55 protein-coding genes (1 of these 55 cut by a window edge) are annotated in these 57,671 nt (G+C 68.6%); 10 read left to right on the top strand and 45 right to left on the bottom strand.

Annotated elements, in window-relative coordinates; genetic code table 11:
• On the bottom strand, positions 1-852 hold the 5' portion of the coding sequence (locus ACWF99_RS08120) for an ABC-F family ATP-binding cassette domain-containing protein (protein WP_452535476.1). It extends 819 nt beyond the left edge of the window; the window shows 852 of its 1,671 coding nt (coding positions 1-852); its start codon is at positions 850-852; its stop codon lies off the left edge, out of view.
• A gap of 234 nt (positions 853-1,086) precedes the next feature.
• On the opposite strand from ACWF99_RS08120, the gene ACWF99_RS08115 reads away from it, so the two are divergent.
• Complete coding sequence (locus ACWF99_RS08115; RefSeq protein ID WP_452535474.1) at positions 1,087-1,695, top strand: GNAT family N-acetyltransferase; 609 nt, start codon at positions 1,087-1,089, stop codon at positions 1,693-1,695.
• Between the two features lies 1 nt (position 1,696).
• Here ACWF99_RS08115 and ACWF99_RS08110 read toward each other — a convergent pair whose 3' ends face one another.
• From ACWF99_RS08110 to ACWF99_RS08085, 6 genes are all read right to left on the bottom strand, one after another.
• Entirely contained in the window at positions 1,697-2,269 is a 573-nt protein-coding gene (locus tag ACWF99_RS08110; RefSeq protein WP_378626917.1) for an adenine phosphoribosyltransferase, read from the bottom strand.
• A gap of 23 nt (positions 2,270-2,292) precedes the next feature.
• On the bottom strand, positions 2,293-4,005 hold the full coding sequence (locus ACWF99_RS08105) for an ABC transporter substrate-binding protein (protein ID WP_452535472.1): 1,713 nt from the start codon (positions 4,003-4,005) through the stop codon (positions 2,293-2,295).
• Between the two features lie 25 nt (positions 4,006-4,030).
• A complete protein-coding gene (gene secF / locus ACWF99_RS08100) occupies positions 4,031-5,209 on the bottom strand; it encodes a protein translocase subunit SecF (RefSeq protein WP_452535470.1) in 1,179 nt (392 codons plus the stop codon).
• A complete protein-coding gene (gene secD / locus ACWF99_RS08095; RefSeq protein WP_452535468.1) occupies positions 5,206-6,903 on the bottom strand; it encodes a protein translocase subunit SecD in 1,698 nt (565 codons plus the stop codon). The genes secF and secD overlap by 4 nt, the downstream gene beginning before the upstream one ends.
• Before the next feature lie 98 nt (positions 6,904-7,001).
• On the bottom strand, positions 7,002-7,343 hold the full coding sequence (gene yajC / locus ACWF99_RS08090) for a preprotein translocase subunit YajC (protein ID WP_378658485.1): 342 nt from the start codon (positions 7,341-7,343) through the stop codon (positions 7,002-7,004).
• Positions 7,344-7,487: 144 nt separating this feature from the next.
• On the bottom strand, positions 7,488-8,978 hold the full coding sequence (locus tag ACWF99_RS08085) for a flavin-containing monooxygenase (RefSeq protein ID WP_452535466.1): 1,491 nt from the start codon (positions 8,976-8,978) through the stop codon (positions 7,488-7,490).
• A gap of 84 nt (positions 8,979-9,062) precedes the next feature.
• On the opposite strand from ACWF99_RS08085, the gene ACWF99_RS08080 reads away from it, so the two are divergent.
• Both ACWF99_RS08080 and ACWF99_RS08075 read left to right on the top strand, forming a co-directional pair.
• Positions 9,063-9,692: a TetR/AcrR family transcriptional regulator gene (locus tag ACWF99_RS08080; protein WP_378626905.1), complete on the top strand. Its 630-nt coding sequence runs from the start codon at positions 9,063-9,065 to the stop codon at positions 9,690-9,692.
• A 36-nt stretch (positions 9,693-9,728) separates the two neighbouring features.
• Positions 9,729-10,307 carry a DivIVA domain-containing protein gene (locus ACWF99_RS08075; protein WP_378626903.1) on the top strand — a complete coding sequence of 193 codons (579 nt, stop codon included), beginning with the start codon at positions 9,729-9,731 and terminating at the stop codon, positions 10,305-10,307.
• A gap of 133 nt (positions 10,308-10,440) precedes the next feature.
• Here ACWF99_RS08075 and ACWF99_RS08070 read toward each other — a convergent pair whose 3' ends face one another.
• The 6 genes from ACWF99_RS08070 to ACWF99_RS08045 all read right to left on the bottom strand — a co-directional run bounded on the left by ACWF99_RS08070 (position 10,441) and on the right by ACWF99_RS08045 (position 14,348).
• Positions 10,441-10,953 carry a GtrA family protein gene (locus tag ACWF99_RS08070; RefSeq protein ID WP_378626902.1) on the bottom strand — a complete coding sequence of 171 codons (513 nt, stop codon included), beginning with the start codon at positions 10,951-10,953 and terminating at the stop codon, positions 10,441-10,443.
• 54 nt (positions 10,954-11,007) lie between these two features.
• Positions 11,008-12,102, bottom strand: coding sequence for a Holliday junction branch migration DNA helicase RuvB (ruvB, locus tag ACWF99_RS08065; RefSeq protein ID WP_378626900.1), 1,095 nt, complete (start codon positions 12,100-12,102; stop codon positions 11,008-11,010).
• Positions 12,103-12,105: 3 nt separating this feature from the next.
• Positions 12,106-12,705: a Holliday junction branch migration protein RuvA gene (gene ruvA / locus ACWF99_RS08060; RefSeq protein WP_452535463.1), complete on the bottom strand. Its 600-nt coding sequence runs from the start codon at positions 12,703-12,705 to the stop codon at positions 12,106-12,108.
• Positions 12,702-13,271, bottom strand: coding sequence for a crossover junction endodeoxyribonuclease RuvC (ruvC, locus tag ACWF99_RS08055; protein WP_452535955.1), 570 nt, complete (start codon positions 13,269-13,271; stop codon positions 12,702-12,704). The genes ruvA and ruvC overlap by 4 nt, the downstream gene beginning before the upstream one ends.
• Before the next feature lie 80 nt (positions 13,272-13,351).
• Positions 13,352-13,798, bottom strand: a complete 447-nt coding sequence (locus ACWF99_RS08050; protein WP_378658477.1) for an acyl-CoA thioesterase — start codon at positions 13,796-13,798, stop codon at positions 13,352-13,354.
• Between the two features lie 40 nt (positions 13,799-13,838).
• Entirely contained in the window at positions 13,839-14,348 is a 510-nt protein-coding gene (locus ACWF99_RS08045) for an O-acetyl-ADP-ribose deacetylase (protein WP_452535461.1), read from the bottom strand.
• Between the two features lie 91 nt (positions 14,349-14,439).
• Between ACWF99_RS08045 and ACWF99_RS08040 the strand changes: the two genes are divergently transcribed.
• Entirely contained in the window at positions 14,440-14,940 is a 501-nt protein-coding gene (locus ACWF99_RS08040; protein ID WP_452535459.1) for an SRPBCC domain-containing protein, read from the top strand.
• Between the two features lie 59 nt (positions 14,941-14,999).
• On the opposite strand, the gene ACWF99_RS08035 is transcribed toward ACWF99_RS08040, so the two are convergent.
• The 3 genes from ACWF99_RS08035 to ACWF99_RS08025 all read right to left on the bottom strand — a co-directional run bounded on the left by ACWF99_RS08035 (position 15,000) and on the right by ACWF99_RS08025 (position 17,334).
• Positions 15,000-15,755 carry a YebC/PmpR family DNA-binding transcriptional regulator gene (locus ACWF99_RS08035; RefSeq protein ID WP_378626890.1) on the bottom strand — a complete coding sequence of 252 codons (756 nt, stop codon included), beginning with the start codon at positions 15,753-15,755 and terminating at the stop codon, positions 15,000-15,002.
• A 92-nt stretch (positions 15,756-15,847) separates the two neighbouring features.
• A complete protein-coding gene (gene pdxT / locus ACWF99_RS08030) occupies positions 15,848-16,468 on the bottom strand; it encodes a pyridoxal 5'-phosphate synthase glutaminase subunit PdxT (RefSeq protein ID WP_452535457.1) in 621 nt (206 codons plus the stop codon).
• A 44-nt stretch (positions 16,469-16,512) separates the two neighbouring features.
• Complete coding sequence (locus tag ACWF99_RS08025; RefSeq protein WP_378626887.1) at positions 16,513-17,334, bottom strand: acyl-CoA thioesterase; 822 nt, start codon at positions 17,332-17,334, stop codon at positions 16,513-16,515.
• 79 nt (positions 17,335-17,413) lie between these two features.
• Between ACWF99_RS08025 and ACWF99_RS08020 the strand changes: the two genes are divergently transcribed.
• Positions 17,414-18,022 carry a nucleoside/nucleotide kinase family protein gene (locus tag ACWF99_RS08020; protein WP_378626885.1) on the top strand — a complete coding sequence of 203 codons (609 nt, stop codon included), beginning with the start codon at positions 17,414-17,416 and terminating at the stop codon, positions 18,020-18,022.
• Positions 18,023-18,096: 74 nt separating this feature from the next.
• Here the strand turns inward: ACWF99_RS08020 and ACWF99_RS08015 are convergent, their stop codons facing one another.
• The 3 genes from ACWF99_RS08015 to ACWF99_RS08005 form a co-directional block, all read right to left on the bottom strand.
• Positions 18,097-18,594 (bottom strand): hypothetical protein, encoded by a 498-nt coding sequence (locus tag ACWF99_RS08015; RefSeq protein ID WP_378626884.1) that lies wholly within the window; start codon positions 18,592-18,594, stop codon positions 18,097-18,099.
• A gap of 176 nt (positions 18,595-18,770) precedes the next feature.
• Complete coding sequence (locus ACWF99_RS08010) at positions 18,771-19,559, bottom strand: inositol monophosphatase family protein (RefSeq protein ID WP_378626883.1); 789 nt, start codon at positions 19,557-19,559, stop codon at positions 18,771-18,773.
• Positions 19,560-19,631: 72 nt separating this feature from the next.
• Positions 19,632-20,366, bottom strand: coding sequence for a sulfite exporter TauE/SafE family protein (locus ACWF99_RS08005; RefSeq protein WP_378626881.1), 735 nt, complete (start codon positions 20,364-20,366; stop codon positions 19,632-19,634).
• 126 nt (positions 20,367-20,492) lie between these two features.
• Between ACWF99_RS08005 and ACWF99_RS08000 the strand changes: the two genes are divergently transcribed.
• Positions 20,493-21,290 carry a hypothetical protein gene (locus tag ACWF99_RS08000; protein ID WP_378626879.1) on the top strand — a complete coding sequence of 266 codons (798 nt, stop codon included), beginning with the start codon at positions 20,493-20,495 and terminating at the stop codon, positions 21,288-21,290.
• Here ACWF99_RS08000 and ACWF99_RS07995 read toward each other — a convergent pair.
• A complete protein-coding gene (locus ACWF99_RS07995; protein ID WP_452535454.1) occupies positions 21,287-21,877 on the bottom strand; it encodes a hypothetical protein in 591 nt (196 codons plus the stop codon). The two genes, ACWF99_RS08000 and ACWF99_RS07995, sit on opposite strands and share 4 nt — an antisense overlap.
• Positions 21,878-22,016: 139 nt before the next feature.
• On the opposite strand from ACWF99_RS07995, the gene ACWF99_RS07990 reads away from it, so the two are divergent.
• Positions 22,017-23,180, top strand: coding sequence for a sensor histidine kinase (locus ACWF99_RS07990; RefSeq protein WP_452535452.1), 1,164 nt, complete (start codon positions 22,017-22,019; stop codon positions 23,178-23,180).
• A gap of 17 nt (positions 23,181-23,197) precedes the next feature.
• A complete protein-coding gene (locus tag ACWF99_RS07985; RefSeq protein WP_378626875.1) occupies positions 23,198-23,827 on the top strand; it encodes a response regulator in 630 nt (209 codons plus the stop codon).
• A gap of 17 nt (positions 23,828-23,844) precedes the next feature.
• Here the strand turns inward: ACWF99_RS07985 and ACWF99_RS07980 are convergent, their stop codons facing one another.
• Complete coding sequence (locus ACWF99_RS07980; RefSeq protein WP_452535450.1) at positions 23,845-24,417, bottom strand: TetR/AcrR family transcriptional regulator; 573 nt, start codon at positions 24,415-24,417, stop codon at positions 23,845-23,847.
• 107 nt (positions 24,418-24,524) lie between these two features.
• Here ACWF99_RS07980 and ACWF99_RS07975 point away from each other — a divergent pair, with 107 nt between their 5' ends.
• Positions 24,525-25,352, top strand: a complete 828-nt coding sequence (locus ACWF99_RS07975; RefSeq protein WP_452535448.1) for an SDR family NAD(P)-dependent oxidoreductase — start codon at positions 24,525-24,527, stop codon at positions 25,350-25,352.
• Between the two features lie 90 nt (positions 25,353-25,442).
• Here ACWF99_RS07975 and pdxS read toward each other — a convergent pair whose 3' ends face one another.
• From pdxS to ACWF99_RS07905, 14 genes are all read right to left on the bottom strand, one after another.
• Positions 25,443-26,363: a pyridoxal 5'-phosphate synthase lyase subunit PdxS gene (pdxS, locus tag ACWF99_RS07970; protein ID WP_056810852.1), complete on the bottom strand. Its 921-nt coding sequence runs from the start codon at positions 26,361-26,363 to the stop codon at positions 25,443-25,445.
• A gap of 152 nt (positions 26,364-26,515) precedes the next feature.
• Positions 26,516-27,700, bottom strand: coding sequence for a Cmx/CmrA family chloramphenicol efflux MFS transporter (locus ACWF99_RS07965; RefSeq protein ID WP_452535446.1), 1,185 nt, complete (start codon positions 27,698-27,700; stop codon positions 26,516-26,518).
• Between the two features lie 309 nt (positions 27,701-28,009).
• Positions 28,010-29,224, bottom strand: a complete 1,215-nt coding sequence (locus ACWF99_RS07960) for a winged helix DNA-binding domain-containing protein (RefSeq protein WP_452535444.1) — start codon at positions 29,222-29,224, stop codon at positions 28,010-28,012.
• A gap of 198 nt (positions 29,225-29,422) precedes the next feature.
• Complete coding sequence (locus ACWF99_RS07955; RefSeq protein WP_378658547.1) at positions 29,423-30,469, bottom strand: NUDIX hydrolase; 1,047 nt, start codon at positions 30,467-30,469, stop codon at positions 29,423-29,425.
• Positions 30,469-31,593: a glycosyltransferase family 4 protein gene (locus tag ACWF99_RS07950; protein ID WP_378658443.1), complete on the bottom strand. Its 1,125-nt coding sequence runs from the start codon at positions 31,591-31,593 to the stop codon at positions 30,469-30,471. Before ACWF99_RS07950 ends, ACWF99_RS07955 begins: the two co-directional genes overlap by 1 nt.
• Positions 31,590-32,513, bottom strand: a complete 924-nt coding sequence (locus ACWF99_RS07945) for a phosphatidylinositol mannoside acyltransferase (protein ID WP_452535443.1) — start codon at positions 32,511-32,513, stop codon at positions 31,590-31,592. Before ACWF99_RS07945 ends, ACWF99_RS07950 begins: the two co-directional genes overlap by 4 nt.
• Positions 32,510-33,181, bottom strand: coding sequence for a phosphatidylinositol phosphate synthase (pgsA, locus tag ACWF99_RS07940; RefSeq protein WP_378628300.1), 672 nt, complete (start codon positions 33,179-33,181; stop codon positions 32,510-32,512). Before pgsA ends, ACWF99_RS07945 begins: the two co-directional genes overlap by 4 nt.
• Positions 33,182-33,186: 5 nt before the next feature.
• Positions 33,187-33,741, bottom strand: a complete 555-nt coding sequence (locus ACWF99_RS07935) for an HIT family protein (protein WP_378626868.1) — start codon at positions 33,739-33,741, stop codon at positions 33,187-33,189.
• Positions 33,738-35,801, bottom strand: a complete 2,064-nt coding sequence (gene thrS / locus ACWF99_RS07930) for a threonine--tRNA ligase (protein ID WP_452535441.1) — start codon at positions 35,799-35,801, stop codon at positions 33,738-33,740. The genes ACWF99_RS07935 and thrS overlap by 4 nt, the downstream gene beginning before the upstream one ends.
• Positions 35,802-36,038: 237 nt before the next feature.
• Positions 36,039-36,695, bottom strand: coding sequence for a (2Fe-2S)-binding protein (locus ACWF99_RS07925; RefSeq protein ID WP_378626865.1), 657 nt, complete (start codon positions 36,693-36,695; stop codon positions 36,039-36,041).
• Positions 36,692-37,183, bottom strand: a complete 492-nt coding sequence (locus ACWF99_RS07920; protein WP_378626864.1) for a TIGR02611 family protein — start codon at positions 37,181-37,183, stop codon at positions 36,692-36,694. The genes ACWF99_RS07925 and ACWF99_RS07920 overlap by 4 nt, the downstream gene beginning before the upstream one ends.
• Positions 37,184-37,227: 44 nt before the next feature.
• Positions 37,228-39,453, bottom strand: coding sequence for a SulP family inorganic anion transporter (locus tag ACWF99_RS07915; RefSeq protein WP_452535438.1), 2,226 nt, complete (start codon positions 39,451-39,453; stop codon positions 37,228-37,230).
• A 220-nt stretch (positions 39,454-39,673) separates the two neighbouring features.
• Positions 39,674-41,908, bottom strand: coding sequence for a SulP family inorganic anion transporter (locus ACWF99_RS07910; protein ID WP_452535436.1), 2,235 nt, complete (start codon positions 41,906-41,908; stop codon positions 39,674-39,676).
• 207 nt (positions 41,909-42,115) lie between these two features.
• Entirely contained in the window at positions 42,116-42,880 is a 765-nt protein-coding gene (locus tag ACWF99_RS07905) for a tyrosine-protein phosphatase (protein WP_378626859.1), read from the bottom strand.
• Positions 42,881-43,134: 254 nt separating this feature from the next.
• Between ACWF99_RS07905 and ACWF99_RS07900 the strand changes: the two genes are divergently transcribed.
• Complete coding sequence (locus ACWF99_RS07900; RefSeq protein WP_378626857.1) at positions 43,135-43,929, top strand: MBL fold metallo-hydrolase; 795 nt, start codon at positions 43,135-43,137, stop codon at positions 43,927-43,929.
• Between the two features lie 3 nt (positions 43,930-43,932).
• On the opposite strand, the gene ACWF99_RS07895 is transcribed toward ACWF99_RS07900, so the two are convergent.
• The 10 genes from ACWF99_RS07895 to ACWF99_RS07850 all read right to left on the bottom strand — a co-directional run.
• Positions 43,933-45,141 (bottom strand): cytochrome P450, encoded by a 1,209-nt coding sequence (locus ACWF99_RS07895; RefSeq protein WP_378626856.1) that lies wholly within the window; start codon positions 45,139-45,141, stop codon positions 43,933-43,935.
• Positions 45,138-46,796: a fatty acyl-AMP ligase gene (locus ACWF99_RS07890; RefSeq protein WP_452535435.1), complete on the bottom strand. Its 1,659-nt coding sequence runs from the start codon at positions 46,794-46,796 to the stop codon at positions 45,138-45,140. Before ACWF99_RS07890 ends, ACWF99_RS07895 begins: the two co-directional genes overlap by 4 nt.
• A gap of 8 nt (positions 46,797-46,804) precedes the next feature.
• The gene (locus tag ACWF99_RS07885) at positions 46,805-47,542 is read right to left on the bottom strand and encodes a thioesterase II family protein (protein ID WP_452535434.1); all 738 of its coding nucleotides are present in this window, start codon (positions 47,540-47,542) and stop codon (positions 46,805-46,807) included.
• On the bottom strand, positions 47,539-48,798 hold the full coding sequence (locus ACWF99_RS07880; RefSeq protein WP_452535432.1) for a cytochrome P450: 1,260 nt from the start codon (positions 48,796-48,798) through the stop codon (positions 47,539-47,541). Before ACWF99_RS07880 ends, ACWF99_RS07885 begins: the two co-directional genes overlap by 4 nt.
• Positions 48,795-49,688 (bottom strand): class I SAM-dependent methyltransferase, encoded by an 894-nt coding sequence (locus ACWF99_RS07875; protein WP_452535430.1) that lies wholly within the window; start codon positions 49,686-49,688, stop codon positions 48,795-48,797. The genes ACWF99_RS07880 and ACWF99_RS07875 overlap by 4 nt, the downstream gene beginning before the upstream one ends.
• A gap of 2 nt (positions 49,689-49,690) precedes the next feature.
• On the bottom strand, positions 49,691-49,948 hold the full coding sequence (locus tag ACWF99_RS07870; RefSeq protein WP_056810906.1) for an acyl carrier protein: 258 nt from the start codon (positions 49,946-49,948) through the stop codon (positions 49,691-49,693).
• Between the two features lie 12 nt (positions 49,949-49,960).
• Positions 49,961-50,878, bottom strand: a complete 918-nt coding sequence (locus tag ACWF99_RS07865; RefSeq protein ID WP_452535428.1) for an acyl-CoA desaturase — start codon at positions 50,876-50,878, stop codon at positions 49,961-49,963.
• Between the two features lie 61 nt (positions 50,879-50,939).
• Positions 50,940-52,193: an MFS transporter gene (locus ACWF99_RS07860; RefSeq protein WP_452535426.1), complete on the bottom strand. Its 1,254-nt coding sequence runs from the start codon at positions 52,191-52,193 to the stop codon at positions 50,940-50,942.
• Positions 52,171-54,399, bottom strand: a complete 2,229-nt coding sequence (locus ACWF99_RS07855; RefSeq protein ID WP_452535424.1) for a beta-ketoacyl synthase — start codon at positions 54,397-54,399, stop codon at positions 52,171-52,173. The genes ACWF99_RS07860 and ACWF99_RS07855 overlap by 23 nt, the downstream gene beginning before the upstream one ends.
• A 29-nt stretch (positions 54,400-54,428) precedes the next feature.
• The coding region (locus tag ACWF99_RS07850; protein ID WP_452535422.1) for an SDR family NAD(P)-dependent oxidoreductase at positions 54,429-57,671 on the bottom strand (3,243 nt) is incomplete at its 5' end.

The raw sequence follows: 57,671 nt of genomic DNA, 5'->3' as shown, positions 1-57,671 counted from the left end.
GATTTTCGGTACCCGCTTGTTGTCCTGCATCTTCTGCGCGAAGCGCGCCCGCCGGTCCAGTTTCGTTCGGGCGTCGACGAGTTCGCGCGCCTGCTTGCGCACATCGCTGCGCGCATCGCGAACGGCGGCGCGCGCCGCTTCCTGCTCGGCCTCGATGATCCGCTCGTAGTCGCCGAAACCACCACCGAAGGAGCGGATTTCGCCCGCGCGCAGTTCGGCGATGCCGTCCATCCGATCGAGCAGTTCGCGATCGTGGCTGACCACGATCACGGTGCCCGCGAACTGCCGGATCACCTCGTAGAGCCGCCCGCGGGCGACCGCGTCGAGGTTGTTGGTCGGTTCGTCGAGCAGCAGCACGTCGGGTTCGCGCAGCAGTTCGGCGACCAGGCCCAGCAGCACGGTTTCGCCACCGGAGAGGGTGTCCAGGGTGCGGTCGAGGTCGTCGACCGACTTGGCGACATAGTCGAGCCCGAGCTTGCCGAGCAGTGCGACAGCCTCGTCCTCGACCTGCCAGGACATGCCGACCGTGTCGAAGTCGGCGGGCTCGCCGGTGCCGCTCTCGATGCGGTGCAGCGCGCCGCGTACCTCGGCGATACCGAGCACCGCGTCCACCCGCTGACCGGTCCGCATGCCCAGGTCCTGCCGGAGATAGCCGAGGCTGCCCGGCACGGAGATCGACCCACGCACCGGCTTCAGTTCACCGGCGACCAGCCGCAACAGCGTCGATTTGCCGGCGCCGTTGCTGCCGACGAGACCGATCTGACCGGGCCCGACGACAGCGTTGAGCCCGTCGAAGACAGCGGTGCCATCCGGCCAGTGAAAGGTGAGATCGGAAAAGGAAAGAGAGGTCATGCGGATCCCCTGGAGGTGCGACGGAAACACGGTGCGCAGAATGCGGGCCGTCCGAGAGCGCTACCTCAAGAAATCAACGCATGGCTCCGATCGCCGGGAACAAGACCCTTCATTGATAACACCGAGCTACCCCGACGCGCCACCCCTTTTTTCCCTCCTGTGAGGCCCGTCATGGAAAAGCTAGCCTGGACGCGAGTCGCCATCTCGTCGGCGAACCCGGATCGAAGGAGTGCGATGGCGACGATTGTGGTGCGCAAGGCGGCCCGGCACGATGTCGACGCGGTGGCCGAGACGCTGGCCGCGGCGTTCCAGCACGACCCGGTGATGAGCTGGATCCTGCCGGACCCGGATCGGCGAGCCGCCGGCCTGCCCCGGTTCTTCGCTACGATGGCGCGCCACCTCTTCTTACCGGCGGACGCCTCCGACCTCGCACTGCGCCCCGACGACACGGTGGGCGGCGTGGCCCTGTGGACCCCACCGCACCATCAGAACCCGTCACCCTTGACCGAACTTCGCACGCTGCCCGGTATCTGGCGCGCGTTCGGCCGCCGCACACTGGCCGGCAAACAGGTGGGTGACCTGCTGAAGAAGAACCATCCGGCCGAACCACACTGGTATCTGGCGATGCTCGGCTCCGCCCCCGATGTCCGGGGCGGAGGTTACGGGAGCGCCCTGCTCCACAGCCGGCTCGACCGCGTCGACGCCGAGCACGCCGTCGCCTATCTGGAGTCCAGCAACCCGGTCAACGTCCCGTATTACGAACGCTTCGGCTTCGTCGTCACCGGCGAGTTGCAGATCCCGGGCGGCCCGGCGCTGTGGCCGATGCTGCGGGCAGCGCGCTGAGTCAGATCTTGACGATCGAGCTCACCGGGTAGTCACCCTGGTGCTCGCGGCCCTTCAGGAACTCGAGTTCCATCACCACGGCGGCGGCGACCACCTCGGCGCCGACCTCCTTGAACAGGGCGGCCGCGGCGGCGAGGGTGCCGCCGGTGGCGAGGACGTCGTCGAGCAGCAGAATCCGCTTGCCCTCGAGGTCGACGCCGTCGGCGGGGATTTCCAGTGCGGCGGAACCGTATTCGAGCTTGTACTCGCGTGAGACGACCGGCGGCGGGAGCTTGCCGCCCTTACGGATGGCGAGCACGCCGGTGCCGAGCGTCGCGGCGACGCCCGCCCCGAGCAGGAAGCCACGCGCGTCGACACCTGCCACGAGGTCGGCGTCGGGGGCGATGGCGGCGAAGCAGTCGATGACCGCGCGGAAGCCGACGGCATCGGCGAACACGGGAGTGAGATCGGCGAAACGCACACCCGGCGTGGGGAAGTCGTCGTGCCAGCGGGTCAGCCGGGTGACCGCGGCGGCCGCCTCGGCGGTGCGCTCACTGGCCTGATCGTCGGACTCGACCACCGCGTGCTTGCTCATCAACCCTCTTTCATCACGTGCGCTCATCGCTGCAACACCCAGCGATCCATGTTCCAGCCGGTACCGGCCTGTGTCGGCCCGGCGATCCCGTTCTGCATCCCGTTGCCGAACGCGATGATGCGCGGCGTCGCGAACAACGGAATGCTCGGTAGCTGCGCCCACAGCAGGTTCTCGGCCTCGGTCAGCAGGTTCAGCGTCGCGGTCGAGTTGGCTTCGCCCGCAAGCTGATCGGTGATCGCATCGTAGCGACCGTTAGCGAAGCCACCGAAATCGAGGCCGCTACCTGCCCGCAACGCGGCGAACGCGACAACACCCTCGCTCGACCCCGCGGGCCCCGGCACCGCGCCGGTTCCGCCGAGCACCGCGTCGACCGCGCCCTCGGGGAGCTTCACCGGGGTGAAGTCGGGCGAACCCGCGTCGACCACGGTGATGCCCGCGCCGCGGCACGTCTCGGCGATCATCGCCACGGTCTGCGCGCGACGGGCATCGGGACCCTGATACCCGATCCGCACCGTCGGCTGCGCCGTGCCGGAGGACGCCAACGTCGCGGTGGCCGCGGGGATGTCGGCGCCGCGATACCGATCGGCGCCGCCGATCACCGCCGGGTAGTACAGCGAATCCTGCTGCACCACATGGGCATTCAGCACACCCGCGCCGAGGCCGTGCGGCGCGGGCTCACCCGCCTTGCCCAGCGTGTCGAACAGTGCCTGGCGCGGCACACACTGTGCGAACGCCCGGCGCACCTCCACCCGTGAGAACACCCCACCGGTGGCGAGCACAAGCTGCTCGGCGCTACGGCTCGCCACCGTCTGCTCGTCGAAACCGTCGAGCTTCAGATCCGCGACCGACCCGGCCCCGAGATCGACGACCCCGAGCGCGTTCTCCTTCGCCTTGGCGGCGAAGTCGGTGCCCTTGGGCCACACCACGATCCGCTTCGTCTCGGGCGGGTCACCCCACCACTTCTCGTTGGCGACCAGCACCAAACCGTCCTTCGCGCTGAAGGATTCGATCCGATACGGCCCCGACGACGGGAACTTCGTCAGGTCGAGCGCCCCGGCCTTCACAGTCCAGCCGGTGTTCCAGAAGTCGGCGATCCGGCCGATCACCGCGCCGTCGCCGGTCTGCAGGGCGTTCACCACGTTCGGCACACCCACCGCCTGCGCCACCACATGGGCGGGCATCACCTCGGCCGCGGTGAACAGCGTCCGCCACGGCAGGTAGTGCTTGCCCGGCCGGAACACCACGGTGGCGTCCTTGGATCCGGGCTGGCAGTCGATCCGTTCGATCTCGTCGTAGCCCACGGTGCTCGCGGCGTCGAACAACGAGACGGGCCCACGGTCGCCGGGGCGGGTGAACTTGCCCGAGCGCGCCGACCACGCCAGTACCAGATCGTCGCAGGAGGTCTTCACCCCGTCGGAGTACACCCCGTCCGGGTTGAGCCGGTACTGCACCGTCTGCGTTTCGCCCGGCACTTCCTTGGCCGTGCCGACGTCGGTGTCGGCCACCTGCTGCCCGTCGGGTCCGGTGTAGAAGAACCCGGTCAGCACCCGGCCGAACACCGCCGCGGCGCCGCTGCTGGCGCCGAGCGTGCTCGCGCCGTTGTAGCTGGCGACCGCGGCGTCGACCGCGTACCCGATGGAAGGCACCTGGTTCTTGGTCGAGCACCCGGCCACCACGGAGGTGGTCACAGCCGCCGTGGCGAGCACGGTGATCAGTCGAATCGTGCTGCGTCGCATGATGAGACCCCCTGCTAGTCGGTCGTCAGTGCCTTCTCTGCTGCCGCTTCCCGCTCGGACGCGACCCTGGCCGCGGCGCACCGCTGCCGGTCGGTCGCGGGCCACGGGCGGCCGAAGCGCCCACCGGAACCCGAGCGCCCGCACCGACACCGGCGCGCTTGTCCAGGACCTTCTTGGTGTGCGCGGCCACCGGACCCCAGCGTTCCTTGATCGAGACCAGCACCGGCACGGCGAGGAAGAGCGAGGAGTAGGCGCCGACGATCATGCCGACCAGCTGCACCAGCGCGAGGTCCTTGAGCGTGCCGACCCCGAGCAACCACACCGCGATCACCAGCATGCCGATGATCGGCAGGATGCCGATCACGGTGGTGCTGATCGAACGCATCAGCGTCTGGTTGGCGGCCAGGTTGGCCTGTTCGGCGTAGGTGCGCTTGTTCAGGTGCAGCACGCCGCGAGTGTTCTCCTCGACCTTGTCGAAGACCACGACGTTGTCGTAGAGAACGTAACCCAGAATCGTGAGCAGGCCGATCACCGCGGCCGGTGTCACCTCGAACCCGACCAGCGAGTAGATACCCGCCGTCACGAACAGGTTGAAGAACAGCGACACGATCGCCGCGATGGACATGTCCCGTTCGAAGCGGATGGCGATGTAGACCATCGTCAGCAGCACGAACACCGCCAGCGCGATCAACGCCTTCTGGGTGATCTGCCCGCCCCAGGTCTCGCTGATCTCGGCGATGCTGATGGCGTTGCGGCTCACCTGCCCGGACGAGTCCTTGGGCTGGAATTCGTCGTAGAGCGCGGTCTGGAGCTGGTCGATCTGTGCCAGGTCGAGGGTTTCCGAACGCACCTGGATGGTGGCCGACTCCCCGGAACCGACCTTCTGCACCGACACCGGTCCGTGACCGAGCGCCTGCGAGTAGACGTCTTCCACCTCCTGGGTGGTGACGCCCTCGGCCGCGGGGATCTGGATCCGCGAGCCGCCCTCGAAGTCGATACCGAGGGTGAAACCGCGCACGCCGATGCTGAGCAGCGAGATCAGCAGCAGCACCGCCGACAGCGTGTAGAAGAACTTGCGCCTGCTGACGATAGGGAAGCCGCCGGTGCCGGTGTAGAGACGCTCGAAGAAGCCGTGCTTCGGGCCCTGTGTGGGCTCGTAGGAGTCCAGGTTCACCGATTCCTCGGTGGGGTTGTCGTTGCTCATCGTGACATCTCCTTCGACCTGGCCTGGCCGCGTTCCCTGGCGATCTGCTGAACCGAGCCGAGTCCGTTCACCGACGGCTTGGCCCAGAACGGCGAGCGCGAGGCGAGCATCAGCAGCGGTGCGGTGACCAGGTACAGCACGATCACGTCGAGGACTGTGGTGACACCGAGGGTGAAGGCGAAGCCCTTCACCTGACCGGCGGCGAGCAGGTACAGCACGACCGAGGCGATCAAGCTGACCGTCTTACCGGACAGGTTGGTGCGCTGAGCTCGCTGCCACCCGCGCGGCACCGCCGAGCGGAAGCTGCGGCCTTCGCGCATCTCGTCCTTGATGCGTTCGAAGAACACCACGAACGAGTCGGCCGTCAAACCGATACCGATGATCAGACCGGCGATACCCGCGAGGTCGAGGGTGAACCCGATCCACCGCCCGAGCAGCACGATGATGCCGTAGACCGCGATACCGGCCGCGATCAGCGAGAACCCGGCCAGCAGGCCGAGCATCCGGTACACGAGCAGGCAGTACAGCAGCACCGCGATCAGGCCGACGGCGCCGGCCAGCAGACCCGCCTTCAGCGAGGACAGGCCCAGCGTCGCCGAGACCGTCTCCGCTTCGGAGGTCTGGAACGACAGCGGCAGCGAACCGTACTTCAGCGTGTTGGCCAGCTCGGCCGCGCTGTCGGCGGTGAAGCTGCCCGAGATCGAGGTACGGCCACCCAGCTGCGGGCCCTGCTGCACCTGCGGCGCGCTGACGACCTTCGAGTCGAGCACGAACGCGACTCGCTTGTTGACGTACTCACCGGTCAGCTTCGACCAGGCGTCGGCACCGGCCGACTTGAACTCGAGGTTCACCTCGTGCCGGGCCTGCTGCGAGTTCAGGCCGGAGGTCGCGTCGGCGATCTCCTGGCCGTCGATGCGGCTCGGGCCGAGCAGGAACACCTCGGTGCCGTCCTGCGAGCAGGTGACCAGCGGCAGCGTCGGATCGTCGTTACCGGTCAGCGGGTCGGGCTTGGTGCAGTCCATCGCCGCCACGGCGACCTGCTGAACCTGCTGATCGGTGCTCTGACGCAGCGCCTTGGCGTCGGCGATCTCCTTGGCCTGCTGCTGCTGGGTGGTGAGCCCACCGGGCGGCGGCGTCGGCGTCGGCGGTGCCTGCGCGGGGAACACCCGCGACTGCGGCGCAGGGGTCGTCGCGCCCTCGGCGGGTGGGGTCGACTCGCCGGGCACGGGCGCCGGAGTCTCCGTGGCCGCCGGGGGCGCGGTGCCACCCGGTGGCGCGGTACCGGTCGCGGGCGGAGCCGCGCCGCCTGCCTGCGGCTCGGTCGCGAACAGCACCGGGCGGATGTAGAGCTTGGCGGTGGTGGCCAGCGCGCGTGCCTGCTGGCTGTCCTCACCGGGCACCGTGATGACCAGGTTGTCACCGTCGATGACCACCTCGGAGCCGGAGACGCCGAGACCGTTGACACGGCTCTCGATGATCTCCTGCGCCTTCTTCAGGCTGTCCTGGCTCGGCTTGTTGCCGTCGGGGGTCCGCGCGGTCAACGTGACGCGGGTACCGCCCTGCAGGTCGATGCCGAGCTTGGCCGACGGGGAATGGTCACCGGTGAAGAACACCAGCGCGTAGATCACGGCCAGCAGCGCGGCGTAGGCGCCGAGCAGCCGGAACGGATGCGCCGATCCTTGGGAAGGTGGCACAGCAGGTCATCTCCTAGGCGGGAAGTCGAGGCTGGATCGGTGGGCACAACGGTGCCCGGCCCGCAACGCCAGTGCGCCCGGGCGGGAAAAGGGACTGGTCAGTCCTTGGTCAGCCGGGTCTCGGTCTGTTCCACGACTTCCTCGACGGGCGCGTCGGTGACCTCGGGGGTCTCCTCGACCGTCTGCTCGTCGGCGCGCACCTCGCGGATCGCCTGGCGCAGCCACGTGGTGACCACCTCTTCGGCGATCTCCAGGTCGACGGTGTCCTCGTCGAGATCGACGACGGTGCCGTACAGACCCGAGGTGGTGACGACGGCGTCACCGACCTTCAAGGCCTCCTGCATCGTCGAGACCTTCTCGGCCTCCCGCTTCTGTTTGCGGATACCGAAGAACATCGGCACGAGCAGGGCCAGGATCAGCAGCGGAAACAGGAAGTCCATCGTCGAAGTCAGTCCCTAGTCAGTGGTGGACGTGCAAGTACGCCTGACAGTCTGCCAGTTCCCCGCCGCGGCGACACACCGGACACCGACGCGCACGTGAAACAGCCCCGGTCCGGCGGGTGCGCGAACCGGGGCCGAGGGGGTTCAGGCGATGCTGCCGTAGGTGTAATCGTCGAGCGGGAAGGTGACGGCCTCGCGGTGCGCGGCGGCGGTGCTGGTCGGGCGCAGCAGTGCCGCTTCCCCGTGCTGGTTGAAGTAGTAGCTGCGCGCGGATGAGCAGTCTCCGCCGTAGAAGACCGAGGAACCCAGCTTGTCGGTCATCCGGTCGAGGAATTCCGCGTTGGCTTCTTCGGTGACCTCGAAGGTCTGCTCGCCACGGCGGAACAGCTCGGCGAACAACCTGCCCATGTGCTTCATCTGGGCTTCGATGGTGGTGAAGTACGACAGCCCGCTGTAGGAGTAGGGGCTGTTGAGACTCAGGAAGTTGGGGAACTTGGGCACGGTGATGCCCTCGTAGGCCTGAAAACGGTTGTCGCGCCAGAACTTCCCGAGGTTCACACCGTCGCGGCCGATGATCTCGATGGCCGGGAAGTTCACGTCCCAGAGGTTGAAGCCGGTGGCCAGCAGCAAGGTATCGATCTCGGTTTTGTGGCCGTCGGCGGTGACGATGCCGTCGGGTTCCACATGGTCGATCGAGTTCGTTTCCAGCCGTACGTGCGGTTGGTTGAACGTCTTGAAATAGGTGTTGGAGAACGTCGGGCGCTTGCAACCGAAGTCGTAGTGCGGGGTGAGCTTCTCCCTGGTCTCGGGATCACGCACCTGCGCGAACAGGTGCGCCTTGGCCATCGCGGCGGCCGCCCGGTTCAACGGTTTGGCCTGCTTGTAGTGCAGCACGCCGACAACCATCAGCGCCTCGAGCATGCCGGTGTTGACGAGCCGAGCCGCCTTCTGCGTGAGCGGGACCTTGTCGAACAGTTCCCGCACCACCCCCGGAATCGGCGCGTCGACCTTGGGCACCACCCAGATCGGGGTCCGCTGGAACACGGTCAGCTCGTCGACCTTCTTCGCGACCTCGGGCACCAGCTGCACCGCGGTGGCGCCGGTGCCGATGATGGCGGCCTTGCGACCGGTCAGGTCGTAATCGGCGTCCCAGTCGGTGGTGTGGATGATCTTGCCCGCGAAGGACTCGATGCCGGGGAACGGCGGCGTGTAGGGCTGGGACAGGAACCCGGTCGCCGCGAGCAGATAGCGCGCGGTCAGCGTCTCGCCGCCGGCGATCGTCACCACCCACTGCTGGTTCTCCGCGTCCCAGCGCGCACCGTCGACGACGGTCCCGAACCGCATCCGCCTGCGCAGATCGTATTTGTCGGCCACGTGCTCGGCGTATGCCTTCAGCTCGGCGCCGGGCGCGAACAAGCGGGTCCAGCGCGGGTTGGGCTCGAAGGAATAGGAGTACGTCACCGAGGCGATATCGACCGCCAGACCCGGATACCTGTTCACATGCCAGGTGCCGCCCAGGTCGTCCTCCCGTTCCAGGATGACGAAATCGCGCAACCCGAGCCGGTCGAGCTCGATACCGGCACCGATGCCACCGAAACCCGCTCCGACCACGACCGCGTCGAACTGAGGTACCACGCCGAACCTCCACACTGAGATCGAGAATGCTCCTGTCTCAGAATGACACGTCATTCTGATTACAGCGAATGTAACATCGTCAAGGTGACGAAGCCACCCTCGCGAATCGACCAGCGCAAAGCCGAATTGCGCAGGGAGATCATCGATACCGCGTTCGACTGCTTCGCCGAGAAGGGCTATCACGCCACCGGAATCGCCGATATCGCCACGCGTCTGGGCATCGGACACGGCACCTTCTACCGCTACTTCGCGAACAAGCGCGACATCATCGACCATGTCATCGACGAGGTGAGCGGGCGCATCTTCGGCACGCTCGACAACGACATGGAGCCCGAGAGCGCCGCCACCATCGAGGAATACGCCGCGCTGATCGACCGGCTCAGCGATTCACTCAACCGCGTCCTGCTCGACGATCCGCGCACCGCGCACCTGTTGCTGTTCCACGCCACCGGCATCGACGACGAGCTCACCGACCGGGTGTACGGCCTCGTCGACGCCACCGAGATCCTCATGACGCGCTACCTCGATCACGGTGTGCGCGTCGGCTACCTGCGCGCCGATATCGATACCGCCAATACCGCCAAGGCGGCACTCGGCATGATCGTCGCCGGGCTGGTCGCGGGGATGCGAACCCCTGATCCGGCATCGATGTCGGTGTACAGTCACGCCGTGCGGCGGCTGTTCATCGATGGCGTGCGCGCCGCTGCCCGATAACGAAAAGCCGTGGGATAGAAGGGCAATCCTGAGACAATGACCGCTGTGACGCCCGACGATGTGAGCCGCACCCACTTCGCCATGCCAACCCTGGGGCATCGCGGCTACCACGCAGACGAGGTCGACGCCTTCCTGGAACGGGTTTCGGCCACCCTCGACGGGCAGGGCGCGCTCACCGCCGACGACATCCGCCACGTGCACTTCGGCGCCCCGCGCTTCGGCGGTCGCGGCTATCAGGCCGATCAGGTCGACGATTTCCTCGACCGGGTGCGCACCGAGCTCGAACATCGCCAGAAGGGCGGCGCCCCCGTTCCGGCAGCGCGCGCGGGCGACGATGTCGCCGAGATGCTCACGCCCGACGATGTGCACCGCATGCGGTTCACCCAGTCCGCCGTCGGCAGGCGCGGCTACCACGAGGAAGAGGTCGACGCCTTCCTCGACCTGGTCGCGGCGACCCTGGCCCACAACGGCCCCGGCAGCCTCACCACCGCCGATGTGCGCGGCGTCCGCTTCACCGACACCCGCCTCGGTACCCGCGGCTACGCCCGCGAAGAAGTCGACGCCTTCATCGACCTGGTGATCACCGCGCTGGAACACCCCGAGCGCCGACAATAATTTTGCGGCTGGCGCCGCTGGTTTTCGGCCTGGGAACCTTGATCTTCCCTCCCTACGGGCACTCCTTCGTCGCACCCTTCGGTCAGTCCAGATCAAGGCGGCCGAAAACCGCCATCCGCGGCTGCGCCGGTTCCTACCCTTGGATGCTGTGTAGTTCGGCTTCGCGCAGGTCGTCGGGGAACACGTAGCGGCGGAAGGCCCAGAAGCGGAACGCCATGGCCAGCAGGACGCCGAGGATCTGTCCCGAGATGAAGTTGGCGACCATCTGAACCGTCGGATCCACGTGCGGCACACGCAGATTCAGCGCGTAGAGCGACAGCGCCTGCGGGATCATGGTGACCACGATGCCCAGGGCGCTGACCGCGAAGAACAGGGCCGCTTCGTGACTGCGCTGCCGGCCGCCGCGGGCGTTGAACGACCACTCGCGGTTGAGGATGTAGGAGGCGATCGTCGCGATCAGCGCCCCGAGCAGGCGCGCGGTGAGCGGCTTGTCGCCGAGCACCGTCAGTTTCACCGCGTACACAACGCCCGTGTCGATGAACCAGGTGATCGCACCGACCACGGCGAATTTCAGGAGTTCCCGATGCTTCAAGAGCAGGGAACGCAACGGCTCGGGGAGTCGTTGCACCACCTCTAGGACTGCCACCGAATCGACAGTAGACGACGTTGCGGCGCGATGCCCGCCCGGAGGCGCGCTATCTCAGTCGAAGCGGTCGGCGCTCGGTTGCGGTTCGCGTCCACGCACTTCGATGGCACCGATGACCAGGTCGGGCGGCGGCACCAGACCGAGATGTTCCCAGGCGCCCGCGGTCGCCACCCGGCCGCGGGGTGTGCGGGCGACGAGTCCGGCGCGGACCAGGAAGGGTTCGCAGACCTCTTCCACGGTGGCCGCTTCCTCGCCGACGGCGACGGCCAGGGTCGATACACCCACCGGTCCCCCACCGAATCCACGCACGAGCGCACCGAGGACGGCACGGTCGAGCCGGTCGAGGCCGAGCGCGTCGACGTCGTAGACCTCGAGCGCCGCCATCGCGATGGGGTGGGTGATGATGCCGTCCGCCCTGACCTCGGCGTAGTCGCGAACCCGGCGCAGCAGCCGGTTGGCGATACGTGGCGTGCCCCGTGAGCGTCCGGCGACCTCGGCGGCGGCGTCGTGGTCGATCTGCACCCCGAGAATCCGGGCCGAGCGGGTGAGGATCTGCAACAGCTCGGCAGGGTCGTAGAAGTCCATGTGCCCGGTGAAACCGAAGCGATCACGCAGCGGACCCGTGAGCGCGCCCGAGCGGGTGGTGGCGCCGACCAGGGTGAACGGGGCGATATCGAGTGGAATCGAGGTCGCGCCGGGGCCTTTGCCGACGACCACGTCGACGCGGAAGTCCTCCATCGCCAGATACAGCATCTCCTCGGCCGGGCGGGCCATGCGGTGGATCTCGTCGATGAACAGGACGTCGCCCTCGACCAGGTTGGAGAGCATGGCGGCGAGATCGCCCGCGCGTTCCAGCGCGGGGCCCGAGGTGATGCGCAGGGCGGTGCCGAGTTCGCCGGCGATGATCATCGCCATGCTGGTCTTGCCGAGGCCGGGTGGTCCCGACAGCAGGACATGGTCGGGGGTGGCGCCGCGCTGACGCGCACCACGCAGGACCAGCGCCAGCTGTTCACGCACGCGGGGCTGGCCGATGAACTCGTCGAGCGAGGTGGGACGCAGGCCGGTTTCGGCTTCGCCGTCGGTGCTGAGATACCGGGCGGTGAGGTCGGATTCGTCGGTCTCGGCGAAGGTGTCGAAGTCTTCGTCCACGGTCTACCTGTTCTTGCCGAGCAGGCCGAGCGCCGCGCGCAACGCCACCGAGGTGGTGGCGGTGGGTTGGTCGGCGAGGACGGCGTCGACGGCCTGTTCGGCCTGCTTGGCCGGAAACCCGAGGCCGACGAGCGCTTCGGAAACCTGTTCGCGCACCGGGGTACTCGGCATTTCCGCACCGGGCGGACCGGTGGGAACGGCCACCTGGTTCACCTTGTCGCGCAGTTCGACGACCATCCGCTCGGCGCCGCGTTTGCCGATGCCGGGTACCCTGGTCAGCGCGGCGACGTTGCTCTCGGCCAACGCCTTTCGCAGTGCTTCGGGTTCGAGCACGGCGAGCACCGCCATCGCCAGGCGGGGGCCGACGCCGGAGACGGTCTGCAGCAGCCCGAACAGTTCGCGCGCTTCGGTGTCGGCGAACCCGAACAGGGTCATCGAGTCCTCGCGCACGATCATCGCCGTGTAGAGGCGGGTCTGCTCGCCGCGGGTGAGCCCGGCGAGTGTGGCAGGGGTGGCGTTGAGGCGATACCCGACACCCGCGGCTTCGATCACCACGTGATCGAGCGCGATCTCGAGTACCTCCCCGCGTACCGACGCGATCACCCGCGCACCACCTTCCGTTGTTCGGCGAGCCGTTGTTCGTAGCGGCGGCGGACCTCGTCCGCCTGTGCCTGCGCGGCCGCCATCCGGTCCATCAGCGGCGCCCGCCAACAATGACAGATCGCTAGTGCGAGCGCGTCGGCGGCATCGGCCGGTTTCGGCGCGACCTGCAATCCGAGAATCCGCGTCACCATCGCGGTGACCTGTGCTTTGTCCGCCGCACCGTTGCCGGTGACGGCCGCTTTCACCTCACTGGGCGTATGGAACGCCACCCGGATCCCGCGCCGCGCCGCGGCCAGCGCGATCACCCCACCGGCCTGCGCTGTGCCCATCGCGGTCCGCACATTGTGCTGGGCGAACACCCGCTCGATCGCGACAGCTTCGGGCCGATGCGTATCCATCCACTCCTCGGCGGCATCCGCGACGGCCATCAACCGCAACGCCAGCTCGGCGTCGGGCGGGGTCTGCACCACCCCCACGTCGAGGGCGACCACCTTCCGGCCCGGTCCGCTGTCCACCATGCTGAGCCCGCACCGGGTAAGCCCCGGATCGACGCCCATCACCCGCACCGGCCACCCCTTCGAAGACACGAACAGTTGTTCGAAAGTCTAGAGCATCCCCGCGTTCCGGCCGACCAGCGACACGACCCTCACACCGGTCGCGACGGGAGCCCGAGCAGTGCCGGATCACCGGCGTGCTCGGCCCAGACCCGGGCCGGATCCGCGACCAGCTTGCGCGTACGCAGGTCGAGCAGGCCGCTCACATAGGACACCGTCGCGGCGACCGCACCGTCGTCCCTGGTGAGTGTGTGTTCCACCCGATAAGTCTTGCCCTGCCCCCACTCCCACCGGCAGTCGACCTCGACCGTGTCGTTCGCGCGCAACTCCCGCAGATAGCGAACGTTCAGCTCGAGATTGACCGGCCCCACCCCCGCCGCGAGGAAGTCCGGCACCGAGACCCCCGCCTCGGTCACGCACGCGAACCGCGCGTGATCGGCGAACTGCTGATACGCCGAACCGGTGACGTGCAGTTGCGGGTCGAGATCGGACACCCGAATCGGGATCCGAACCCGAAACGGCACAGTGGTTTCCGCCATGCCCGCGAGTGTGCCACCGGGGTCCGACACCTTGTCGCCGCTATCCGAGCGCGGTGGTGAAGACCTCCAGGGCAGGATCGTCGAACAGCACGAACCGCACCTGTGTCACGCGGGTCTCGGCCGCGCGGACCGTCTCGACGGCGATCCGCGCGCCGTCATCCATCGGCCAGCCGAAGATGCCGGTGGAGATCGCCGGGAACGCGACGGTCGCCGCTCCCAATTCGTCGGCCACGCGCAGGGATTCGCGATAGCAGGAGGCGAGCAGCTCGGAGCGGTCCTCGGTGGCCGACCACACGGGGCCGACCGTGTGGATCACCCAGCGGGCGGGGAGCAGGCCCGCGGTGGTCGCCACCGCCTGGCCGGTACGCAGGCCTTTGCCGTAGTGCGAGGCGCGCAGGTCGCGACATTCCGACAGGATCTGCGGACCGCCCTTGCGGTGGATCGCCCCGTCGACGCCACCGCCGCCGAGCAGCGAGGAGTTCGCGGCGTTGACCACCGCGTCCACCTGCTGCTCGGTGATGTCGCCCCGGACCGTCTCGATTCGCGTCATGATCCTCATTGTGCCGGGGCGTCGACCTCGTCCACGGGTACGGTCGAGTGAGCAGGCATGGTCGGTCCGTCCGAGGCGAGGAGAACCACGCATGGCCATACCCACCGGTGACATCGTCGCGACGCCCGACGGGCGAGACCTGGTGATCACCAGGTCGCTGGGGTTGCCGATCGAGGAGGTGTGGGCACGGTTGACCGATCCGCATCTGACCTCGGGGTGGTACGGCACCTGGGAGGGCGAGGCGGGGACCGGCAACACCATCCGGGTGCAGATGCGGTTCGAGGAGGATGAACCGTGGTCGGCGATGCGCATCGACGACTGCACCCCACCGATCCACCTCGGCGTCTCCTCGACCGACCAGATCGGCCTGTGGCGGCTCGAGGTGACGTTGCTCGACACCGGCGCGGCCACCGAACTGCGCCTGGTCCACCATCTGACGTCGGAATATCAGCTGGCGGAGATCCCGCAGATCGGTCCGGGGTGGGAGTACTACGCGGACATGTTCGTCGCGGCTTGCACGCACACCGAACGACCGGATTTCGCCGACTACTACCCGTCGATGTCGGGCTACTACCAGCAGCGGGCGTCCTAGCCGAAACGTGAACCGCCCCGGCCGAATTCACGGCCGGGGCGGGTTCGACGGAAAACGATCTACTCGTCGTCGAGTTCCGCGGCGACCTCGTCGGAGATGTCGACGTTGGTGTACACGTTCTGCACATCGTCGCTGTCTTCGAGCGCGTCGACCAGCTTGAGTACCTTGCGGGCACCCTCGGCGTCGACCGCGACCGACACCGACGCCTGGAAACCGGACTCGGCGGAGTCGTAGTCGATGTTCGCGGCTTGCAGGGCCGAACGCACCGCGACCAGATCGCCGGGCTCGGAGATGATCTCGAAGACGTCGCCGTGGTCGTTGACGTCTTCGGCGCCCGCGTCGAGCACCGTCTCGAGGACGTCGTCCTCGGACAGGCCGTTCTTCTCGAGCGTCACCACGCCCTTGCGGGCGAACAGGTACGACACCGAACCCGGGTCGGCCATGTTGCCGCCGTTGCGGGTCATCGCCAGCCGGACCTCGCCCGCGGCGCGGTTGCGGTTGTCGGTGAGGCACTCGATCAGCACGGCCACACCGTTGGGCCCGTAGCCCTCGTACATGATCGTCTGCCAGTCGGCGCCGCCGGCCTCTTCACCACCGCCGCGCTTGCGGGCGCGCTCGATGTTGTCGTTGGGGACCGATGTCTTCTTCGCCTTCTGGATGGCGTCGAACAGCGTCGGATTGCCCGCAGGGTCACTACCACCAGTGCGGGCCGCCACCTCGATGTTCTTGATCAGCTTGGCGAAGAGTTTGCCGCGCTTGGCGTCGATTCCCGCCTTCTTGTGCTTGGTGGTGGCCCATTTGGAGTGGCCGCTCATGCCCTACTTCCTTCAAGTCGGTTGCGCGTCTGCCCGGGCGGACAAGCTCGATCCAGCCTACTCACCGTCCGCCACGCCCGCCGACGCGGGCTTTATCGCGCCGCGCGAACCAGGTCGACGAACAGTTCGTGCACCCGGAGATCGCCGGTCACCTCGGGATGGAACGAGGTCGCCACCACGTTGCCCTGCCTGGCAGCCACGATGCGGCCCTCGGCGGGGCCGTGCGGCACCCGCGCCAGCACCTCGACGCCGTCGCCTACCCGCTCCACCCACGGCGCGCGAATGAACACCGCGCGCACGGGCGTGTCGAGGCCGGTGAAGTCCAGATCGGTCTCGAAGGAATCGACCTGCCGACCGAACGCGTTGCGCCGCACCGTCATATCGATGCCGGACAGGTGCTGGGCGTCGGCCCTGGTGTCGAGGACCTCCGAGGCGAGCAGGATCATGCCCGCGCAGGACCCGAACGCGGGCAGCCCGTCGCGCAGCCGCGCCCGCAACGGTTCCAGCAGGTCGAACGCCTGCAACAGCTTGGAGATCGCGGTCGACTCGCCACCGGGCAGCACCAGCCCGTCGACCGCCGCCAGCTCCGACTCGCGCCGCACCAGCACCGGATCGGCGCCGCAGTGCTCCAGTGCGGCAACGTGTTCGCGCACGTCACCCTGCAGCGCGAGGACACCGATGGTCGGCCGGGCGGGGGTCGAGGTTGCGTTCACAGCCGTTGAGCTTACGAGCGCGCCCGATGTGTGCCCGCTCACGCTCACTTCTGGCGCGGTGTGCGGATCAGACCTTCCTGGACGACAGCGGCGACCAGGTTGCCCTCGCGGTCCCAGATCTTGCCGCCGGTCAGCGCGCGACCGAAACCGGCCGAGGGTGAGGACTGGTCGTAGAGCAGCCATTCGTCGGCACGGAACGGGCGCAGGAACCACATGGCGTGGTCGAGTGACGCGTTCTGGGTCGGTTCGTCGGGGTGGATCACCTTCGACGAGCCGAGCAGCGTCATATCGCTCATGTAGGCCAGCGTGCAGACGTGGAACATCGGGTCGTCGGGCAGCGGGTGCCGGTACCGGAACCACACCTGCTGTGGGGAGACGGCGCCGTCGCGGGCGACGACCTGCTCCTGCGGGACCGTGCGGATGTCCCAGTGCTCCCATTCACGCATGGCCCACAACCGCTCGGGGGTCATGGTCACGCTGGCATCGGGCAGGTCGTCGGGACCTTCGACCGAGGGCATCACGTCCTGGTGTTCGGGCCCTTCGTCACCGTGATGGAACGAGGCCGACATCGTGAATATCGCCTGCCCGTCCTGCACGCCGGTGACCCGCCGCGTGCAGAACGACCGGCCGTCGCGGATGCGTTCCACCAGGTAGACGGTGGGTTCCTCCGGATTGCCCGGTCGCAGGAAGTAGCCGTGCAGGGAATGCACCTGGAAACTGGGGTCGACGGTACGGACCGCCGAGACCAGTGCCTGCCCGGCCACCTGACCGCCGAAGGTGCGCGGTAGCTGGGACTCCGTGGAAGCACCGCGGAAGATGTCGCGCTCCAGCCGCTCGATCGCGAGCGCCTCTTCGATTGTCGCCATGCGCTCGAGATTATCGCCTTGCCGACCGGGCGGTATGTCCGGCTCTGCACAGCGGCCCGGAATTTGCTGAGATGGTCCGGTGCCGACGTTCACTCCCACCTCCCCCGCCGCCCTCGCCCGGCTCGTCGCCGACCGGCTCGTCGAGCTGCCGGGGCGGCGGGTGCTCGCGGTCGACGGCGCCGATGCGGCCGCGCCGGTGGAACTGGGCCGCCGGATCGTCGAGACGCTCACCGACCGGGGGCGATCGGCGGCAGTGGTGTCGGTGCACGACTACGTGCGACCCGCGTCGCTACGCATGGAATACGGGCACGATGACGAATGGTCCTATCGCACAGCATGGTTCGACTACGAGGCGATGCGCCGCGAGATCCTCGACGTTCTCCGCACCGAAGGGCGCTGGTTGCCCGCGCTGTGGGACGAGGCGCGCGACAGGTCGGCGCGAGCGGCGATTCGGTCCGCGCAGGCCGATCTGGTGCTGGTGCTCGCGGGGCCGATGCTGCTCGGTCGCGGTCTGGATTTCGATCTCGCGATCCGCCTGGAATTGAGTGAGCAGGCGGCGCTACGGCGTACACCCGCCGAGCAGCGATGGACGCTGCCCGCTGTGCGCGATCACACTGCCGACAATCCCGAGGAAGCGACCTGGACCGTTCGCTGGGATCACCCCGATCGGGCGGCACTGCGCCGCTGACGGGACGGGAACCGGCGCGGTCCGGAAACGCGAAAGCCCCGTCCGACAGACGGACGGGGCTCGAGCGACGACGATCAGGCGCAGGCGACCGAGGTCTGACCCAGGTTGGTCAGCATGCCGCAGGCCCACGACTTCTGGACCTTCCACTTGCCCTCTTCCGCCACGAACGGCACGTCGACGACATTGGTCTGGCCGTTGACGGTGAAGTTGGCCTTGGCGTTGACACTGTCACCGAAGGAGGTCACCTCGGTGACCTGGACCTGGACGTTGTTGTCCTGGACGGCCTGGGCCAGGCGGTTCGGCAGCTCGGGGTCGGCCTCGATGCCCTGGACGAAGTCCAGCTTCTGGTCGTTGGGGACCGCCGGATCCAGCGCGGTGGTGAGCTGCGCGTTGAGCTGTTCGACCGTCGGCACCGCCGGCAGGTCCGCGGTTGCCGAACCCTGAGCCTTGGCACTGGTGGTGGTCTTGGGCGCGGGCTTGTCGCCCTTGTCGTCACTGCACGCACTCAGGCCGAGCGCGGCGACCACAGCCAATCCTGCGATCGCGACTCGTCCGGTCCTACGAAACTTCATCCACTCGTCCTTACGTCGGGTCGGAATCTCGCCCTCTGGGCGACGGCGGAGGACCGGCGCCACACAGCGCAGGCCTCGATGCCACGGCGAGGACGCTACCCAGTGATGTTGAGGAAACTCTGAGACACAGACAATCGGGGTCTGTGAGATGCGCCCGATTGTGATGCACCCCAGCGTCACCCGGCGCGCAGCCCCGCCACCGCCTCGACCAGCCGCGCATGGGTCGGCGCGTCCGCTGCCGCGATGAGCCCGTGTGGCGCGGTGTGCAGCGGTTGCCCGGCGAGACCGGTGACCACGCAGCCCGCCGCCTGACATACCGCGATCGCGCTGCTGAAATGCACGCTGTCGCGCAGATCGCCACCGGTGATGTAGGCGGCGCGACGCCCGGCCGCCACCCAGACCAGGGCTAACGAGGTCGATAAGACCCGCGGATGGAATTCTCCCGCAAAGCCTTCGGCGTCGAAGAGCCGCGCCGGGGTCGACCAGGGGAACGGGTGGTCGAGGTCGACATCGACGAGATGGCTTCCCGAGTGCGGGCGCAACGGCTCGTCGCGGCCCTCGGTGCGCAGGAACGCGCCCTGCCCCGCCGTCCAGAACACTTCGTCGGCGAACGGGTCGGCGGTCGCCGCCACTGTCACGGCGTCGCCGTCGCGCAGCGCGACATTGACCGCCACGAACGCGGTATCGACAGCGAAATTCCTGGTGCCACAGAGTGGATCGACAAACCACGTCCGATCGCTGCGGGCAGAGCCGGTGACGCCCGATTCCTCGGCGACGAACCGGTCGCCCGGACATTCGGTCGCGAGGACGTCGAGGATGGCTTTCTCGGCCGCGATATCGGCCTGCGTGGCGAAATCGTCGCCTTGTTTGGCGTAGCGAGTGAGCGGAGCGTGGAAGGCAGACCGGATCACCGCCGAAGCGACTTCTGTTGCGTGGATTGCGATTTCACTATCTGAGTGGTGCACCGTCTCCAGGCTACGGACCGTGTCGCGGCCCGGCAGGCGAACGAGCGGTCCGCAGCGAACACGCCGGTGCCGCTACTGAGCCAGATACACGGCGAGCCCGAGTCCACCGATGCCGACCGCCACCCGCAGCGCACTCGGCGGAATCACTTTCACCACCGGCGGACCACACCAGCCACCTGCCAGCGCACCGGCGCCGAGGGCCAGCGCCGCACCCCAGTGCACCGGTCCGAAGGCCGCGAACCCGACCGCGGCGACCAGGTTCGCGATACCGAGCAGAAAGCTCTTGAGAATCGACGCGCTCCAGATGGATTCGGCGGTGCACAGCATCATCATCGACAGGTAGATCACGCCCGCGCCCGCGCCGAAATACCCGCCGTACACGGAGGTGAGCAGGATGCCGACCGGGACGATCCAGGGCGCGCTGAGCTCGCCGATATGGTGGCGCACCAGAGGTTGCACCAGCAGCGCGATCGACGCCATCGCCACCAGAAACGGCACGACCACCTCGAACGCACCGTCCGGGGCGACCAGCAGCGCGAGCGCGCCGAGCAGCCCGCCCACGGCCGCCAGCACCGCCCAGCGCACCAGCGTGGGTCCTCTGCCGACGAGTTCACGTCCGGAATTCGCGGTCGCCCCGACACCGACGGCGACCATGGCGACCGTGTTGGTGACGTTGGCCGCGACGGGCGGCAGACCGGCGGCCAGCAGCGCCGGATAGGAGACGATCGAGGCCATCCCGGTGACGAAACCGATCAAGCCGGTGAAGAATCCCGCGACGACCAGCAAGGAGAAGTCGAGCGCGGTCACGGACCGACTGTACGGTATGCCCAGTTGGCAGCAATTCCTGGGCCAACCGATACCGAGCCCACATCGCCCACCTGCGCCGGGATCACTCCGACGCGCCGAAGGCCGTGCCAGGATGTCGGAGTGCAGATGACGACTTTCGAGCCGGGCGAACCACCCGTTCGACGTAACCGGCTGGACTCCAACACCGTTGCCCGCCTCGACGACGTCACCACCTTCGCCCAACTGCTCGACGCGTTAGAGCTGGTCCGCATGGATCATCCCGATGCCAGGATCCTCTGCACGCTCGACGATCTCGGCCAGTGCGCGTACACGAGCATGCACGCCACGCTCGGGCTCATCGAAGGCGAGGACGGGGTCGTCCACGACGACCCGGACGACCCCGCCGCCACCCACCACGCCGAGAACGCCACGGTCTCGCGCATCGCCGCGCTGCTGGACAACCCGTCCGCCCGCGTTCCGTGGGACGCGCTGCGCGACACCCGCAACGCGTCCGAGGACGAACTCGCCGCGCTCGTCGCCGCCAACCGTTCCCCCGACCGTGTGGTCGACGACGTCGTGCTGATCCAGCGTGTCCCGGTGGATCGGGACGACCTCGCCATCGCGGGCATTCCCAACGGGTACTTCGCCGACGACTGGAGCACCTACGACAACCACACCGTCATCCGCCGCATGGCCACCCACGGCTATCGCCACATCGCCATCGGCGCTTCCCTGCTCGCCTTCGCCCGGCCCACCGCTCCCACTCCCGAACAGGCAGCGGCCCTGGTCACCGACCTGACCCATCTGTACGGCTCCCCCACCGCCATCGCCTGGCACGAACTGGCCGTCCTGCTCCCCACCCAGCGCCAGCTCATCCTCGGCTACGCCGAGAACTTCGCCGACGCCCTCACCGCCGATACCGAAGGCGCGGCGGGTCAGCCCTAGCCGGCGAGTACGGGAGCCGACTGTCTCGCGGTGACGTTCGACCACACCCACCAGGCCAGCCACCCGATGCCCACCCCGGCCGCGATGTGCCCCGCACGGACCAGCGGCGTCGGCAGCAGGAAGGTCAGGCACAGCACGGACAGACCCGCTGTGTAGAGGGTCGCGGCCGCGACCGGCACGGCGCGGCTGCCGATCAACGCCGAGCCGAACAGCAGCGTTCCGGTCAGCGCGAGGAACCCGGTGAGCAGGAACGCGGATTTGGCTGGGCTGGTGAGTAGTTCGTCCACGACGGGCTTGTCCAGGTACACCAGGACGAAATTCCTGGCGAAGGCGACACCGGCGAAAAAGCCGAAGCCGAGAAACTGGACGACGAAGCCGAGTGCTCCGAAGCGGCCGAGGCGCTGGTGCAGCAGCGAGTACAACGCCACCAGCAAACCGATGCCGAAGGGGACGGCCGTCCCGTTGAGAACCTGGGTCAGTGGTGTCTTGCCGTCAGCGATCAGCTCGGTCGCCCCCGCCGCGGCGATCGCCGCGCCGCAGAGGAATCCTGCGAGGCTACCCAGTCGCAGTAGTGCTCGTGTGTCCATGTCGAAATCCCTTCTCGATGTCGAGTTCGACGGTAGAAATCCGGTGGTCACGGCGGTAAGTGCCGGGCGACCCATGACTTTCGGCTACATTCGCCGCGCAGCCCTGGTCGTGTGCGGAACACGGCCATAGGCTCAGCCGATGCATCGACCGCACGCACTGACCTGGGTGGCGTGCTTCCTCTACGCCTCGGTGCTGATCGCCGGACTCGCTGTCGCCTCGACCGCGCCTGTGGACCCCGTCCGGTTGTGCGCTTTCGCCGGCGCGCTCCTCGTGGCGGGCGCGCTGGAGATCGCCGAATGGCGTGGACCTGCCACCCGGGCCGTCGCCCTCGCAGGCCTGGTCGTCCGCGCGGCCGTGTACGCCGTGATCACCGCACTGGACAGCAGTGGCAATGCGAAGGTTCTGTTCGTCCTGCTCCCGCTCACCGCCTATTTCACCGTCGGACACCGGGTCGCCTACACACTCGCCGGTGGCGGTCTGCTGCTGGCCGGAGCCCTTGTCCTCGGACGGCCTGCGCTGCGCCATGATCCCGAAGCGCTGTCCGATCTGCTGATGTTCGCGATCGGCATCGTGTTCGCCCTCGCGATCGCGGTGATCGCCGAACGCGAGGAGACCGGGCGGCGCCGTGCCGAAACGCTGCTCACCGAGCTGTCCGACGCGCACGCCAGACTGCGCGAGTACGCGGACCAGGCGGTCACCCTCGCCACCGTCGCCGAGCGAACCCGGGTGGCCCGCGATATCCACGACAGCGTCGGCCACCATCTCGTGGTCGTCGCGATCCAGCTCGAGAAATCGGCCGCGTACCGAACGGTGGACACCGACACCGCAGACCGGGCGCTGGCCGAAGGACGTCGTTCCGCGCGCCTGGCCCTCGACGAGGTCCGTCGCGCGGTGGGCACGCTGCGCGCCGACGACACCCGGTTCACGCTCGGCTGCTCGCTGCGCGCGCTCGCGGCCCGACTCGACGACCCGGGCTTCGCCGTGGCTCTCGACCTCACCGGCACCGAGGACGCCGTCGGCGAACCCGTGCGCCTCGCCCTGTATCTAGCCGCGCAGGAAGCGCTCACCAACGCGCGCCGCCATGCCGGCGCCACCGCCGTGGCGGTCCGGGTCGACCTGACGCCGACCACCGGCGTCCTCGACATCGCCGACAACGGAACAGGTTTCGCGCCGGGCACGGCCGAGGGGCAGGGGCTCACCGGAATGCGTGAGCGCCTCGATCTGGTCGGCGGCGAGGTACGAATCACCTCCACCTCCCGGGGAACTCGTCTGCTCGTCACGATCCCGGTGGTTGCGCGATGACCCGGCACCATGCGGGGATGCCGGCGCCGAAGGTCCGCGTGCTGATCGCCGACGATGAACGTCTCGTCCGCGAAGGGATCGCCGCACTGCTCGCCTTGCAGCCCGGTATCGACGTAGTGGGCACGGCCGAAAGTGGCGCCGAGGCAGTCGAATCGACCGCCGCGCTGACACCTGATGTGGTCCTGATGGACGTGCGGATGCCCGGAATGGACGGCGTCGAGGCAGCCGGCCTCTTGCGCGGCCGGGCGACGGTGCTGATGCTCACCACCTTCGACGACGACGGCTACATCGTCGCGGCCCTGCGCGCGGGCGCCTCCGGATACCTGCTCAAAGATCTCCCCGCCGCCGAACTCGCCCAGGCGATCCGCCTCGCGCACGCGGGCGTCGACCAGTACTCCGCCGCCGTCACCGCGCGCCTGGCCGCCATGGTCCGATCCCGCACACCACGCCCCACCGTCGAGCTCACCGGTCGCGAAACCGAGGTCCTGCGCCTGCTCGCCACCGGCGCCGCCAACCGCGAGATCGCGCGGTCCCTCTACCTCAGCGAGGGCACCGTCAAGAACCACATCTCGAGCATCCTGAACCGCCTCGGCGTGCGGGACCGCACCCAAGCCGCCATCTACGCACACGAGCAGGGCATCCTCTGAGATGCCCACGGCCGGGTTCAGGTCAGGGCGTTCACCATGCGCGCGGTGAGCACCCGGGTGCGGTCGAACGGCGCCGCGCTCACGGCGGGCGTGCCGATCACCGAGCGCAGCACGCCGAGGCCGATCAGCAGGGCGCCGATCAGCTCCGCGCGTAGTTCCGCGTCGGGTCCGCCGAGCCGGTCGGCGAATTCACGCAGGTAACCGTCGCAGAGCTGGGCGCGCAATTGATCGCGCACATCGTCGTGGCCGGCCGATCGGAGCATGGCCAGGAGCGGGTGTTCGCCGCCGTAGCGCGACCAGTCCTGGTACACCACATCGTGGAGCAGGGCATCGGCGATGCTGACGACCGGGCGGTGCGGATCGGCGGCCACTCCGGTGGGGATCTCCAGGTGCATCGCCTCGGCGTAGAGCCCCTTCTTGGAACCGAAGTAGCGCGATACCAAGGCGGGATCGACCCCGACCTCGGCGGCGATCTCGCGCAGTCCCGTGCCGTCGAAACCCTGCGCCGCGAAGCGGATTCGCGCGGCGTCGAGCAGCGCGGCACGGGTGGCCGCACGATCGCGGCGACGGGGTTCGGCTTTCGGTTCCATGAAGTCATGCTAAGTCATCAGATGTTGACTTGGTGCCGCGTTCGTTTCTAGCCTCGACATATCGGCCGATGACACAGTCCAGAGTGATTCGAGGAGAACGGGATTCGATGCGCACGTATGTCATCACCGGCGGCACCGACGGCATGGGCAAAGGGCTCGGCCTACATTTTCTGCGACGCGGCGACCGGGTGATCGCGATCGCCAGCGGCGCGACGAAAGGCGAGGCGTTCCGCCGCGAGGCCGCCGCGCTCGGCGCGGGCGAGCGCGCGGTGTTCCTGCGAGCCGATCTGAGCACCCTGACGGGAATGCGGGACACCCTTGCCCGGGTCACCGCGCTGGCCGACACCGTCGACGGTCTCGTCTTCGGCGCCCAGCGCTTCCGACCGCGGCGCGAGGTCACCGAGGACGGCGCCGAGTTCACCTTCGCGCTGCACTACCTGAGCCGATTCGTCCTCGGACACGGTCTCGCCGATGCGCTGGAACGCGCGGATACCCCGGTCATCATGAACATCTGTGGCCCCGGCGGCTTTCCCGGCCGCATCCACTGGGACGACCTGACCCTGCGCGAGGGCTACACCGGCACGCGCGCCGCCATGCAGGCCTCACGCGCCAACGACCTGCTCGGCGTCGCCTTCCCGCACCGCCACCCGAACACCCGCACCCGCTACGTGCTCTACAACCCGATGATGGTGCGGACCGCGATGGCCGACCCACTGCCCACACCCCAGCGGATACTGACCAAGGCCGCCGGACTCGTCTTCGGCCGATCGGTCGATCAAGCGGTCCCGCCGATCGCCCAGCTCCTCGACGAGCCACCCGCTGATCCGGTGACCGCTTTCCGGCGCCGAACCCGGCTCCCCCTCACGCGCAAGGACTTCGACCCGAACAACGCGATCCGCCTCGACACCCTGACCAGCGAGCTCGTCCAGCGCTGAGTCGCCGCACGACAAAGCCTCGGCGGGCGTCGCGATCACGACGCCCGCCGAGGCGAATGTTTCAGTGCCCGAACGATATCGGGCCCACGATCACCAGCCGCGCTCGGCCAGACGGTGCGGCTGCGGGATCTCTTCGACGTTGATGCCGACCATGGCTTCGCCCAGGCCGCGCGAGACCTTGGCCAGCACGTCCGGGTCGTCGTAGAAGGTGGTGGCCTTGACGATGGCGGCGGCGCGCTGTTCGGGGTTGCCGGACTTGAAGATGCCCGAGCCGACGAACACGCCTTCGGCGCCGAGCTGCATCATCATGGCGGCGTCGGCGGGGGTGGCGATGCCGCCGGCGGTGAACATCACGACCGGGAGCTTGCCGGTCTGCGCGACCTCACGAACCAGCTCGTACGGGGCCTGCAGTTCCTTGGCGGCCACGAACAGCTCGTCCTCGGACAGCGAGGTCAGCCGACGGATCTCGCCGCGGATGGTACGCATGTGGGTGGTCGCGTTGGACACGTCACCGGTGCCGGCCTCGCCCTTGGAGCGGATCATGGCCGCGCCCTCGGTGATGCGGCGCAGGGCCTCGCCCAGGTTGGTGGCGCCACAGACGAACGGGACGGTGTAGTTCCACTTGTCGATGTGGTTGGCGTAGTCGGCGGGGGTGAGCACCTCGGACTCGTCGATGTAGTCCACGCCCAGGCTCTGCAGGATCTGCGCCTCGACGAAGTGGCCGATGCGGGCCTTGGCCATGACCGGGATGGAGACCGCGGCGATGATGCCGTCGATCATGTCCGGGTCGCTCATCCGGGACACGCCGCCCTGGGCGCGGATGTCGGCGGGCACCCGCTCGAGCGCCATCACGGCCACGGCGCCGGCGTCTTCGGCGATCTTGGCCTGCTCGGCGTTGACCACATCCATGATCACGCCACCCTTGAGCATCTCGGCCATGCCGCGCTTCACGCGGGCGGTGCCGACGGTGTTGGTGGTCTCAGGCGTAGTCACGAATGTCTCCTGTGTCATGGGCGCCAATCAAGTCGCTCGGATTCGGTTCACCGTCGATTCTAGAGCTGCCCGAAATCGGCCTTCATAGCCAGTTGAGCACCACTGGCCTTGTCACGACCAGCGGCGATGCGTTCGCCGCTCACCGCTGGCCTTGTCCGATGGCCTGGCATTCACCGTGCCACGGGTGCGACCGCGTCCGCCACAGGCGCGCGCCGTGCCCGGTCGACCAGCACGATCGCCGCCGCGACGGCCGCCGCCCCGGCAGCGCACCACAGCGCCGCGACCGGGGTTTGCGCGCGATCGACGGCCACGCCGGCGACGACCGGACCGAGCACCGCGCCGATATTGAGCGCGGTCGTGGCCAGCGCTCCGGCGAGCCGAGGCGCGGCGGGTGCGGCGGTCCGCACGATGGTCGCGATCACCGCGGATCCGACGCCGAACGCGGCCGCGCCCGTGAGCAACGTCATGGCCGCGAACCCCGCCATCGTGTGCGCGGTGAGCGCGGCCAGCGTCCACGCGCCGACCAGTCCGGCTGTGCCCACGGTGATGATGGAACGGCCGTGGCGGTCGCTGTACCGACCGGTGAGCGTCACCCCGGCGAAGGAGCCGAGGCCGAACAACGCCAGCACCAGCGGGACCCAGACGCTGGTCGCGCCCGCGATCCCGGCGGCGACGGTGCCGAGGTAGGTGAACGCGGCGAACGTCGCGGCATTGACCAGAACTCCGACGATCACCCCCGACCGCACCGTGCGCACCCCGAGCACCGCCCACTCGGACCGCATCGACCGATCCGAGGCGCCGACTTCCGCACCGTCGCGCGGCACCATCGACGCCACCGGGACGAGGACCACCGCACTCACCACCGCGACGGCCCAGAAGGCCGATCGCCAACCCCACAGCTGCCCGAGCAGTGTCCCCGCCGGTACGCCCGCGATGCAGGCCACCGTCACCCCCGACACGGTGATCGAGGTCGCGCGACCGACCAGCGCGGGCCCGACCAGCCGAGGCAGGGCCGCCAGCACGAGCGCCAGGAATCCGGCGTTCGCGACCGCGGCGACCGCCCGGGTAGTCACCAGCACCGCGAAATCGGTGGTCAGCGCGCCGACGATATGGGTGACGCAGAAGAGCGCGAGAAATGTTGTCGCCGAACGCCGTAGCGGCCACCGACCCATGGTGGCCGCCATCGTCGGCGCGCCCAGCACCATGCCGACCGCGTACACCGAGGTCAGCAGCCCCACGGTGCCGAGCGAGACGCCGAAGTCGGCGGCGGTCCGCGCCAGCAACCCCGACATCATGAATTCCGATGTGCCCTGCGCGAAAACCGCGGCAGCCAGCACGAAAACCTCGATGGGCATGATTGATCAACTCTCCGGATACCGGGACGCCGCGCGTCGCACGCGGTGTCCGAGATGAGGCGGCATCGAGCGAATCATGGCCCGGCCGCGAGGAATCGACGATCATCCGGCGTTGCGAACGACACATCGCATCGGTCCGCGGACCGATGATGCTGGACCCACAACGCCGCCCGGCCCCGCAGGCCGGACGGCTACCTTCTGGACGCCTCCGGAGAATTCACCCGCCCACCCTATGCGAGGCGACGGCGCCGGAGTCAACCCGTTTTCTCGACAGTCGGCGGGGATGCCGAAAGACGGAAAGACTGTCGATCAGCTTGCGGGATCGTCGAATCGCACGTCGACCTCGGTGGCGCCGCGCAACGTCGCCACGGGCGCCGCTTCCTCGCGCAGCAGTGCGCGTAGCCGCGAGCTCATCGACTGGAACGGTGTGACGGTCAGTGTCAGCGTGCGCCCACTCTTGCGTGGGCGCCAGATTCCGGCGACGGCGCCGTCGGCGAGCACCACGCCCGGTGCGCCGACCGTCTTCCACACCGCGCGTCGATATTTCGGATCGACGATGGTGTCGCGATCCCGGGTCTGCGTGTAGGGATCGCCGGGTGGCAGCAGCCGGACACCGGATGCCTCGTGCGCTGACCGGAGCTCTTCCAGGTCCTCGGTGTGGATCCACCGGCGCCGCCCGTCGTAGTCGACCGGAGTGAGTTCGTCCGCCACGGTGTCCCACCACGGATCCACGTCACCGGCTCGCACGCCGAGCCAGGTCGCGAATTCACCGCGGGACGACGGTCCGTAGCACCGCAGATAGCGGCGCAGCAGGGTGGCGCGATCCGCCGCGGGATCGGTATCCGGCAGCGGGCCGTCGAGCCATTCCGCGAGCAGGACGAACGGTGCGGTGTTGCCGGTGCGCGGTGCGAGGCACACGATGCCGCGCAGTGTCAGGATCCGCAGGCAGAAGTGCACGACCGCCTCCCCCAGTGGTTGGTTCGCGCCATACGGACCTGGCGACTGCCATGCTGTGCGCTGGGCAGCGGTCAGTGTGTCCGCGATGCGGCTGGCCAGTTCTGCGCCGAGTTCGCCGATCGCCGTCGCACGCTGCGACAGCACCGGCCCGATCTGCGCGACGGTGCGCTCCACCACCTCGTCCAGACCTATCCCGAGGGTGTCGAGCGCCGGACCGACGCCGCCGATCAGCCGCAATCGCGCCGCCTCGGTCGTCGGCAGCACGCCGGTGGTGAAGACCGGTGCGTCGGCGGTCGGGAAGAAGAACGGCGACCCGCGCATGCACCAGGTCTGCAACAACGCCTTGTCCTGTGCGACAAGGTGATCGACGTGGTCACCGGTCACACCGTCGACGCGGGCCGCCAGCGCGAGCAGCGCCGAGCCCGGCGGGCTGTTCTGCACCGCGCACGCGCCGGCCACGTCGAGCAGATCGCCGATCGGTCGCCGGGAGAGCAGAGTGTTCGCGTGCAATCGAAACCCGATGACCTCAGCGGTTCCGATGCTGACCGAATGCTCCCGAGCCGCCACGGATCACCTCCCGATCGTCGCCGCGCACAGCGTCGTCCAAGGATGCCGCGCCTAGCACCTGAACATATCGAGCGAGCCCGTTTCGGGTGTCGTCCTCGGCCGCGCGTCGACGAATCGGCCGAGCCCTGTGGGCCGGGTGTCGGCCTCCACTGCGCCGACCGTTCGGCCGGGCCATGCCAGGGTCGTCCCGCGCCGGCCTCAGCGGATCGAGCGGACCACGTGCTGGGTGTCGTCTTCGGCTGCGGAAACGGCCTCGGTGAGGAGTTCGTCGAGGTGGTACGGGTAGACGGCCTCGCCCGCGTCGTCGAGTGCGCGGATGTCGTCGGCGGAGCACCAGCGGTGGTCGGTGATGGTGCGGCGTTCCAGGGCGGTCAGGTCGGCCGGGCGCCATTCGAAGCCCGGCGAACGCAGGGTGAAGAACAGTTCCTCGGAGCGGATCAGCTCGCCGTTGAACGGGAACACCGCGACCCGGCGCCACAGTGGGCCGCGCAGCGCGGCGGGATCCACACGCTGCCCGGTTTCCTCGTAGATCTCGCGAACCGCGGCATCGCGCAGGTTCTCCCCCGGTTCGACGCCGCCGCCGACGGTGAACCAGAAGGCCACCTCAGGGATCATCGGGTCGTGGCCGCGCAGCAGCAGCACGCGGTTGTGCTCGTCGAGCAGCATCACCCGGGCGGAGGTGCGGGTGGTGTGCACGGTGAGGCCGGTGGCGGCGGCGGGTGTCGCGCGTTCGGTGATCTCGAAATAGTGCGGCAGCGGCGCCGTGCCACCGAGGTGCAGGATGCGGACCGGCCTGCGGGTGCGCAGGGCCAGGGTGTCGCGCACCGCGTCGTTGTGGAAGCGGCGTGCGATCAGCACGCGAGCCTCGGCGTCGGCGAGTTCGGCCACCAGCTGCGGTCGCAGGTGGTCGATGTCGACGAGGGACAGCGCGGCGGAGAGCTGGTTCTCGATCGTCTCCCGGTCACCGCGATCGGCGCGTTCGGCCCGATCGGCGAGTGTGGCGAGCTGGGTGGCCCGTTCGGCCCGGCGCGGGTCGGTACTCACCGGACCGGCCTCCGACATCGCCACCGCACGAGCCACCACCGCCCGGCGGGCGAGCGCGGCATCGAGTGCCTGCCAGGACTGATCGGAGCGCACGTGCAGCCGGTCGAGCCGGTTCGCCGTGGAGTAGGCCCACACGCCGAGGGCGAGGACGAGCAGGGCGATCAGCCCGAGAACGAGGACGGTGGTCGCGGAGAAGGTGATCATCCGGCGGCCCGGACGCGGTTGTCGCCGACGGTGACGGTCTCGTACACCCGCAAAATCTGTTCGGCCACGACCGGCCAGTCGTAGCCCGCGACCACCTGGGTCGCGGTGCTGACCAGACGCATCCGCGTCTCGTCGTCGGTGAGGAGCGTGTCGATGGCGGTGGCCAGCGCGTCGGAGTCACCGATCGGGGTGAGCATGCCCGCGGTCCCGTCACGCAACACGCGACGGAAGGCGTCGAGTTCGCTCGCGACCACCGGGGTGCCCGCCGCCATCGCCTCGATCAGGATGATCCCGAAGCTCTCGCCACCGAGGTTCGGCGCGACGTACACGTCGGCGCTGCGCAGCGCGGCGGCTTTCTCCTCGTCGGAGACCTGCCCGAGGAAGCGCAGATGCCCCGCGTGCTCGCCGGCTTCACGGCGCAACCGATCCTCGTCACCGCGCCCGACGATGAGGATCTCCACGTCGGGATGATGGTCGATGAGCGCCGGCAGCGCGCCGAGCAGCACGTCCATGCCCTTGCGCGGTTCGTCGTAGCGACCGAGGAACAGCACGGTACGGCCCGCGCGCGGGTACCCGTCGAGTGGCTCACCGCGCGCGAACGCGGACACATCGACACCGTTGGGGATCTCGACCGCGTCGGATCCGAGCGCCTCGACCTGCCAGCGCCTGGCCAGCTCGGACACGGCGATCCGCCCACTGATCTTCTCGTGATACGGGCGAAGCACACCCTGAAAAGTACTGAGTACCAACGACTTCGTGGTCGAGGTGTGGAAGGTCGCCACGATCGGGCCCTCGGCGATCTTGAGCGCCAGCATCGACAGGCTCGGGGCGTTGGGCTCGTGGATGTGCAGCACGTCGAAATCGTTGCTGTCGATCCAGCGCCGGATCCTGGTGTAGGCCATGGGTCCGAAGGACAAGCGCGCCACCGACCCGTTGTAGGGAATCGCGACCGCGCGACCCGCCGAGACAACGAAATCGGGCAGCGGGGTGTCGTCGGAGGCGGGGGCGAGCACGCTCACCTTGTGCCCGCGTTCGATGAACACCCGCGCCAGCTCGACCACATGGGCCTGCACGCCGCCGGGGACGTCGAACGAATACGGGCAGATCATGCCGATCTTCACGGCTGCCCTCCCGCCTGCTGCGCAGAGATCCGCGACAGTCGTTCGGGCGACAGATCGCCTTCCCAGAGTGGTTGCAGCATGTGCCAATCGGCCGGGTGCTCGGCGATGTTGGCGGCGAACCGGTCGGCGAGTGCCTGTGTCGCGGCCGCCACCCCACCGGAAACATCCAGGGCCGGTTCGGCTTTCAGCCCCCAGCCTTCGGTGCCGTCGTCGTCGACGGTGAACCAGCCGTGGACGGGAACCAGCGCGGCGCCGGTCTCGATGGCCAGTTTGGCGGCACCGCCGGGCATCCAGGTGCGCTCACCGAAGAAGTCGACGGGCACGCCCTTGCCGGTGAGGTCGCGTTCGCCCATCAGGCACACGATCCGGTTCTGGCGCAGGCGTTCGGCGAGCGCTGCGAACGGCGGCTGCTCGCCACCGGTCAGCGGGAACACCTCGAAACCGAGGCTCTCGCGGTAGGCCACGAACCGCTCGAACAGCGATTCGGGCTTCAGCCGTTCGGCCACGGTGGTGAAGTTGTCGTAGTGCTGCACCAACCAGACACCGGCCATGTCCCAGTTCCCCGAGTGCGGCAGCACCAGAATGAGGCCGCGGCCCTGCTCCAGCGCGGCGTCGACGTTCTCCAGACCACCGACGTAGTAGTCGATCTTCGTGTGGTCCATCGACGGCAGCCGGAAAGCCTCCCGCCAGTAGCGGGCGTAGGAGCGCATGCTGGCCCGCATCAGGTCGCCGGGGACCTGGTCGGCGGGCACACCGAGAACGCGAGCGAGGTTGCGGCGCAGCTGTTCCGGCCCACCGCTGCGCACCGAACGATCGGCGCCGAGGTCGAAGACCTTGCGCGCCAACCCTTCCGGTGCCGAACGCACGAGGCCCCAGCCTGCGGCGTAGCCCCAGTCGCTGAACCGATCCGTGAGGCTCACGAGGCGGATCCCGCGTCCGGCTGCGGCGTCGGCGGAATGACCACGCGGGCGCCCGGCGAATTGCGCACCGCGAGCACCCGCTGGAACACCGTCACGATGCTCAGCACCGCCAGCACCCACATCGCCACGTACACGGCCCAGGTGAGCCAGTCGAGCCCCCAGTGCCCGCCGATGCCGGTGAGCCCTGCGCCGACCAGGACGATGACCAGACGGTCCGGGCGCTCGATGAGCCCACCGTCGGCGGACAGGCCACTGGCCTCGGCCCGCGCCTTGGCGTAGGAGATCACCTGCGAGGTGACCAGCACGATCAAGGTCAGCGCGAACAGGTGCCGGCTGTGCTCGTGATAGACGGCCCACCAGGCGAGCCCGCCGAAGATCGCGCCGTCGGCCACCCGGTCACAGGTGGCATCGAGGACGGCGCCGTACTTCGTGCCGCCGCCGCGGGCGCGCGCCATCGCACCGTCGAGCATGTCGAACATGACGAACAGCCAGATGACCATCGTTCCCCAGAACAGGTGTCCGGAGGGGAACAGCGTCACCGCGGCGGCGATCGTCGCGGTGGTGCCGATCAGGGTCATCGCGTCCGGGGTGAGCCCCGTCCCGACGAGCGCTTTGCCCAGCGGCGCAGTCGCTTTCGCAAACGTCTGGCGGCCGAAGAAGCTGAGCACGGTCTTTATTCCTCCCACGCCTCCGCCAGCAGCTGCCGCGTGTCGCGCAACAACTGAGGCATCACCTTCACCCCGCCGACCACGGTGATGAAGTTCGCATCCCCGCCCCAGCGCGGCACGATGTGCTGGTGCAGGTGGTCGGCGAGCGAACCACCGGCCACACCACCGAGATTGAGACCCACGTTGAATCCGGCAGGCCGCGAGACCTGCTTCATCACGCGGATGGCCCGCTGCGTGAAGGCCATCAGTTCCGCGCTCTCGGCGGTCGTGAGGTCCTCCAGGTCGGCTACCCGGCGGTAAGGCACCACCATCATGTGCCCTGGGTTGTACGGGTACAAGTTGAGCACGGCGTAGACATTCTCGCCGCGGGCGATGATCAGGCCGTCCTCGTCCGACATCTTGGGGATATCGGTGAACGGATGCCCGGTCGCGTCCTTGGGCTTGACCTCGCCGGTGATGTAGGACATCCGGTACGGGGTCCACAACCGTTGCAGGCGGTCGGGCTGGCCGGCCCCGGCGTCGACGATCGAGCCGGCCTCGGGGGCGAGGTTCTCGCTCATGCCTGAACCGCCGCGGAGACGACCTCGAACCCCTCGGCGGTGGGTGAGTCGTTCACGCGGTGGGCGACCCAGGTGGTGATGGTGGCGATCGCGTCGGCGACCGGCACGCCGTTGACCTGGGTGCCGTCGCGGAACCGGAAGCTCACCGCGCCCGCTTCCACGTCGCGCGCGCCCGCCAGCAGCATGAACGGCACCTTCTGCGCGGTCTGGTTGAAGATCTTCTTCTGCATCCGGTCGTCGCTGCGGTCCACCTGGGCCCGCACGCCGGCGTCGCGCAGCCGTTCGATCACCGAATCCAGGTGCGGGGCGAAGTTCTCCGCCACCGGGATGCCGACGACCTGCACCGGCGAGAGCCAGGCGGGGAAGGCACCGGCGTAGTGCTCGGTGAGGACGCCGAAGAAGCGTTCGATCGAGCCGAACAGGGCGCGGTGGATCATCACCGGACGCTGCTTGGTGCCGTCGGAGGCGGTGTACTCGAGGTCGAATCGATCGGGCAGGTTGAAGTCGAGCTGCACGGTCGACATCTGCCAGGTGCGGCCCAGCGCGTCCTTGACCTGCACGGAGATCTTCGGGCCGTAGAACGCGGCGCCGCCGGGGTCGGGCACCAGGTCGAGCCCGGAAGCCTCGGCGACCTTCTCGAGGGTTTCGGTGGCCTCGGCCCAGAGCTCATCCGAGCCCACGTACTTCTTCGGGTCCTTGGTGGACAGCTCGAGGTAGAAGTCGTCGAGACCGTAGTCCTTCAGCAGGCCGAGGACGAACTGCAGGGTGCTGGTGAGCTCGGCGTGCATCTGCTCTTTGGTGCAGTAGATGTGCGCGTCGTCCTGGGTCATGCCACGCACGCGGGTCAGGCCGTGGATCACGCCGGACTTCTCGTAGCGGTACACCGAACCGAACTCGAACATCCGCAGCGGCAGCTCACGGTAGGAACGACCGCGCGCGCCGAAGATCAGGTTGTGCATCGGGCAGTTCATCGGCTTGACGTAGTAGTCCTGGCCGGGCTTGCGGACGGTGCCGTCCTCGTTGAGCTCGGCGTCGAGGTGCATTGCCGGGAACATGCCGTCCTTGTACCAGTCGAGATGGCCCGAGATCTCGTACAGATGCCCCTTGGTGAGATGGGGGGTGTTGACGAACTCGTAGCCCGCGTCGACGTGGCGCTGACGCGAGTACTCCTCCATCTCCTTGCGGATGATGCCGCCCTTGGGGTGGAAAACCGGCAGACCCGAACCGAGCGCGTCGGGGAAGGAGAACAGGTCCAGCTCGAGGCCCAGCTTGCGGTGATCACGGCGCTCGGCCTCGGCCAGCAGCTCCAGGTAGGCGTCCATCGCCTCGGTGGATTCCCACGCGGTGCCGTACACGCGCTGCAGGTCCTCGCGGTCCTGGTCGCCACGCCAGTAGGCGGCCGAGGAGCGGGTGAGCTTGAACGCGGGGATGAACTTGGTGGTGGGGATGTGCGGGCCGCGGCACAGATCGCCCCACAGCTTCTCGCCGGTGCGCGGGTCGAGGTTGTCGTAGATGGTCAGCTCGTTGCCGCCGACCTCCATGATCTCGGGATCGTCGATGCCGGACTTGTCACTGATCAGCTCGAGCTTGAACGGCTCGTTCGCCAGTTCGACGCGGGCGTCGTCGATCTCCACGACGCGCCGCGAAAAGCGTTGCGCGCCTTTGATGATCTTCTTCATCCGCGATTCCAGCTTGGCCAGATCCTCGGGGGTGAAGGGCTTGTCGACCTGGAAGTCGTAGTAGAAGCCGTCCTTGATCGGCGGGCCGATCCCGAGTTTCGCGTCGGGGAACTCCTGCTGCACCGCCTGGGCCAGCACGTGTGCGGCCGAGTGCCGGATCACGCTGCGCCCGTCCTCGCTGTTCGCGGGGACCGGCTCGACGTCGGCGTCCTCCTCCGGAATCCAGGACAGATCCTTGAGCGCGCCGTCGACATCGCGCACGACCACGACGGTGTCGGGGCCCTTGGTGGGCAAACCCGCTTCCCGTACCGCCGCGCCCGCCGTAGTCCCGGCCGGCACTCGAACGAGGGCGACTGGACTGATGGGTGCAGAGGTGGTCACGGGGATGCTCTCCTTGACTTCGGTGCCGGGTCGATCCGGCAGTTCTCGCAGGGTCCTTCCTGCGCCCGCCCATGCTATCGGGAGCGTGCGTGGGGCAGCCCGCCTCCCCGGGAATCTCGGCCGGGCTCAGGTGCGTGTTGATCTTGGCAGGCGGCCGATGGTCAGGGCCGGGGCGGGTCGCCCCGAACCCCACGAGTTACCCCTGTGCTGACCAGATCAGTGGTGACCGCCGAGCGCTCAGAGACGTCCCAGCAGCTGCGCGCGGTCGGCGGGCGAGCGTTTCGGGCAGCTCGTGCACATCTCGCGGCCGGGCGCCTCGTAGACCAGGCAGCACGAGGCGCGGCGGACGAAGGTGCGGCCCGCGACGGTGACGAACCGCGGTGCGGGCAGGCGCGCGCCCACGTCTGCGGCCAGCCTGGTCGCCGCGTCCGGGGAGCCCGCGTCCAGCGCCCGGTTGCCGATGGCATCGGCGACAACCGCCCACAGCGCCGGAATCCCGGCCCCCGACACCGCCGCGACCTGGGAGATCACGGCGGTCAGGGTGTCACGCAAGGCAGCGGCGACCTCGTCGGCCGCTGCCGCACCGGTCTCGCCACCGACATCCGAGCGCACGGAACGGCCGGTGGCATCGACCGGCACCCGGTGGAACCGCGCGTGTTCGACACCACCGTCGGGCCGGACCACGCAGTCGAATTCGCCGAGGGCGGCGACCGGGGCGGGCGTGCCCGCCGCGTAGGCGACAGCGATCTGCTCGACCAGTGTCGAGGCGACCATGCACCACCACAGGGTGCCCGCGACCCGGGGAACATCGGTGCCCCAGGCACGGCTCAACGCGTCGATCCGCGCCGCGATCCAGGCGGGGTCGGTGAGGACGTGGCCGGGAACCGTGCTCACGACATCAGGGGACTGTGTAACCATGGCCAATCGACTCCGATCCACCCTGCGACCATCGAAAACGTACCGAGCAGCCACAACGTCACGAGGACGAGGGCGAAGGTGCCCACCGCGCCGAGCACCTTGATGAACCAACCGCGCGAGGTGTACCAGTCCATGACGATCCGGTACTTGCCGCGCACCCAGGTCAAGGTGTGGTGGGCCCAGACGAACTCGGTGGCCAGGATGCCGAATCCCGCGAACACCAGCGCCCAGCCGGGTCCGGGGTACGGGATCGTGACGATCCCGACGAGCAGGACCAGCCCACCGACCACGCCGACGACGATGCGGTAGCCGAGGTTGAGGGTAGGGCGCTGGGCGATGTGAGCCCGGAAGGCGCGCCCGCGTTCCTTCAACCCGTCCCACCGCCCCGGCTCGGCCGTGGACTCCTCGTCCGCGGAGTCGGGGCCGTCGGTGACACGCTCGGCGGCGGTCGGATCGCTGGTCATGATTTCCAGACTACGAGTCCGACCGCCCACCGGTCGCGGTGTCGTCAACCGGTGACGGCGAGTACGGCGTGATCGTCGATCGCGCTGACCCCGTCGAGCGTCACCTCGAGCACCCGCGAGGTCGCGATGTCGAAGAACAGCCCCGACACCGCCAGTCCGCGCTCGGTCACCGCCCGGCGCACCGCCGGATTACGTCCCAGGGTCTCGAGCTGCACGGCGACATTGACCATGCTCAGCTGGTCCACCTCGTCGTACCCGGCCGCCTTGGCCGCGGCGGCCACGGGATGGCCCGCGAGGAACCGCTCCACCGTCGGCTCGGCGTGGCGCAACCAGGAGCTCAGGCCGCCCTCGGTGGCGGCGGCGGAGTGCACCGCCTTCATCGCACCGCACGAGGAGTGCCCACACACCACCACCGAGCGCACCGCGAGGCTGTCCAACGCGAAACTCAGTGCCGCTTCGACGGAATCGTCACCGCTGACCGGGACCAGATTGCCCACATTGCGCACGGTGAACAGGTCGCCGGGACCGCTGTTGGTGATCACGTTGGGCACGATCCGCGAATCCGAGCAGGTCAGGAAGAACGAGTCCGGGTCCTGACTGTCGTGCAGCCCGTCCAGATGCGGTCGCACGACGTGCGCGTGGCCGCGGTGATAGGCCGCGACACCCGCGGTCACCGCGTCGCCGCCGGACTTCTGGTGCCGCCACGGGCGCAGCATGTCGTCGATGGCGGCGCGACCGAATCCGCGGATCGGCGGCGCGGCCGGGGTATCGGCCATCCGCGCACTGCCGATCTCGACGAAATCGACACGGCCACCGCCGCTTTCCTGCTGACGCTGCCACTCCTCGATCGCCTCGAACGCGGCGTGATCGAGGAAGTCGACGGTCATCTCGACGGTCACATCGGCGCCCGCGGGCACCTTCGCCAGCTCCCCCGACAGTTTCGGCAAGGCGAGGAAGGTGCACGAGCCGTCGATGTGGACCTGCCAGCGGCCGTCGGGCATCGGGGTCGCCGCCACCTGCACGCGCACGACCCGCCACAGCAGCAGCCCGAACGCCAGGGCGAGGCCGATGACCACGCCTTCGAGCAGGTTGGTGAACACCACGCCGAGCACGGTCACCACATAGACCAGCAGGTCACCGGTGCGCCGGGCCAACCGGATGTGGGCCAGTTTCACCAGCTGCATGCCGATGACGATGAGCAGACCCGCCAGCGCGGCCTTGGGGATCTGCTCCACCAGGCCGACCAGCGCCACCGAGAACAGCAGAATCCAGAGTCCGTGCAGCACGGTCGAGGCCCTCGTGCGCGCGCCCGCCTGCACATTGGTAGCGCTGCGCACGATCACACCGGTGATCGGCAGGCCACCGACCAGGCCCGAGACGACGTTCGCCGTGCCCTGGCCGATGAGTTCCCGATCGAAACCGGTGCGCGGACCGGTGTGCATCTTGTCGACCGCGACGGCCGAGAGCAGGCTCTCCACGCTGGCGATCAACGCGATGGTCAGCACCATCATGGCGACGGCGGACCAGTTGCCCGAGGGCAGTTCCGGCAGGCCGAGCGCGTCGAAGACCGACCCGCTCAGGGCGATGCGCTCGACCTCGGGCAGGCCGAGCGAGAGCACCGTGCCCACCAGCACCGCGACCAGCGGGCCCGGCACGGCGCGCAGCTTCGGTGGGACGTACTTCCAGCCGAGCATCACCGCGATCACCACGGCGCCGACGAGCGCGTCACTACCGTGCAGCGAGAGCAGCTGTCCGGGGAGTTCGATCAGATTGCGCAGCGCGGTGCTGTGCGAGGAACCGCCGAGCAGCACATGGATCTGCTGCAGGGCGATGGTGATGCCGATGCCGGCCAGCATGGCGTGGACCACCACGGGGGCGACGGCGAGCGCGGCCCGCGCGATCCGGCTGAGCCCGAACAGGATCTGCAGCACGCCCGCGGCGACGACGATGAAACAGGTGACGCGCCAGCCGAATTGCGCGATGGACTCGGCGACGACCACGGTCAGACCCGCGGCGGGACCGCTGACCTGCAGGACCGAGCCGCCGAGCAGGCCCGCGACCACGCCACCGATCACGGCGGCGACGAGACCGGCGGCGATCGGCGCGCCGGAGGCGACCGCGATGCCGAGCGAAAGTGGCAGTGCCACCAGGAAAACTACGATGGAGGCGGGTAGATCGTGACGCAGCAGCGTCTGTTGCCACGCGGGACGGGACGACTCGTTCGACGAGCCCTTCGCGGCAGGCGGGGCGAGGTCGTTCTCGACAGACATAACTCTCCTTCGCCGGCTCCCGGCGCTGGGCCGAGGCCGATCATCACGAGGACGGTGAAGCAAAGGGGCTGGAGCATTGACAGATGCCGGTGCGACGGCGAACCGGGTACGAATGGATCCAACCTATTAGTAAAGAATTGGCAAAGCCAGTGTGCCGCACAAATAGTGGGTCTCGCCATAACGGCAGGCAGGGTGTGGTGTGACCCACAACTATCCCCCTTTACACCGGTTCGGCGGCGGCGCGACGGGCCTCGTCGAAGTCGGCGATCCCGTCGGCGGTGATCTCGATGACCCGCGCGGTCGCCAGGTCGAAGAACAGCCCCGACACCGCGACCCCGCGCTCCCGGATGCCACTGCGCACCGCCGGATAGTCGATCAGGGTCTGCACCTGCCGGGCCACGTTCACCATGCCGAGCTGGTCGACCGAACCGAAGCCCGCCAGCCTGGCGGCCTCGGCAACGGGGTGACCGGCATGGAACGCCGCCAGCGTGGGCTGGGCATGGGCCAGCCAGTCGTCGAGTCCCGGCCCGGCTTGCACCTGGCGGTACAGCGCTTCCATCGCCCCGCAGCCACTGTGGCCGCACACCACCACCGAGCGCACGTCGAGCTTGTCGAGCGCGTAGATCAGTGCCGCTTCCACCGAGACGTCGGAGCCGCCGACCGGCACCAGATTGCCGACATTGCGCACCGTGAACAGGTCGCCGGGACCACTGCTGGTGATCACGTTGGGCACGATGCGGGCGTCGGCGCAGGTCAGGAAGAAGGTGTCGGCATCGGGCCGGTGCCGAAGCCCGTCCAGGTGCGGGCGCATCAGGTGCGCGTGCTGGCGATGGTAGGCCGCGATGCCCGCGGCGATCGGGTCGACGCCGCCGCTGCGCCGCCACGGCCGGATCGCCTCGTCGACCGCCTTCCGCGCGTGGCCGTGCTCGGGGGGCCCGTCGTGGGTGCGGGCCATCCTCGCGGCCCCGAGCTCGACGAAGTCGACTGTGCCGCCGCCGGATTCACGGGCGTCGGCCCACTCCGAGAGCAACTCGCACGCCGCGTGGTCGAGGAAGTCCACGCTCAGTTCGACGGTCACGTCCACACCCGCCGGCACCTTCGCCAGTTCGGACGTGAGCCGGGGCGCGGCCAGGAACGTGCAGGTGCCCGCGATGCGTACCAGCCAGTTCCCGTCGGCGCGCGGCGCCGCGACGATGGTGAACTTCACGACCCGCCACAGCAGCAGCGCGAACGAGGCGAGGAGTCCGATCACCATGCCCTGCAACAGGTTCAGCGCCACCACGGCGATGACGGTGACCAGGTAGACGTAGATGTCGCCGGTGCGGCGGGCACGCTTGATGTGCGCCAGCTTCACCAGCTGCACCCCGATCAGCACCAGCAGCCCGGCCAGCGCCGCTGTCGGAATCTGGCGGACCAGGCCGACCAGCACGATCGCGAACACCAGGATCCAGCCACCGTGCAGCACGGTGGCCGCCCTGCTGCGGGCGCCCGCGTTGGCGTTGGTGATGCTGCGCACGATGACCGCGGCGATCGGCAGGCCGCCCAGCACGCCGGAGACCATGTTCGCCGCACCCTGACCGAGCAGTTCCCGGTCGAAGTCGGTGCGCTGATCGGGGCGCAATTTGTCGACCGCGACAGCCGAGAGCAGCGTCTCCACACTGGCGATGAGGGCGATGGTGAGCATGGTGAGCGCGATCGGCAGCCACCCGCCGTGCGGCAGCGCGGGCAACCCGATGCCGTCGAGCAGCGAGCCGTCGAGGCGCACCCGTTCCACCGTCACCGGCAGCACCAGCGAGACCACCGTCGCCACCACCACCGCGACGAGCGGGCCGGGCACCACCCGTACCCGGCGCGGCAGATACTGCCATCCGATCAGCACGGCGATCACGAGCAGCCCGACGAACAGGTCACCCTTCTGCACCGACATCACCTGATGCGGGAGCGCGACGATGCTCGCCCACGGCGAGCTGACCGTCGCGCCGCCGAGCAGGACGTGGACCTGCTGCAGCGCGATCACCACTCCGATGCCGGCGAGCATCGCGTGCACCACGACCGGCGCGATTCCCAGCGCGGCGCGCGCGATCCGACTGAGCCCGAACAGAATCTGTAGTACACCAGCGCCGACAGTGATGAAACACATAGCGGCCCAGCCGAATTGCTGGACCGCTCCCGCCACGACGACGGCGAGACTCGCGGTCGGCCCGCTGACCTGAACCTTCGAGCCGCCGAGCAACCCGGCGACCACCCCGCCGACAGCGGCGGCGATGAGCCCGGCGACGACCGGTGCGCCGGAGGCCAGTGCGACGCCGAGCGACAGCGGCAGGGCCACCAGGAAGACCACCAGTGACGCCGGAAGGTCTTGCTGGAGAACCGATTTCAGTGACGCGCACGACATCGGACGCGCCGTCGCGGTGGTAGTGGTCGTAGTGGTGCCCGGATCATTGTCGGTCATCATTCTCCTTCGCCGGGGCGGGTGAGCTCCCGGTTCATCGGTCGAACATGCACTGGCAATTGATGCTGAGCTGCGAGCGAACGGCGGATCTGCAGCACTGCTCGAAGAGATCGGACCCCAGACACAGAGTCGGGTTAATAGTAAAGAAGTTCCCAAGCATTAGAAAACGTTCTGGGAAGAATGGGACGGAATCGCCGTCGTTCTGTGACCTCAGTCACAGAGCAGGTTCTCGGCCAGCTGCCGTTGCGTCGCCTGGTCGAGACCGGCACGGGTCGCCCACGCGGTGGGGCCACCGTGCTCGGTGTCCAGGTGGGTCAGGAACTGGCGCATGGTGATCGCGTCGGCGGCGAACACCCAGGCGGGGAGCCGATCGGCCGCGTCATCCGGTCGGGCAGGCCGGCCGTCGCGAGCCCGCAGCGCGGCGATGTTCGGGGTGGTCGCGGCGTAGTCGGCGATGATGTCGTCGGCGCGTACCCCGGCTACCGCGAGCAGCAGGGCGATCACCACCCCGGTCCGGTCCTTGCCCGCGGCGCAGTGGATCAGCGCGGGCAGCTGCCCCGGAACCGAGAGCAGACGCAGCACGGCGGCGATGTTCTCGCTGCTGTGCTCGAGGTATTCGCAGTACCGGTCGAACATGCTCCCGTCGGGCGAGACCTCGGTGAGGTCGAGCCGCACCCGGTCCGCGCCGTAGACGTGCAGGTTCCGGTAGTCGGCGACGGCGTCGACCACCGCACCCGTTCCGTCCGTGACGATCTCGTCCGGCGCGCGCAGGTCGACGACCGTGCGAAGTCCGCAGTCGGTGAGCAGAAACGACACGTCCCCGGCATCCAGCCGGGTGAGCAGATCCGACCGAAACACCCGCAGGCGACGCACCTGCCGCCCGTCCACTGTGCGCAATCCACCCAGATCGCGCGCGTTCACCGCACCGCGCAGCGGCAATTCCCGGCCCATCGCAGAACTCACACCGTTGGTCATCACAATCCCCGTTCTCACTTTTCGCGGCACCTGCCGCCAAACATTGATCAACGGTATTCGGTGCCGAGCACCCGCAATTCCGAAATCCGCTCTCCCCGAACGCGCTTCCGGCTATTTGCGCAGGTCAGAACACTCCATACGTCGATTCGATCGCGAAATGCGATGGACGGATCGAAATATTCGATACGAGTCGGCGGCAGCTGTTCTCATCGATACCGTCGGCACGAAAACTTCCGTGTCGAAAGGTATGTCGCATGCACCTGACAATCGTCGGAAACCGAGCCGGTATGCCCGCCGACGGCGCAGCCAGTTCGGGCTATCTGGTCGAAACCGGCCAGTCGAGAATTCTGCTCGACTGTGGTCCCGGCATCGCGGTGATGCTCGGCAACTACCTGCACGCGAGCCTGCTCGACGCGGTGGTGATCAGCCACCTGCATCTGGATCACTGCTACGACGTGCTGCCCATCGGCAAGCAGGCGATGCGCCGAGCCCCCGGCGCCCCGGACCGCCGGATCAAGCTGTTCGTGCCGAAAGGCGCTCGCGCGAGGCTGGATCAGCTCGCCGCGCTGTTCCCGGTGAAGACCTTTCCCGACCTGAATCGGGCGTTCGACCTGGCCTACGAGGTCATCGAATACGAGCGCGGCGCAACGCAGACGCTCACCGACTGCAGCATCGAGCTGGTGCCCATGGTGCACACCGAACCCGCCTGCGGGATCCGGATCGAAAGTCCCACCGGCAGTATCGCGTTCACCGGCGACACCGGCTGGAACGACAACCTGGTCGCGCTCGCCGCCGATGTCGACATCTTTCTCGCCGAGTCCACCCTCGCCGAGCCGGATCACACAGCTCACGGCCATCTATGCGCCACCGAGGTCGGCCGGGCCGCCGCGGCCGCGGGTGCGCGCTCGGTGGTGCTGACCCATCTCGGCTCGGCACAGCCGCAATGGCAGCAGGCTCGATGCGACGACGTGTCGGCGGAGTTCGACGGGCCCGTACACCTGAGCCGACCCGGCATGCGGTTCTCGGTGCCCGCCGAACAGCCGAGCTGAGCGCTACACCGCGACCGTCAGTGTCGCGAGGCCGCGCAGGTTGATCCGGCCGTTCCAGGTCTGGTCGACCACCGCGGCCTCGGGAAAACGGGCCACGAAGCGCGGGAACACGATCCGCGCCTCCATCCGGACCAGGGCGGCGCCGAGGCAGTGGTGGATGCCCGCGCCGAGCGAGACGTTCTGGTGCGCGTTCGGCCGGTCCAGGCGCAGGTCGTCGGCGTCGGCGCCCCAGAACTCCGGGTCCCGGTTGGCGGCGGCCAGCGCGCCGATCACCCAGCTGCCCGCCGGGATCTCGTGCTCGCCGACGCGCAACGGCGCGAGGGTGATCCGGCGCATCAGGTGCACCGGGGTGTCGAAACGCATCAGTTCGTCGACGGCGCCGGCCGCCAGGTCCGGCTCGGTGCGCAGCCGCCGTGCCTGGTCCGGGTGCCGCAGCAGTGACAGGATTCCGCTGCCGAGATGGGTCACCGTGGTCTCGTGGCCGGCGATGTAGAGGAACATCACCTGCGAGATCAGCTCGTCCTCGCTGAGCATGTCGCCGTTGTCCTCGGCGCTGATCAGCGCGGTGAGCAGGTCGTCGCCGGGGGCGGCGCGCTTCCAGCGGATCAGTTCACGGACCATCCCGAACAGTTCCTGGTTGGCGGCCCTGATCCGGTCCTGGGTCTCGGCGCTCGCGAACGGCTCGAACACCAGCACGACGATTTCGGTCAGCTCGCGCAACCGGGTGTGCTCGCCGACGGGGATGCCGAGCATCTCCGAGATGATGGTGAACGGCAGCGGAAAGGCCAGTTCGGCAATGACATCCGCCGTGCCCGCCGCGGCGATCCGGGCCAGCGCTTCCTCGACGAGTTCCTCGACGCGGGGCTGCAACGATTCGATGGACCGGGGTGTGAAGGCTTTCGACACCAGCCGCCGCAGGCGGGTGTGGTCGGGCGGATCCTGGTCCAGCATCGACAGCCCGCCCATCACCCGGCTCTCCTTGCGGACCTCGGTGCTGCCGCTCTTCCACGCGGGCAGATGCCGCAGGTGCTGCTCGTCGACGGAGTGCGGCGAGCGCTGCAGCGCGGCCACGTCGGCGTGCCGGGAGATGATCCAGAATCCGAGCGGATGTTGCTGCGCGGGTCCGGCGGCGCGCAGCTGGGCGTAGTGCGGATAGGGGTCGTCGGCGAATCCCGGTGCGGTGGGATCGAAGACGAAGGTCTCGGTGCTCATTCCAGGTATCGCTTTCTTGCCGCTGCTCGCATGATCTTTCCGCTGCTCGTCTTCTGCACGGTGTTCGGCGCGGCGAGCACCACGTCCGCCACGGCGAGTTCGTGCTCCTGCGTCACCGCTGCCCGGATGGCACCCACGATGTCGTCGGCATCGGCATCGGCGTCGCGCTCGAGCTCCTGGACGACGACCAGTTTCTCGCCGTCGCGTCCCGGCACCGCGAACGCCGCGCCACTGCCGGGTCGTAGCGCCGGGTGCGCGCGCGCCACGGTGTGCTCGATGTCGTGCGGGTAGTAGTTGCGGCCCCGGATGATGATCATGTCCTTGAGCCGGCCCACCACGTACAGTTCACCGTCGACGACCAGGCCGAGGTCGCCCGTGCGCAGGTAGGCGCGCTCGGCATCGTCGGCGAGGCGAGCCTGGAAGGTCGCGGCGGTCGCCTCGGGCAGGCCCCGATAGCCCTGGGCCACATGGTCACCCGCCACCCAGATCTCCCCTGCCCGATCCGGCGGGCAGAGCTCGCCCGTCTCCGGGTCGACGATGCGCAGGTCCTCACCCGGCAGTACCACTCCCGAACCGACGAGCGTGCGACCCTGATCCACCGCGGCCGCGACATAGCGTCGATCGGCGAGCGCGTCGATGTCGGCGTCCAGCAACCGCGGACCGCGTCCCTTCCCGCTCGCCGAGACCAGCAACGTGGCCTCCGCCAGCCCGTAGCAGGGGAACACCGATTGGGCGCCGAACCCCAGCGGGGCAAAGGTTTTCGCGAATCGGTCGAGGGTTTCGGCCCGGATCGGCTCGGCGCCGTTGAAGGCGACCTTCCAGGAGCTCAGGTCCAGATCGGGCAGTTCGCCCGCCGCCGCGCGCGCGACACAGGCGTCGAAGGCGAAGTTCGGGCCGCCACTGGTGTGCGCGCGATAGCGCGAGATGGCCTCGAGCCACCGCAGGGGGCGCCGGATGAAGGTTGTCGGCGACATCTGGATACAGGTTGCGCCGACGTACACCGGTTGCAGCACATTGCCGATCAGGCCCTGATCGTGGAAGAACGGCGCCCAGCCGACGACGGTCGAGTCGCGGTCGTGGCCGAAACTGTGCCGGATCATCTCCTCGTTGGCCACGAGATTTCGATGCGTCACCATCACGCCCTTGGGCGCTGAGGTCGACCCGGAGGTGTATTGCAGGAACGCCACCGAATCCGGATCCACCGCCATCGGCGTGAAATCGGTTTCCGCCGTAGGCAATTCGTCGACGGCCAGCCACTGCTGTGCGGTACAGAGCGGCTCGAGCACCGATCGCAGGGGCTCGAGCACCTCCCCGATCGTCAGCACGGCGGTGGGGGCGCAGTCGGCGACGATGGCGCGGGTCGCGTCCTGAACCTTGCCGCGCCGCGGCGGATTCACCGGCACGGCGACGATATTCGCGTAGAGGCAGCCGAAGTAGGCGGTGATGAATTCGACGCACTGCGGGAAGACCAGCAGGGCACGGTCGCCCGGTTCGCACCGCGCGCGCAGCAGTCGCGCCACCGCCATCGCCTGGTCGTGGAGTTCTCGATAGGTCGTGGTGGTGTGCTCGGCACCGTTGTCGTCGAGGAAGATGTAGGCGATGCGGTCCGGCTCGTCGACGGCGCGACGCGCGAGGATGTCGGGTAATAGCTGCACGTCGGTCCTCAGGTCAGGGCGGCGGTCATGATCGCCGCGATAGCCGCGCGATGTCGATGGTGGAACAGGTGATCACCGGTGAACTCGTGCGTGGCGAACGGGCCGTCCGTCACCGTGCCCCACGCCCACACTTCTTCGGGATCGGCGATCGGGTCCTCGGTGCCGTAGAACGTCGTGATCGGGCAGGCGAGCCGAGGGTGCGGCCGGTGGCTGTACTCCTCCGACAACTCCAGATCCGCCCGCGTCAGCGGCAGCGCGTACCGCAGGAAGCTCGCGCTGCGGCCCGCCGCGCCCCACGCTCCCATCGCCGCCATCGCGTCGGCGAAGTCCTGGTCGGGCAGGCGATGCAGGACCGCGCGACTCGCCGCCAGGTGCGGTGCGCGGCGACCGGAGACGAACAGGTGGATCGGTGGCCGATCCGCGAGGGTCAGCGCACGGGCCAGTTCATAGGCGATCAGCGCGCCCATGCTGTGGCCGTAGATCGCCACCGGCGTTTCCGCCGATTGGGTTATCTGGCCGACCAATTCGTCGACCGCCTCGTCGACCCGGTGCAGCGGCGGCTGCTGCGCGACGTCCTCGCGGCCGGGGAGCTGGACGCGGACCACCCCGATCTCGGGCCCGAACAGGTCGGGCCAGCGGTTGAACGACGACGCCCCGGCGCCCGCGTGCGGGATGCACACCAGCCGGACCGCCGCGGGCGCGGTGTCGCTGCGCAACCATGACTTGACCAGTCCGGTGCCCGTCACGGTGCCCGCCGTACGTCGACGGGCAGGCTCTTCAGGCCGCGCACGATGAAACTGTGGTCCTGCCACTCGAGTTCGGCCGGTCGTTGTTCCAGGTGTTCGGAACGGACGAACAGGTACTCGAAGGCGACCTGTGCCTGCAGTTCGGCGAGAAGTCCGCCGAGGCACCCGTGCATACCGTGGCCGAAGCCCAGATGTCCACCGCCGGTGCGGGTCAGGTCGAACTCGTCGGGTCCGGCGAAGACGGCGGGGTCGCGGTTGGCCGCGCCGAGACACACCAGGATCTGGTCGCCGGCCGAGATCCTGGCACCGTCGAGCTGGATATCGCGGGTGGCCAGGCGCTTGGTCAATTGCAACGGCGGGTCGTAGCGCAGCGCCTCGGTGACCGCGGCCTCGACCGATTCCGGTCCGCGGTGCAGCAGCGCGGCCTGCTCGGGGTGCCGCAGCAGGGCGAGCGTTCCGTTGCCGATCAGCGATTTGGTGGTCTCGTTGCCCGCGACGAAACACATGATGCAGACGAACACCAGCTCCTCGTCGGAGAGCACATCCCCGCCCGCGGTCCGCGCGGCGAGCAGCTGGCTGATCAGATCGGTGCCCGGCCGGGCTCGCCGTTCGGACAGCACGGCGTCGATGGCGGCGGCGAACTCCTCGACCACCGCGCAGACGCGCTCGAAGTCCCCGGCCTTCATCATTCCGGGTTCGAGCAGGAATCGGATGTCGTGGGTCCACGGCCCGACCCGGCCGCGCAACTCCTCGGGCAGATCCATCCACTCGCACAACACGGCGACCGGCAGCGGCGCGGCCAGGTCGGCGATGACATCCAAGCCGCCGTCGCGCCAGGCTCGCTCCATCAGATCGCCGGCGACCCGGGTCACCAGCGGTCGCAGCGATTCCACCGACCGGGCGGTGAACACCCGGTTCACCAGCCCGCGCAACCGCGCGTGATCGGGATTGTCGGTGAACACCAGCGACTTACGTCCGAGGCGTTCGATCTGCGCGACGCTGCAGTGCCCGAGCCGCTCGGCCTGCCTGCTCACCAGACTGGGGATCAGCCCGGCGCTGAACGAGCGGTCGTGCAGTACGCCGCGCACCTCGGCGTGCCGGGTGAGCACCCACATGCCGAGCGTCCGGTGCACCGGCTCGGCCTCGCGCAACTGCTGGTAGAGCGGATACGGGTCGTGCCGGAATTCGGCGCTGAAGGGGTTGAACCGAACCCGGGTCCTGGTCGGTGCGACGGGGTCGGGCGAATGCGTGGTCATGCCGACCGCACGCGTCGATCGGTGAAGAATCCGGTGCGGTAGGGCGCCAGCACCAGCCGCAGCAGGCCGATCTTGCCCATCCGGAAACCGAGCGCCGACAGCTTCAGATAGCGCTCGTAACGGGCGACCACGTCGGCGCCGACGATCTCGACGGCTTCGGCGCGGTGGGTCCGCAGTCTGCGCGCCCACTGTTCACACGTCCAGGCGTAGTCGAGGCGCCCGTTGCTGATCGAGCGCACCTCGAACAGTCCCTCGGCCGCGGCGGTGATCTCGGCCAGGGTCGGCAGGTCGGCGTCGGGGAAGATCTCCTGCTGCATGAAGGCGCTGGCCTGGTCGCGGGACATGTTCGCGTAGGCGATGGTCTGCAGCGACAGCATGCCGTCGGGCTCGAGCCAGTCACGGCACCGCGTGAAGAAGTCCCGGTACACACCGATCTTCTGTTCCGGCGAATCGTCGGGGGTCGCGAAGTGTTCGAACGCGCCGATCGAGATGATGCCGTCGAAGCGGGTGTCCGGCTCGTAGTGCAGCCAGTTCTCGGTCCGCACTTCGACGCCCGGGCAGGCGCGCGCGCGGACGAACTCGGCCTGCTCGGGGCTCAGTGTCAGCCCGACAGACCTGGCCACGCCCGCTCCGGCCAACCGTTCGAGGATCGCGCCCCACCCGCAGCCGATGTCGAGGACGGTGGCGGCGTGCTCGGCGCCGATCGCGTCCAGGTGGAATCGCAGTTTGCGGTCCTGGGCGAGTTCCAATGTGTCATCGGGGTTTTCGCGCAGGGCGCAGGAGTAGGACAACGACTCGTCGAGCCAGAGGCGATAGAAGTCGTTACCCGCGTCGTAGTGGTGACGGATCGCTGCGGCGGCCGCGACGGACCGCTCGATATGCACCGACATCGCTACCCCACACTCCGCCGGCTCTGCTCGTGCAGGTAGGCGGCGACGGCGTCGAGGTTCGGGTTGTCGAACAGGTCCTCGGGCGCCAGATCGACGCCGTAGCGGTCCTCGACCTCGATCAGCAGCGCCACGGCGAGGGCCGAGTCGATGCCGAGGCGGTCGAAATCGGTGGCCGGGTCGATGGTGGCGGCCGGTACCTCGAGCAGACTCGCGAGGTATTCCTGGCACCAGGTGACAATGGCTTCTTTACTCGTATCCATGGTGAGAATTCCTTAGATTCGCTTGGCTGCCATGCGTTCGGCGGAGGGCATTTTCAGGTCCCAGGCGAGACCACAGAACGACAGTGTCCGAATAAGCCAGAAACCGGGGTCGAGTCGATACCAGTCCAACCCGAAAGAGGGCGACTCGGGAAACGCGTGGTGATTGTTGTGCCACGACTCCCCCAGTGTCGCCAGCGCGAATAAACCACCGTTGTGGCTGTTCTCACGGGATTCGTACCGACGGGTGCCGAACATGTGCAGGAACGAATTGATCGCCCACACGATGTGCTCGAGAACGAAGATGCGTACCAGTCCGCCCCAGAGCAGGCCGGCGACCGCGCCGGTCCAGCTCATCGAGACCAGGCCGCCGATCACCGTCGGGATCAGCAGCCCCAGCGCCACCCAGTAGTAGTAGAGGCGGGCGATGCGGACCAGGCCACGGTCCTTGATCAGATCGGGTGCGTAGTGCACCACGTTCGGGTACTCGTGGCGGCGCATCCACAGGAAATGCGAGTGGGCCAGGCCGCGCAGGGCCCCGCGCAGGCCGTCTCCGGCGAGGTTGGGTGAGTGCGGGTCGCCTTCGCGATCGCTGTACTCGTGGTGGCGCCGGTGCAGCGCGACCCAGGAGATGACCGGGCCCTGGCCCGCCATCGAACCGAGGATCGCGAGCACCCAGGTCACCCACGGCGCCGCCTTGAACGTGCGGTGGGTGAACAGCCGGTGGTAGCCGACGGTCACGCCGAGTCCGGTGAGCAGCCACATCCCGAAGAGCAGGGCGAATTCCAGCAGACCGAAGGGCCGGACCAGCAGGAAGGCGAAGGCTACGACGGTGCCGATGATCGGGAGAATATCGAACAGCAGGAAATGGCGTCGTTGCAGTCGATGAATATAGGGACTGCTGATCGTTTTTCTGCGCGGATCGGGATTCATTTGTTCACTTCACCTCAGCGGTATAGAAACCGGGCGCAACATTATTACCGTAACCATCGCTTCAGCGGTCGGCGACGGCGTGTGACAATTGCCGATCGTCGGATCGGAATTGTTTATGACGGACCAGCGACAGCGCGACACTCAGCGCGCCGAAGCCGGTGGCGAACATCCAGAGGTGATCGGCGCCGAAGACCGCGATGACGGCTCCACCGATCGACGAGCCGAGTGCGGCCCCGAGATACAAGGCCGAGCCGTTGAGCGACAACAACATCGGTGCCTGCTCGGGGGCGGCGTCGGCGATCATGCTGTGTTGCTGCGCGGGCAGAAAGGCCCAGCCGACCACACCCCAGATCGTGACGAAGGCGACGGTGCTCGCCAAGGTGTGCGCGGCGATCGGCTGCCAGGCGAGGTTCGCGGTGAAGATCGTCAGCGCGCCGAGCAGGACCGGCCGGGCGCCGAATCGGTCGACGAGCACGCTCCCGCCCCACAGGCCGAAGATCGCGCCGACGCCGTGCGCCATGATCAGCGCGCCGACGTAGTCCGCCCCCACGGCCGGGACCTCGGCGTAGATGGGGCCCACGTAGGTGAAGACCATCAATCCCGCGGTCATGCCCGAGATCGTCACCGCGAGCCCCAACCACACCGGTGGGTGCCGCAAGGGCGCGAGTCGCTGACGCAGCGACACCAGGGGTGTGGTGTCGCCCACCGGAACCGTCAGTGCCACACCGACAGTCGTGATCACCGCCACCGCGGCGACGGCGACGAACGCCATCCGCCACGACGACAGCCCGGCGACCCACACCCCGAGCGGCACACCGGCCACGGTGGCGATCGAGATGCCGCCCAGGATGACCGCCAGTGCCCGTCCGCGACGGTCCGCCGTGGCCATCCCGGCCGCCGCCGCGGCGGCCAGGGGCACATAGATCCCCGCGACGCACCCGGCCGCGATGCGAGCCACCGCCATCACCCAGGGCGACCAGGCCACCGCGGCGAGCAGATTGACGACGGCGAACAGCGCGATCGCGGCCAGCAGCAGTTGCCGTGGCGAGCGCACCCGCAGCACAGTGACCACGACGGGTGCGCCGAGCGCGTAGGCCAGCGAGTAGCCGGTGACGAACAACCCGGCGCCGGCGACGGAGACCCGCAGGTCGGCCGCCATCGGTGCCAGTACCCCGGCGACGAGGTAGTTGTCGGTGCCCGCGCAGAACGCGCCGAGCGCGAGCACCAGGACCGGCAGCCACCGAATCGACGACGGCACGGCGTCGGTGTCCGTCACCGGATGCCCGTGCGCTTCACCAGGGTTGGGCGTCGGCATCGCGCAACTCCACGGCGACATCGATGAGTTCGTAGATCCGCATACTCGGTTTCCAGACGCTCGCGTCGGCGATCACCCGGATCCGGCCGGGGCGCCGTTCGACGCTTTTGATGTGCACCTCGAGGGTCATCAGCTCGTCGGTCGCCAGGATCTGCCCGCGATACCGCCACGACATCGACACTCCCACCGGGAGCACGAATTCCGGCGCGACCAGCTCGGCGGCGAGGCCGGAGTCGACCGTCCACTCCTGCATCGCCTGGATCACCGCCTCGACCCCGAGCGATCCCGGCATCACCGGGTCGAGGTAGAAGTGGTAGCCGAAGAACCAGTCGTCGGCGGCGACCGGGCGGGTGGCACGCAGGTAGCCGAGCCCGAATGTGCCCGCGCCGTCGACGGTCTCGATGCTGTCGAGCATCGCCAGGTGCCCGACCGCGCACGGCATGCCGGTGCCCGCGGCGCGCCTGGCCGCCACGTCGATCACCCGGACAGCGGGGCGGCGCTGCTGGCTGTCGAGCCACGTCGGCACGAACTCGCCGTTGTCGAGTCCGTTCTGGTTCGCCAGCGCCGGGGCGTTGAAGAACCCGAACAGCGACTCCCCCGCGTAGAACGGTTCACCGTCCACCGCGAGTTCGTAGGAGAACGTCTGCAACACGACGCCGACCAGGACGGTGGTGTCGATCAGCCTGCTGGTCTGCTGAATCGTCTTGTCCCGCAGGTCGACCTCGCGCAGTACGGTCGCGGAGCCGTCGAGATTGCGCAGGCTGAAATCCTCCCCCGGCGAAGTGAGGGTGGCGCCGAGGAAGTAGCCGAGCAGCAACGCCGATTGCAGCGAGGTCTCCATGTAGACGACGTTGGGCATGGAGGCGTTGGCCGACTCGAGGTAGTACCAGGAGTCGGCGGGCGAGTCGTACTCGGTGTGCGAGCTGCCCGCGTCGAGCTGTCCGCGTCGTCCGTCGACGGCCATGACCCGGTCGCAGAGCTGGAGTCCGTGGTTGGGCATGCGGGTGGCCCTGCGACCCGCGTAGCCCGAGAACTCGGGGCCGAGCGCGATGCCGAGGTCACCGCGGGCGCTGTGGGTCATGTGGAATTCGCCGAGCAGCGCACGCTGCCCGAAGGCGTTGCGGCGGCCGAGGAATCGGGGAATCTCGCCGCCGACCTCGGGACCGATCGGCAGACCCGGTTCCTCCGCGACCGCGAGGGTGAGGCCGTGCACGCGCGCCACTACTTCACCCGCACACCGGATCTCGGCGTTGATCCGGAGCCAGGGACGCGGAAGCAGGTCGATCTGGACCACGTCGGCGATCAGCTCGACGGGGCCTGTCATCGGCGCGGACACGGTCACCTCGAAGGGCTCGCCCGCCTGGAATCGGGCCCCGGCCAGGCACAGCTGCAAGCCCGCGCGCACCGCGAAGACCTGGGCGGCCTGCCAGGTGAGCTCGGTTGCCGAGGTGACCGGATCGGGGCCGTCGACGCGGCAGGTGGCCCGCAATCGCCCTCTGGCCCATGGCCCTTCACGTCCGGCGATCTCGAGCACCTCGGTGAGGGTGCCGTGGGTGCCGTCGGTCAGCCGGATGTCGGGGTTGACGCCTTCCTGGTCGTAGGCCGGACCGAAGACAGCGGCGATGTCGCCCCTGCCCAGCGCGGCGAGGTCGGTGCCGTTCAGTGTGGTGATGGGCGTGCGGGCGAGGAACTTGAAGGCGTTCATGGTGGTCGCGGGCGCAGGCAGCTCGAAGACCACCGGGTGCCCGGGCGCCGCGGAGACCGCGAGACCGGTTGCCGGCGTGTAGTCGACCATCACCGCGAAGGACTGTTCCGCCCAGCTGGGCGACACGGGAGCGATTTCCGTGTCGGTCCGGACGACGCGCTCCTCGTGACCGAGACTTGCGAGGGCGCGCCGCTGCAATGCGGTCTGCACGTCCATCGCCGACAGGTGCGCAGTCACCAGCTCGGACCGGACCTCGTGCAGGAGGGCGGAAATGGGGTCGACAGGCACGTCGCCCGCCGGTGCGGGGGCCGAAGGTGCCGGTGCGGTGGTGTGTCGCACCGCGGGCACCGCCGAGCTCGGCGACGGGGCCTCCGGTGCCGTGGCCGGCGGGGATGACGGTGCGGGGGCGGGCCTGGTGGCCGGCTCCAGTGCCAGCGACCAGGCCAGGACGTCGAAGGGCTCACCGTCGAAGTCGAGGGTGTCCAGTGGTGTGATGGTCATCGGATCTCCATTCCTCACATCGACGATGCTCACGCGCGCTGCTCGCGTAACCGCACGGCCTCGGCGAACTTCTCGGTCATCTCCGGGGTGGCGATCACGGCGAGATCGGAGTAGCGCTGCAGCACAGTGCCGTTCGGATCACACGCCGTGACGGTCACGGTGACCTCGGTGCCGGTCGCGTTGGCACGCAGGTCGTCGACCACCAGCACGAACGAACTGTCGTCCGGCAAGGGGGCGAAGTACTCGATGCGCCCGATCGACAGCGGCAGGCAGGCCGAGTTCATGAACCACACACCGAGCAACGCGCCGGCCTGGATCGCGACGTCGGCCAGCACCGGACTGTGCAGTGCCCCCGCGTAGTTACCGGTGCCGATGCGGGCGTCGGGGAGCTTGCCTTCGACGACGAGGCGGCGGTCGGCTCGTTCCAGAATGCGGCGCACGCCCTGCAGCAGCGGCCCGTGGAACAGGTCCGCGGCACGGTAGACGTCGAGCCCGTTCTCCGGTCCCACACCGATCGCGTACCCCGGCCAATCGGAAACGACGGGAGCGGGCCGTGTTTCAGCGGCGAGGAGGAAGGTGCCGGTGAAGTGCGACGGCGCCAGTGTCTTGCCCGGTTCGTCGCTGCGGATCCAGACCGTGACGCTGAGACCGTCGTCGACGACCGTCCCCGCCTGCGCCTCGAGCCGGTAGGAGCGTTCGTCCTTGCCGTCGTAAACGATGCCCCGCAGTACCTCGAAGCCGGTGCATTCCACCACCCGCAGGCCGGGGTTCGCGCGCTCGAGCACGTTGATCGCCCAGCCGAGTCCGGCGGCCGCCGGGAACACCGGGAACTTGCCGACGCGATGATCGCCGATCACCGCGTCCCCAGCCAGCGGCGCGAGATCACGGTGCGTAGCGAAAGGGCCGGTCGGGGTGAGGGTCACGGCCGTGGCCAGCGGTGCCGCGGGACCGACCAGCACCGACACGTCGTCGGCGCGAGCGGGAGCGAACTGTTCGGCGAACATCCGGGCTCCGGCGTCCATCCCGAGCAGCGCGACACCGCGGGCGAGGAAGACTTCGCGCAACTGCGGAGTCACCATGCCGCCGTCCCACGCACCCCAGTTGACGGTGGTGACGTGTCCGGCCAGACCCTGCCGTCGCCAGCTCACCGCCGCCCGGTTGAGGGCTTCGTTGGCGACCGCGTAGTCGGCCTGACCCGGATTGCCGTAGACCCCGGCCACCGACCCGAACAGGATGAGGTGCCCGAGCGTGGCCTCGCGCAGGGCGGTGACCACGTTGTACAGCCCGTCCAGCTTGGTCGCGAGGACGAGGCGGATGTCGTCGGCCGTCTTGGCGGGGAGCAGGGAATCCGCGAGGGCGCCTGCCCCGTGCACGATGCCGGTGATCCGGCCCGCGTCCGGTGCGAGTGCCCGCTCGGTGGCTTCGGCGTCGGTGATGTCGACCGCGAGGTAGCGCACCCGTGCGCCGGTCTCGGCCACGGCATCGACGGTCGCGCGGATCTCACGCTGTGCCAGGAGGTTTCGGGTGAGGCGGTCGACCTGCTTCGGGGTCGGCTGCTCACCCGCGGCACGCACAGCGGCGATGGCAGCGGCCTTGAGGGCGTCATCGGCGACGCCCGCCGCCCATTCCGGCTCGGCCTCGAGTTCGGTGCGTCCGAGCAAGAGGAACTCGCAGGGCGTGCGAACGGCCAGTGCACGAACACACCGCGCGGTCACTCCCCGGGCGCCACCGGTGACGACGAGAACATCGTCGGTGGTGAGGGCGAGTTCGGTGGCCGAGGCGGAACTTTCGACCGCCTGCGGACGCAGCGTCCAGCGGGTGTGGTCGGCGTCGACCCCGACTTCGCGAGCGTCGATCGCGGCGTCGTCGAGTTCGGCGAGGACGGAGACGATCAGTGCCTCGTCGGTCAGCAGCGGCGAGAGATCCAATGCCCGGCAGAACACTCCGGGCGCTTCCTGCGCGAGGGTCTTCACCAGACCGCTGACCCCGCCGACAACGGCGGCGGCTGCCGCTCGTTCACCTCGGTGGCCGAGCACCCCGTCGATGCGGGTGAGCGTGACGAACGCCGCCCGCGTCCCGGCTTCGGCGGTCGCCATCAGGCGGTCGTGCACCAGCGTGGCGGTGTGGATCGTATCGGCGAGCCGATGACCGCCCACCAGCCACTGGCTGTCCGCGGGCAGCACGGTCAGGCACAGATCCAGCCGCGCGACATCTTTCAGCGCGGCCTCGATCGCCCCCTGTACGGTGGCGCCGTCCCATGCGGCTACTCCGGCGTCGTCGCGGGCCGCGACGGCGGCCGTGCGCACGGTCCATCCCTGCTGTTCGAGGCCGGTCGCGAGAGCCGCCGCGGCGTTGTCACCGTGGTCGACGATCAGGGCCGTCCGCTCCGCCGCGTAGGGCTGGTCGACGCGGTCGATGGGGGGAAGTTCGACCGGCACGATCCGCAGCAGCACCGGATCGTTCTCGATCCCGGCCTGGCCGGATCCCGGCTGAAGCTCTTGTTCACCGGCGGCTTCCGAACCGCCACCCACCGTGGGGGCAGCCGGGGTGGTGGCGGGAGCGGCGGAGCCGGCGACGAAATCGACGATGTCGCTCAGCGTCCGCAGTTCGGCGACCTGCTCAGGACCCACGGCGGGCACACCGTCGATGCGCTCACCGACCGCACCCATGATCTGCACCCGCTTGATCGAATCCACACCGAGATCGGCTTCCAGATCCAGCGACAACGCCAGCATCTCCGTCGGATAGCCCGTCTTCTCGGAGACGACCTGCACCAACACCGACCACACCGCATCGGCGTCGACCACCGATTCGGTCGCGGGCGCTACGCCAGGTGCCGAAACGACCGACGCGGCGACGAAATCCACGATGTCGCTCAGGGTCCGCAGTTCGGCGACCTGCTCCGGGCCCACGGCGGGCACCCCGTCGATACGCTCACCGACCGCACCCATGATCTGCACCCGCTTGATCGAATCCACACCGAGATCGGCTTCCAGATCCAACGACAACGCCAGCATCTCCGGCGGGTAACCCGTCTTCTCCGAGACGACCTGCGACAGCACCGACCACACCGCATCGGCGTCGAGCGCCGGACCGGTCGTCGCCGGGCCCGCACTCGGACCCGAAACCACGGACGCGGCAACGAAGTCCACGATGTCGCTCAGCGTCCGCAACTCCGCGACCTGCTCCGGGCCCACGGCGGGCACCCCGTCGATACGCTCACCGACCGCACCCATGATCTGCACCCGCTTGATCGAATCCACACCGAGATC

It is taken from the genome of Nocardia sp. NPDC055002 (assembly GCF_053608825.1).
This window is presented reverse-complemented; position numbering and strand designations above follow the sequence as displayed.

What these genes read in the sequence shown, in the direction of transcription:
- pdxS (WP_056810852.1), bottom strand. Translation starts at nt 26,363, where the DNA reads ATGACACAGGAGACATTCGTGACTACGCCTGAGACCACCAACACCGTC.
- ACWF99_RS07965 (WP_452535446.1), bottom strand. Translation starts at nt 27,700, where the DNA reads ATGCCCATCGAGGTTTTCGTGCTGGCTGCCGCGGTTTTCGCGCAGGGC.
- ACWF99_RS07900 (WP_378626857.1), top strand. Translation starts at nt 43,135, where the DNA reads ATGCACCTGACAATCGTCGGAAACCGAGCCGGTATGCCCGCCGACGGC.
- ACWF99_RS08035 (WP_378626890.1), bottom strand. Translation starts at nt 15,755, where the DNA reads ATGAGCGGCCACTCCAAATGGGCCACCACCAAGCACAAGAAGGCGGGA.
- ACWF99_RS07865 (WP_452535428.1), bottom strand. Translation starts at nt 50,878, where the DNA reads ATGAATCCCGATCCGCGCAGAAAAACGATCAGCAGTCCCTATATTCAT.
- ACWF99_RS08075 (WP_378626903.1), top strand. Translation starts at nt 9,729, where the DNA reads ATGACCGCTGTGACGCCCGACGATGTGAGCCGCACCCACTTCGCCATG.
- ACWF99_RS07975 (WP_452535448.1), top strand. Translation starts at nt 24,525, where the DNA reads ATGCGCACGTATGTCATCACCGGCGGCACCGACGGCATGGGCAAAGGG.
- ACWF99_RS07980 (WP_452535450.1), bottom strand. Translation starts at nt 24,417, where the DNA reads ATGGAACCGAAAGCCGAACCCCGTCGCCGCGATCGTGCGGCCACCCGT.
- ACWF99_RS08000 (WP_378626879.1), top strand. Translation starts at nt 20,493, where the DNA reads ATGACGACTTTCGAGCCGGGCGAACCACCCGTTCGACGTAACCGGCTG.
- ACWF99_RS07860 (WP_452535426.1), bottom strand. Translation starts at nt 52,193, where the DNA reads ATGCCGACGCCCAACCCTGGTGAAGCGCACGGGCATCCGGTGACGGAC.
- ACWF99_RS07905 (WP_378626859.1), bottom strand. Translation starts at nt 42,880, where the DNA reads ATGACCAACGGTGTGAGTTCTGCGATGGGCCGGGAATTGCCGCTGCGC.
- ACWF99_RS08110 (WP_378626917.1), bottom strand. Translation starts at nt 2,269, where the DNA reads ATGAGCAAGCACGCGGTGGTCGAGTCCGACGATCAGGCCAGTGAGCGC.
- ACWF99_RS07920 (WP_378626864.1), bottom strand. Translation starts at nt 37,183, where the DNA reads ATGACCAGCGATCCGACCGCCGCCGAGCGTGTCACCGACGGCCCCGAC.
- ACWF99_RS08115 (WP_452535474.1), top strand. Translation starts at nt 1,087, where the DNA reads ATGGCGACGATTGTGGTGCGCAAGGCGGCCCGGCACGATGTCGACGCG.
- ACWF99_RS07990 (WP_452535452.1), top strand. Translation starts at nt 22,017, where the DNA reads ATGCATCGACCGCACGCACTGACCTGGGTGGCGTGCTTCCTCTACGCC.
- ACWF99_RS07915 (WP_452535438.1), bottom strand. Translation starts at nt 39,453, where the DNA reads ATGTCTGTCGAGAACGACCTCGCCCCGCCTGCCGCGAAGGGCTCGTCG.
- ACWF99_RS08105 (WP_452535472.1), bottom strand. Translation starts at nt 4,005, where the DNA reads ATGCGACGCAGCACGATTCGACTGATCACCGTGCTCGCCACGGCGGCT.
- ACWF99_RS08045 (WP_452535461.1), bottom strand. Translation starts at nt 14,348, where the DNA reads ATGACGCGAATCGAGACGGTCCGGGGCGACATCACCGAGCAGCAGGTG.
- yajC (WP_378658485.1), bottom strand. Translation starts at nt 7,343, where the DNA reads ATGGACTTCCTGTTTCCGCTGCTGATCCTGGCCCTGCTCGTGCCGATG.
- ACWF99_RS08015 (WP_378626884.1), bottom strand. Translation starts at nt 18,594, where the DNA reads ATGAAGTTTCGTAGGACCGGACGAGTCGCGATCGCAGGATTGGCTGTG.
- ACWF99_RS07935 (WP_378626868.1), bottom strand. Translation starts at nt 33,741, where the DNA reads ATGAGCGAGAACCTCGCCCCCGAGGCCGGCTCGATCGTCGACGCCGGG.
- ACWF99_RS07870 (WP_056810906.1), bottom strand. Translation starts at nt 49,948, where the DNA reads ATGGATACGAGTAAAGAAGCCATTGTCACCTGGTGCCAGGAATACCTC.
- secF (WP_452535470.1), bottom strand. Translation starts at nt 5,209, where the DNA reads ATGAGCAACGACAACCCCACCGAGGAATCGGTGAACCTGGACTCCTAC.
- ACWF99_RS08040 (WP_452535459.1), top strand. Translation starts at nt 14,440, where the DNA reads ATGGCCATACCCACCGGTGACATCGTCGCGACGCCCGACGGGCGAGAC.
- ACWF99_RS07910 (WP_452535436.1), bottom strand. Translation starts at nt 41,908, where the DNA reads ATGATGACCGACAATGATCCGGGCACCACTACGACCACTACCACCGCG.
- ACWF99_RS08025 (WP_378626887.1), bottom strand. Translation starts at nt 17,334, where the DNA reads ATGGCGACAATCGAAGAGGCGCTCGCGATCGAGCGGCTGGAGCGCGAC.
- ACWF99_RS07855 (WP_452535424.1), bottom strand. Translation starts at nt 54,399, where the DNA reads ATGACCATCACACCACTGGACACCCTCGACTTCGACGGTGAGCCCTTC.
- ACWF99_RS07985 (WP_378626875.1), top strand. Translation starts at nt 23,198, where the DNA reads ATGCCGGCGCCGAAGGTCCGCGTGCTGATCGCCGACGATGAACGTCTC.
- ACWF99_RS07995 (WP_452535454.1), bottom strand. Translation starts at nt 21,877, where the DNA reads ATGGACACACGAGCACTACTGCGACTGGGTAGCCTCGCAGGATTCCTC.
- ACWF99_RS08050 (WP_378658477.1), bottom strand. Translation starts at nt 13,798, where the DNA reads ATGGCGGAAACCACTGTGCCGTTTCGGGTTCGGATCCCGATTCGGGTG.
- ACWF99_RS07880 (WP_452535432.1), bottom strand. Translation starts at nt 48,798, where the DNA reads ATGACCACGCATTCGCCCGACCCCGTCGCACCGACCAGGACCCGGGTT.
- ACWF99_RS07875 (WP_452535430.1), bottom strand. Translation starts at nt 49,688, where the DNA reads ATGTCGGTGCATATCGAGCGGTCCGTCGCGGCCGCCGCAGCGATCCGT.
- ACWF99_RS07895 (WP_378626856.1), bottom strand. Translation starts at nt 45,141, where the DNA reads ATGAGCACCGAGACCTTCGTCTTCGATCCCACCGCACCGGGATTCGCC.